Raw genomic sequence first — 56,365 nt, forward strand, 5'->3', positions numbered from 1 at the left:
TGGCCTGACATCTGCGCCAACATGCGCATGTCAAAAGCCGGAAGATCTCCGGCCCATGGCATCACCGGAGGTACCCCCCACATGAACAAGCCTCTCGTCGGTGCGTTTCTTGCTGCCCTGCTCCTGGGAGCGGGTGCCGCGCCCGTCGTCGCGGCCGAACCCGCCGGGAACGCGAGCGAGGTTTCGGCCGAAGCCGCACCGCAGGCAAGCGAAGCCACCCCCGCCGCGAAGGCCGTGACCTTCGCCGGGACCGTCGCACTCAGCAACTGTTCGGGCTCCGTCGTCCGTTCACCCGACGCCGAGCCCACCGACCCCGCCCTCGTGCTCTCCAACGGGCACTGCCTGGAGTCCGGCTTCCCGGGCCCCGGCGAGGTCGTCATCGACCAGCCGTCCTCACGGACCTTCACCCTGCTCAACGCTTCGGGCAGCGGTGTCGGCACGCTGAAGGCGAGCAAGATCGCGTACGGCACGATGACCGACACCGATCTCTCGCTCTACGAACTCACCAGCACCTACCAGCAGATCGAGGACAGCTACGGCATCCAGGCGCTGGAGCTGGAGACCGCGCACCCGACGGCGGGCACCGCCATCACGGTCGCCTCCGGCTACTGGAAGCGCACCTACAGCTGTGACATCGACGGCTTCGTCCACCAGCTCAAGGAGGGCCGGTGGACCTGGAAGGACTCGGTCCGCTACACCCCGGAGTGCCAGACCATCGGCGGTACGTCCGGCTCGCCGGTGATCGACGACGCCACCGGCAAGGTGGTCGCCGTCAACAACACCGGTAACGAGAGCGGCCAGGAGTGCACGGACAACAACCCGTGCGAGGTCGACGAGAACGGCGAGGTGACCGTTCGCGAGGGCATCAACTACGCCCAGCAGACCTACAACATGGTTCCGTGCATCGGGGTCGGCAGCAAGATCGACCTGGACGCCGAGGGCTGCGCGCTGCCCAAGCCGTAGCGGTCGTCCTGCGTGATCCCGGGCGCGCGCCGGGCGGTCCTGACCTTCCTCAGGGCCGCCGGGCGCGCGCCGCCTCGATTCCGTCCAGCAGGACGTCCAGCCCCACCCGGAACGTCTCGCGAGCCTCCCGCTCCGGATGCGGCACCGCGTCGTGCCCGCCGCCTTCCGGAGGCGGCTCCGGCGCCCCGTCCCGCTCCAGCCCGATCACCGCCGGAAAGCGTTCCGCGAAGTCCGGGACCAGCTCCGTCAGGGCCGCCGAACGCGCCGCCCACCACTCCTCGTCGGAGCTCCCGGTCGCGGCCGCGGCCCGCCGGGCGTCCGCCACCGTCCGTGCCGAGCCCTGCACCAGCGGGAACAGCGTCCCCACCAGCCGCCGCACCGTCCGCGCCTCCAGCCCGGTCGCCCCGAGCAGCCGGACGAGCGTGTCCAGGTTCGCGTACTCGTGCGGTCCCAGCACCGGCCGGGCCTGCGAGACCTGGAGCACCCAGGGGTGGCGGACGTAGAACTCCAGCACCTCCCCGGCCCACGCGGTGAGCGGCACCCGCCAGTCGCCCTGTCTCTCGTATTCCGCGTAGTCCGCCGGGAGTTCGGCGTGGACCGCGTCGTACATCAGGTCCAGCAGCTCGCTCTTGCCCGGGACGTGGGTGTACAGCGCCATCGCGGTCCGGCCCAGCCGGTCGCCGACCGCCCGCATCGACAGGGCCCCCATGCCCTCCTCGTCCGCGACCGCGACGGCCGCCGTCACGATGGCGTCCACGCTCAGCCGGGGCTTGGGCCCGGGGCCACCGCGTGGCGATGCGGCGACCTCCGCGCGCCAGAGCAGGGAGAGGGAGCGGCGGGCGTCACCCTGCCCGGCAAAGACCACCACTTGCGACTCCTTACGCCATAAAGTAACTTCGGCCAGGTAATGCTTTACCGCGTAAAGGTATCAGTGGGGCTATCAGTGGAGGGGCGCCGCATCATGGGTCAGGCCATGCCGGTCAGCTATGTACGGGTCACCGGAGCGGAGCGGATCACCCCGCGCACCGCCAGGGTCACTTTCACCGGGGACGCGCTGCCCGGCCTGCTGGAGGACCGCCCCGACCAGCAGATGAAGCTGTGCCTGCCGCGCGAGGGGCGGAGCGTGCGGGAGGGGTTGCTGCCGGAGCGGGACGCCGACGACCCGTACGGCATGCGCTGGTACGAGGCGTTCCTCGCGATTCCGGAGGCGGAGCGGCCCTGGCTGCGCGGCTTCACCGTCCGCTCCTACGACCGCGAACGCAATCTGATGGCCGTGGACTTCGTGCTGCACGGCGAGGACGGGCCCGCCTCCCGCTGGGGTGCGGCGGCCCGGGCCGGCGACGTCCTCGGCATGGTCGGCCCGTCCTCGCTCTACGCCCGCCCGCTGCCCGCCGCCCGGCGGATGCTGCTCGCCGGGGACGAGTCCGCGCTCCCGGCCATCGCCACCGTGCTGGAGGCGCTGCCCGCCGGGACCGAGGCTGTCGTGTACGCCGAGGTCGCGGACGCGGCGGAGGAGCGGGAGCTGCCGTCCGCCGCCGGAGGGGCCGAGGTCCGCTGGGTGCACCGGGACCGGGGCGGCGCGCTGGTGGACGCCGTACGGGACGCCGGAGCGGACCTCGATGGGGTGGACGCGGCCTGGGTGGCGGGCGAGGCGTCCGCCGTCCGGGTGCTCCGCCGCCACCTGGTCGAGGACCGCCGACTGCCCAAGGCGGCAGTCGAGTTCAGCGGCTACTGGCGGCGCGCGCTCACCCAGGACGACGCCCCCACGGAGGAGGACCTCGCCTGGGCGGCCGAGCGTGCGGCGGACGCCTCGTAGGGGACCCGGGGCGTCCGGACGCTTCCCCGTGAGCCCTCAGGCGGCCCCGGCTCCCCTGACCGCCTTGCCCGCCAGCACCGACGTCCGCTTGCCGTCCTCGATGACGAACCGGCCGTCGATCAGGACGTGCGGGATGCCCACCGGCAGCGCGCGCGGCTCCTCGAACGTGGAGCCCGCCGCCACCGTCTCCGGATCGAACAGCACCAGGTCCGCGCGGTAGCCCTCACACACCAGCCCCCGGTCCGCGAGCCGCAGCCGGGCGGCCGGGCGCGAGGTCAGATGGGCGACGCACTCCTCCAGCGAGAGGATGCCCAACTCCCGTGCGTACCGGCCCAGATACTGCGGAAACGTGCCGTACGCCCTCGGGTGCGGCTTGTCGCCCTGGAGGATGCCGTCGCTGCCGCCGGTGTGCACCGGGTGGCGCATGATCTGCTGGACGTTCTCCTCGTGGCCCACGTGCTGGAGGATCGTCGTGCCGAGCCGGTCCTCGGTGAGCAGCCGCTTCGCGGTCACCCAGGGCTTCTCGCCCCGCGCCGCCGCCGACTCCTCGACCGTACGGCCCACGTACTCACCCAGATGCGGCGCGCTCACGCCGGAGATCTCGATGGTGTCCCACTCGATCGGCACGCCGTGGCAGCCGTCCGAGCCCAGCACCTCCAGGTGGTGCCGGATCCGCTCCGCGCTCGAAGGGTCCGCGAGCCGGGTGAGGATCGACTCCGGTCCGCCCTCGCTCGCCCAACTCGGCAGCATCGCCACGAGGGTGGTGCAGCCGGGGGTGTACGGGTAGGTGTCGAGGGAGATGTCGGCCCCGGCGGCCAGCGCCCCGTCCAGGAGGGCCAGGAGATCGGGCGCCCTGCCCTTGTTCACGCCGAAGTTCATGGTGGCGTGGGCGAGATGGAGGGCGCAGCCGGCGTTCCGGGTGAGCTGCACCATCTCCTCGTAGGCTTCGAGCGCCCCGGCCCCGTAACTGCGGTGGTGCGGGCAGTAGTAGCCGCCGTGGCGGGCCACCACCCGGCACAGCTCGGTGAGTTCGGCGTCGTCCGCGTACATGCCGGGTGTGTAGGTCAGCCCGGACGACATGCCGACCGCGCCCTCCCGCATGCCCTGGTCCACCAGCTCCTTCATCCGGGCCAGTTCGGCGTCGGTGGCGGGCCGGTCGTCCCAGCCCACCGCGTACATCCGGACCGTGCCCTGCGGGATGAGGTAGGCGGCGTTGACGGCGATGCCCTGACCGCCGAAGTTGCGGTCGAGGCGGTCCAGATAGCCGCCGACCGTGCGCCAGTCGAAGTCGATGTCGGAGCCGTCGCCGTTCCAGCCGGTGATGGAACGGCGGACCTCGGCGAGCGTACGGTCGTCGGCCGGGGCGTACGACAACCCGTCCTGGCCGAGCACTTCGAGCGTGACGCCCTGCGCCGCCTTCGCGCCGTGGTCCGGGTCGCGCAGCAGCGCCAGATCGCTGTGGGCGTGCATGTCGATGAAGCCGGGGGCGAGCGCGAGGCCGTCCGCGTCCACGGTGCGGGTGGCGGTGGGGCGGGGGCCGGGGGAGTCCTCGGGGTGGATCTCGGCGATCCGGCCGCCGTCGACCGCCACATCGGCGCGGTAGGACGGCTCGCCGGTGCCGTCGACAACGAGCGTGTCGCGCAGGACCAGGTCCATGGGTCACCTTTCGGAGGGTGAAAGCCGTACGGCTCGGCGGCTCTAGAAGAACGTGCGGATGTAGTCGGTGACCGTGCCGTCCGCCGTGACCAGCGGGATCAGCTGCCACTTGTCGAAGCTGGTGCAGGGGTGCGAGAGGCCCATGCCGACCCAGTCGCCCACCTCCAGCTCCGCCCCGCCCTCCGTGCGCACCCAGGTGTGCTGGTCGGAGAGGCCGGTGACGGTGGTCCCGGTGGCGGGCCGGACCGAGCCGTCCCGGCCGGAGCGGACCACCTGGGCCTCGGGCAGATCGAGGTCGTACGCCGCGTCCCGCTTGCCCGCGTTCAGGAACGCCTGCTCGCCGGAGGGGCGGGAGACGACCTGGGCCCAGAGCCGGAAGGCGGGCTGAAGGGCGCCCTCCTCGGGGACGCGGTTGAACGGGGTGAGGTGCTTGTAGTGCCCGTCGTCGTGCGAGACGTACGCGCCGGAGCGCAGCAACTTGAGCACGGGCAGGCTCAGTTCGGGGATCTCGGCGAAGACGTCCGCGACCGCGTCGAACCAGGCGCTGCCGCCCGCGCTGATCACGATCTCCTCGGCGCCGGTGAACCGCTTCTCGCCGTCGAAGGCGGCCGCGAGCCCGACGAGCCGCCGCAGCCACGCCCGTACGCGCTCCGGGTCGGCGTCCGGCACCTCGCCCTCGTACCCGGCGACGCCCACCAGGCGCAGCGAGCCGGCCGCCGCCACCGCGTCGGCCACCGCCGCGCAGTCGGCCTCCGTGCGGGCCCCGGTGCGCGCGCCCTCGCCCGCGCCCAGCTCGACGACCACGTCGACCGGGCGGGTGGCGCCCGCCGCGCCGAGGGCCTCGTCCATCAGCTCGACGCCGCGCACGGAGTCGACGTAACAGACGAAGCGGAACGACGGATCGGCCGTCATCTCGCCGGCCAGCCAGCGCAGGGCGACCGCGTCGACCAGCTCGTTGGCGAGGAAGATCCGCCCGATCCCGTACGCCCGGTAGACCCGCGCCTGGTGCGGCACGGCGGCCGTGATGCCCCACGCGCCGCGCTTCAGCTGGTCGGCGAAGAGCTGCGGCGCCATGGAGGTCTTGCCGTGCGGGGCGAACGCGAGGCCGTGGCGTTCGGCGTACGTCTCCAGGAGGTCGAGGTTGTGCGCCACCGACTCGGCGGAGAGGGCGAGGACGGGGGTGGTGAACCCGCCGGTGAAGAGGTTGCGGCGCTCGGCGGCGAGGTCTTTGACGGTCAGGCCCTCCGCGTCCGGCGGCAGGGCCTTGAAGCGGTGGTCGACGCGTTCGTCGGCGAGGGAGGCCGTGAGGGACGCAGCTGAGGACGCGGAGGGCGCGGAAGACGCGGAGGGCGCGGTGCGGTCGGTGGGGCTTTCGGCTGCCAAGGGGAGCTCCTCGAAGTTCGTTGCAACATATGCAACACCCATTGCGTATATCGCTCAACGCTGTCTAACATCCGAGCCGATGCCCGGTCAATGGTGACCACCGGCCCGCACGCCGATCAGTCAGGAGCCCTCCGTGTCCGGACCCGCAGCAGGGACGGCCAGCGCCGCCACGACCACCGATGTCGTCTGTCTCGGTGAGTCCATGGTGACGTTCCTGCCCTCGCAGCCCGGCCGCCTCGCCGACGTGCCTTCGTTCGGGCGCGGGATCGGCGGCGCCGAGTCCAACGTGGCCTGCGCGCTCGCCGCCGCCGGGCACCGGGCGGCCTGGGTCGGCCGGGTGGGCGCGGACGGCTTCGGCGAGCATCTGGTCGAGACGATCGCGGGGTACGGGGTCGACACGTCGGCGGTCCGCCGGGATCCGGTCCGGCCCACCGGCATCTACTTCCGTACGGCCACGGACCGGGGGACCGACACGCACGAGGTCGCGTACTACCGGGCCGGGTCGGCGGCGTCCGCGATGTCCCCGGCGAACGTGCCGTACGAGGAGCTGTTCGCGGGGCGGATCCTGCATCTGTCCGGGATCACGGCGGCGTTGTCGGCCGACTGCCTGGAGCTGCTGCGGGAGTTGACGGCTGCGCGGCCGGGGCGCCCGTTGGTGTCGTTCGACGTGAACCACCGGCCGCATCTGTGGCGGGGCGGCGATGCCTCTGTGCTGCTGGAGCTGGCGCGCCGGGCCGACCTGGTGTTCGTCGGGGAGGACGAGGCGGAGGAGGCGTGGGGGATCGTGGGTGCGGAGGCGATCCGGGCGGCGGTGCCGGAGCCTTCCGTGCTGGTGGTGAAGCGGGGGAGTGCGGGCGCGACGGTGTTCGCCTCGGGGCTCCGCCCCGGACCCCGCTCCTCAAACGCCGGAGGGGCTGAAAATGCCGACACCGTCACCCATGTTCCCGCCCTCCGTGTCGACGTCGTCGCCGCCGTCGGGGCCGGGGACGCGTTCGCCGCCGGGTTTCTCTCCGCCACCCTGCGCGGGCTGCCTGTCCGCGACCGCGCCCGGCACGGGCATCTCATGGCCGCCGCCGTTCTCACCGTCCCCGGCGACCTCACCGAGCCGCCCGCCCGTGACCACGCCGACCGCCTCGCCGCCCTCGACGACGACGCCTGGGGGAGACTTCGTCTCGGCCCCGGCTGGACCGCAGCCGACCGGGCCCCCGAGGAGGTACGTACGCCATGAGTCAGACCGTCGACCGGGCACTGAGCATCCTGCCGCTGCTCGCCCAGGGACCCGCCGACCTCGGCCAGGTCGCCGAGCGGCTCGGCGTGCACAAGTCCACGGCGCTGCGCCTGCTGCGTACGCTCCACGAGCACGGCCTCGTCTACCGCCAGGAGGACCAGCGCTACCGCCTCGGCGCCCGGCTCTTCGCGCTGGCGCAGGAGGCCGTCGAGAACCTCGACGTACGCGAGATCGCCCACTCCCACCTGGTCGCGCTCAACGACCGGTGCGGGCACACCGTGCACCTCGCCGTGTACGAGGAGCAGGAAGTCCTCTACATCGACAAGGTCGAGAGCCGCTACCCGGTCCGGATGTACTCCCGGATCGGCAAGCCCGTCGCGATCACCGTCGCCGCCGTGGCCAAACTGCTGCTCGCCGACCTCACCGAGCCCGAGCGGCGCGTCATCGCCGAGAAGCTCGACTACCCCATGTACACGTCCCGTTCGACGCCCAACGCCGCCGCCTTCCTCAAGGAGCTGGCCGTCGTGCGCGAACAGGGCTGGGCCACCGACCTCGGTGGCCACGAGGAGTCCATCAACTGCATCGGCGCCCCCATCCGCGGCGCGGACGGGCGGGTCGTCGCGGCCATGTCGGTGTCCGCACCCAATGTGGTCGTCACGGCCGAGGAACTCCTCACCCTGCTCCCGCTGGTCCGGCGCACCGCCGAGACCATCAGCCGGGAGTACTCCGGCACCACCCGACCCAAGAAAGCCTGATCAGCCATGACCGAGAAGACCGCCCTCACCCCCTCCACCCACACCACGCCGCCCGCGAAGTTCTCGCACGGCGTGAAGAAGGGGAACATCCTCCAGGTCGCCGGCCAGGTCGGCTTCCTCCCCGCCGTGGAGGGCCAGGCCCCGACCCCGGCCGGCCCCACCCTGCGCGAGCAGACCCTCCAGACCTTCGCCAACGTCAAGGCGATCCTGGAGGAGGGCGGCGCGAGCTGGGACGACGTGATGATGATGCGCGTCTACCTCACGGACGTGGACCACTTCGCGGAGATGAACGAGATCTACAACACCTACTTCGCCGAGCAGAACCTCAAGGAGGCCCCCTCGGCGCGGACGACGGTCTACGTCGGCCTGCCCAAGGGCCTGCTCATCGAGATCGACGCCCTCGCGGTGCTCAGCTGACGGTCCTCGTTCCCCCGGCCGTCCGGCCCGCTCTCCTCTGAACCCTTGCTCCGCACGCAGAACCACTCCCGCAGTACGCCGTACGGCACGGCGCCCCGCTCCCCGGGGGCGCCGTGCCGCGCTCCCCCCTGCCCTCCAGCACCACCGGAGTCCCCATGCTGCTCGCCGCAACCCCCTCGCCGGCCGAGACACCACCGCACACCGGTGGTCTGCTCCTCCTGATCGACGGCACCGCCGGTCTGCTGACCGTCGCCGCCCTCGGCATCGCCCTCCTCCTCTTCCTGATCATCAAGGTCAGGCTCCAGCCGTTCGTCGCCCTGCTCGCGGTCTCCATAGCCGTCGGCCTCGGCGCCGGGCTCTCGGTCACCGAACTCTTCGGCACCGTGCAGAAATCCGCCGCCGTCTCGGTCATCGAATCCGGCATGGGCGGCATCCTCGGCCATGTCGCGATCATCATCGGGCTCGGAACGATGCTCGGCGCGATCCTCGAAGTGTCGGGCGGGGCCGAGGTGTTGAGCGCCCGGCTGCTGAACGCCTTCGGTGAGAAGCGCGCCCCGCTCGCGATGGGCATGACGGGCCTCGTCTTCGGTGTCCCGGTCTTCTTCGACGTCGGCATCTTCGTCCTCGCGCCGATCGTGTACGCCGCCGCCAAGCGCTCCGGCAAATCGATCCTGCTCTACGCGATGCCGCTGCTGGCGGGCCTGTCGATGACCCACGCGTTCCTGCCGCCGCACCCGGGACCGGTGGCCGCCGCCGGACTCTTCAACGTGTCGCTCGGCTGGGTCATCCTGATGGGCATCGTCGTCGGCATCCCGTCCGTCATCGCCGCCTGGGTGTACGCCGCCTGGATCGGCAAGCGGATCTTCGTCGACGTACCGCAGGACATGGTGGAGGCCGCCGAGGAGGCCAAGGCCGCCGTCGCCGCCGAACAGCGTGCCGCCGGGGTCACCCCGCACGAGAAGCCGGTCCCGCTCGCCACGGTCCTCGCGATCATCGGCACCCCGCTGATCCTGATCCTCGCCGCGACGTTCTCCTCCATCGCCCTGGACCCCTCCACTCTCCGCTCGGTCGTCGAGTTCTTCGGCAACCCGTTCGTCGCCCTGACGATCGCCCTGTTCCTCGCGTACTACCTGCTCGGCATCCGCCGCGGCTGGTCCCGCAAGTCCCTGGAGTCCGTCTCCACGTCCTCGCTCAAGCCGGTCGGCAACATCCTGCTGGTGGTCGGCGCGGGCGGCATCTTCGGCGCGGTCCTCAAGGGCAGCGGCATCGCGGACGCGCTCGCCGACACCTTCAACGACGTCGGCCTGCCGGTCATCCTGCTCGCCTGGCTGATCTCGGTCGTGCTGCGCGTCGCCCAGGGCTCGGCGACGGTGGCGATCGTCACGACCGCGGGCATCGTGGTCCCGCTGGTCGAGGGCCAGGACCTCTCCCAGGCCCACCTCGCGCTGATCATCATGGCGATCTCGGCGGGCTCGATCTTCGCCTCGCACGTGAACGACGGCGGCTTCTGGATGGTGTCGAAGTACTTCGGCATCAGCGAGCGCGACACATTGAAGTCCTGGACGGTCCTGGAGACGGTGCTCTCGGTCGCGGGCTTCGCGGTCGCGGCGCTGCTCAGCCTGGTGATCTAGCGGTACGGGGGCGGGCTCGGCGAAGGCCACCTGAGGCCACCTCGTGGCGGCCCCGGCCCGCCCGATCCGTGCACGCCCCCTTGTGCGCCCCCGCCGATTGCGCTTCCTTGATCGGCATGGCGGAGACAAGCGCAACCACAGGGACAGGGGAGCCGGCCTCCCGACCACGTAAGTCCAGCTGGAAGTACATCGGCCCCGGCATCGTCGTCGCGGCGACCGGGGTCGGGGCCGGCGATCTGGTCGCGACGCTCATCGCGGGCAGCAAGTTCGGGTACACCCTGATGTGGGCGGCGGTGATCGGCTGCGTCGTCAAGATCTCGCTCGCCGAGGCGGCGGGCCGCTGGCATCTGGCGACCGGCCGCACGCTCTTCGACGGCTGGCGCAGCCTGGGCCCCTGGACCACGGTCTACTTCGCGGTCTACGTCGTGATCTGGGGCTTCATCTACGGGGCGACGGCCATGTCCTCCAGCGCCCTGCCCATCGTGGCGCTCTTCCCCGACGGGCCGGGGCTGAAGTTCTGGGCGATCGTCACCGGGCTGATCGGGCTGGCCTTCGTCTGGTTCAACCGGTACGCCGTCTTCGAGAAGGTCATGACGGTCCTGATCGGCATCATGTTCGTGGTGGTCGTGTACGTGGCCGTCCGCGTCGTGCCGGACGCCGGGGCCTCGTTCGCCGGGCTGCTGCCCGTGCTCCCGGACGGCTCGCTCCTCTACACCCTCGGGCTGATCGGTGGCGTCGGCGGCACGATCACCATGGCCGCCTACGGGTACTGGGTCAACGCCAAGGGCTGGAGCAACTCCTCCTGGATGAAGGTGATGCGGCTCGACAACCGGGTCGCCTACATCACCACCGGCATCTTCGTCGTGGCGATGCTCATCGTCGGCGCCGAGCTGCTGCACGCCTCGCAGGTCGCCCTCACCTCCGGCGACCGCGGGCTGATCGACCTGGGCAAGGTGCTGGAGGACCGCTTCGGAGCGGGCACCGCCAAGCTCTTCCTGGTCGGCTTCTTCGCCACGTCGTTCTCGTCGCTGATCGGCGTCTGGCACGGCGTGAGCCTGATGTTCGCCGACTTCGTGGAGCGGTTCCGGGCCCCGGCGGCCGAGGGCGAGGAGAAGTCCGGTCCCGCCGTCACCGACCGCCAGCAGCGCTCGCTGCCCTTCCGCGCCTACCTCCTCTGGCTCACCTTCCCGCCGATGACCCTGCTCTGGCTGGACGAGCCCTTCGGCCTGGTCATCGCGTACGGGGTGCTCGGCGCGTTCTTCATGCCGTTCCTCGCGCTCACGCTGATCTGGCTGCTCAACTCCTCCCGTACGCCCAGCGAGTGGCGTAACGGATGGGTGAGCAACGGGATGCTCGCCCTGGCCGGTCTGCTGTTCGTCGTGCTGTGCGTCCAGCAGGTGCGCGAACTGCCCTGGTGAGCAAGGGTTCCGCACACGCCGCAGCGCCGCCGGGGGAGCGGCGGCGCTGCAGGGTTCGGGTGGGTGCGCAGGCGTTACGCGCTACGCGTTACGGCAGGCTGCGGACGTGCGGGCCGACCGCCTTCGACCAGGCGAACCCGGCCGTCGCGTCCCAGTTCGTCGACCAGGTCATCGCGCCGCGCAGCGACGGGTAGGTCTTCGACGGCTTGAACGAACCGCAGTTGGTGCCCTTGGTCAGGCAGTCCAGCGCCGCGTTCACGATCGACGGGGCGACATAGCCGCTGCCCGCGCCCCGGGTGGAGGCGGGGACGCCGATGCCGACCTGGGACGGGTCGAGGCCGCCCTCCAGCTGGATGCAGGCGAGCGCGGTGAGGAAGTCCACCGAGCCCTGCGAGTAGACCTTGCCGTCGCAGCCGAGCATCGAACCGCTGTTGTAGTACTGCATGTTGACGACGGTCAGGATGTCCTTGACGTTGAGCGCCGTCTTGAAGTACTCACCCGACGTCGACTGCATGTCGATCGTCTGCGGGGCCATCGTGATGACCAGACCGCTGCCCGCCTTCGCCGACAGCTGGCGCAGCGCCTTCGTCATGTAGGTGGCGTTGAGACCGTTCTCCAGGTCGATGTCGACCCCGTTGAAGCCGTAGTCCTGCATCAGCGCGTACACCGAGTTGGCGAACGCGGTGGCGGAGGCGTCGCTGTCGACCCGGACCGTGCCCAGCTCGCCGCCGATCGAGATGATGACGTTCTTGCCGGCCGCCTGCTTGGCCTTGATGTCCGAGCGGAACTGCGCCTCGGTGTAGCCGTTCAGCCCGGCGGAGTCCAGGTTGAAGGTGACCGCGCCCTGGGTGGGTGTGGCGTCCGCGAAGGAGACCGCGATGATGTCGTAGTCGGCCGGGACGTCGCTGAGCTTCTGGACGGCCGCGCCGTTGTTGAAGTTCTGCCAGTAGCCGGTCACCGCGTGCTTCGGCACGGCGGGCCCGGGGCCGGGGCCCGTACCCTCCTTGGCCGTACGGGCGCTGATGGCGGCCGACTTGACCGACTCGCCGGCCGCGTTGGTGGCGCTCACGGAGAACTGGTACGCGGTATCGGCGGACAGGCCCGTGACGGTCGCCGAGGTGCCGGTGGAGGTGGTGGCCTTCGTGCCGTCGCGGTACACGGTGTATCCGGTGGCGCCGGAGACGGCGTTCCAGGACAGGGCGACGGAGGACGTGGTCGTGGCGCCCGCCGCGAGGCCGCCGGGGGCCGCCGGGATGACCGGTCCGGGCTCCTCGCCGCCCCCGCCGTCGGGTCCGGTCACCTCGAAGTCGTCGGCGAAGTAGGCGGCCTGCCCGTACCAGCCGTGGGTGTAGACGGTCACCGAGGTGGTGTTCGCGCCGGTCGTGAAGCTGGTGGAGAGCTTGGTCCAGGAGGTGGACCCCGGTGTCCAGGTGGAGACGTCGGTGGTTCCGGTGCCGCTCACACCGAGGTAGGCGTAGCCGCCCTGCACCCAGGAGCTGAGCGCGTACGTCGAGTTGGGCTTCACCTTGACCGACTGCGAACACTTGGCGTTGTCCTGGCCGGCCGGGGTCGCCTTCAGCGCGGACGTACCGCCGTGCACGGGCGTGGAGACGACGACGCCGCTGCCCCCGGAGCAGGTCCAGTTGGCGAGGCCCGACTCGAAGCCCGCGTTCTTGGCGTTGTTGACGTCGGCGGCCTGGGCGGTGCTGACGAGTCCGGTGACGGTCAGCGCGGCGGCCGCGACGACGGCCATGGCGCCGCCGAGCACGGGCCGGGAGCGACGTCTTCTTCTGCGACTGCTGCCTGCGGAGCGTTCCACTGGTGCCTCCGGGGGGAGTTGGTGGTGCTGGCGGATCGTGCGGATGTGCCGGGCCGCACGGGCTGCACGGGGGTGGGCGGAGCGGGGATCCGTGACGCCACAGCGGTGGCCACCGCTGTGGCGCATAAGCTGGTCCAGACCAATCGAGTTGTCAAGACCTCTGGCGGCGAATGGCCGTCGGCGAGGTGGCCGCGAGGGGGTCCTGTCACCCCCGTACGGGGGTGCCGGTCCGAGGATTCACGGAACGGAAACGACCCCGTGACCGCACGCCGACCCCCGCACGAGTGATCTTGCGGGAGATCTTCGGGCCGTCACGGAAACGCCCTTACGAAAAGGCAGTTGGACGCTCCGGAATGCCGCCTGACGTGCGCGAATGGATACATGATCGAATGCTGGACACGGGCTTCGGTAACGCTCCGCAGTGAAAGGCGAGTTGGGCGGAATCGATTTCATCCCGTTTAGTACCCGGGCCTCGTAGGAACGGTGTTCGCATGGTGGCGTACTGGTCTCCGATAACTGTTCTCTGCCTGGTGAGACGTGGCTAAAGTGCTGGGGCAGGAGCACGGAGCAGGTAGCGATTGCGGCCGACGTCCCCACGTCGACCGGAGCCGAAACGGGGAAGAGCGTGCCGACCGCAATAGCAGTGACGAGCGCAGACCTGGTGCTGCCGCCCACCGACCAGCAGACGCCGACCGCCGCTCTGCTCCAGGCCCCCGAGGCCCAGGTGCTGGAGCTGGCCATCGGCGACATGCACCTGCTGCTCGAACAGCACGGGTATGTGATCGCCCTCTATCCCTCGGGCATCCGGCCCGAGCACGAGCGCCGTCTGCACTCCATCCGCTCGGTGCTGGAGAGCGACCGGATCGCCCTCGTCAAGGTGGACCTCCCGCCCCTTGGCGTGGCCGTACTGGTGCGCCAGCTCCGGCAGTTGTCCATCTGCGACTTCAGCCCCGGGGTGGTCGCCTCCGCCGCCCGGCTGCTCTCGCACTACATCCACGCGGGCGCGCTCCTCAACTCCGTCGCCCGGCTCGACCGTGTCCCGGTCAGCCTCAAGAGCCACGCCAAGTCCTGGGTCCCCGGGTCCCAGTTCGCCGTGCTCGCCGGCCCCGAGCCGCAGCTGATCAAGGTGGGCCCGACCGTCGAACCGCCGGCGGGACCTGATTTCGGTACGCATCTTCTGGTGGCCAAAGGGAATCTGCACTCGGACTGGGTACAGGAGACCCTCGCGCCCGCCTGGAAGGTCCAGGCCATTCACGACACCACGGTCCCGGCCGACTCACCGCGCTGGTGGGGGACGGGAAAGCTGGTGGAGTTCGCGGCCCACCTCCCGGACCTCTCCGTGCTCTACCAGCTGGTTTCCTCCGTACGCCGGGAAAAGTGTCACTGGTGCGCCATGGAACTCATCGGCGACCGCTGTGCATTCTGTTCCGCACCACTCGCGGCTCCGGAGAACCGCACGCCTCCCGCCGGTGTCCTCCATCACGGGGCCGACGTTTCGCCGGGCCCCTAGGCCACCCGCTCCACCCGCACCACCCCGCTCCGCGCCGGTCCTCCCCCGCCGCGACCGTCCCCGTTCACCCGTCCCCGTACTCGCCCGGCTTCCGCGCACGTACACCGTCCAGCGCCACCGCTCCCGCCCGCGGGCCGTCTCCTCCACGGCACCGCGCCGCCGCACATGTAAGCGCGTAACCGCCCCACCGCACGGTCGCACCGCCGCACCGCTCCGGTGCCGCACCGCTCCACCGCACCTTCTGTCCGCTGTCCGTCCCACGCATCCGATTCGAACGAGGTTGTCCGGACCATGAACTCCCGCCAGCGCCGCGGCGTGATACTCCTGCTCCTGTCGGTCCTGTGTGCCTTCGCGGCCTTCGCCGGCGTGCTCTCGGTGATCAGCGACGTCAACTCGAAGGTCGGACCCGAGGTGACGGCGTACCAGCTGAAGACCAACGTGGCTCCGTACACCGCCCTGAACAGCGGCCAGTTCGAGAAGATCAAGATGCCCAAACGCTGGCTCTCGGAGAACGCCGTGACCGACCTGCGGGAGGTCGAGTCGAAGATCGCGGTCACCGAACTCCGCGAAGGCTCGCTCCTCCAGTCGGACATGATGGTCCGCAAGCCCGAACTCCGCGCCGGTGAGCAGGAGATCGCCATCATGATCGACGCCTCCACCGGCGTCGCGGGCAAGATCACACCGGGCGCGACGGTCAACATCTACGCCACGTTCGCCGGCGAGCAGCAGGGCGACTCCGCCCAGTCCAAGGTCATCGTCGCCAACGCCAAGGTGCTGGACGTCGGCGAACTCACCGCCCTGGACCCGAGCGCGGACGACCGGGGCAGCCGGGCGACCGAGGCCGTGCCGATCACCTTCGCCCTGAACACGCTGGACACCCAGCGCGTCGCCTACGCCGAGTCCTTCGCGGAGCACGTGCGCCTCGCGCTCGTCGCCCCGGGCAGCGACGGCACCATCCGTCCCGGCGACCGCACCTACACGCTCGACAAGGACAAGTGAGGATCGGATGACCACCAGAATCCTCCCGGCCGTCGGCGATCTCGACGCGGCCCGCTCCGTCACCACCCTGCTCAGCCAGCTGCCCGACGCCGAACCGGCCACCCCCGTGGGCGACTCCACCCAGCTCATCGACACCCTGGCCCGCCTCGCGGGCGAGGCGCTCGACGAACTGCCCGAGGTGGTGCTGGTCCACGAGCGGATCGGCCCCGTACCGGCCCTGGAACTGATCCGGGAGGTGTCGCTGCGATTCCCCTCGGTCGGCGTCGTCATGATCACCGCCGACGCCAGCCCGAACCTCTTCGCCGACGCGATGGACTCCGGCGCCCGCGGCCTGGTCACCCTGCCGCTGAGCTACGAGGAACTGGCCAACCGCGTCCAGGCGGCCGCCCAGTGGTCCGCCGGGGTACGCCGCCACCTCACCTCCGGCAACGAGGTCTTCACCGGCCCCGGCGGCACGGTGGTCACGGTCACCGGCGCCAAGGGCGGCGTCGGCGCGACCGTCACCGCCATCCAACTCGCCCTGGCCGCGCAGGCGTCCGGCAACACGGTGGCGCTGGTGGACATGGACCTCCAGACCGGGGACATCGCCTCGTTCCTCGACGTCCAGTTCCGCCGCTCCCTCGTCGACCTCGCCCTGATCACCGACATATCGCCCCGGGTGCTGTCCGACGCGGTGTTCTCCCACTCCACCGGCCTCGCCCTGCTGCTCGCCCCCGGCGAGGGCGAACGCGGCGAGGAGGTCAGCGACCGCTCGGCCCGCCAGATCGTCAGCGCGCTGCGCACCCGCTACGAGATCGTCGTCATCGACTGCGGCGGCCAGATGAACGGGGCCAACGCGGCGGCCATCGAGATGGCGGACGTGGCCCTGCTGGTCACGACCCCCGACGTGGTCGCGGTGCGCGGCGCGAAACGCATCGTACGGATGTGGGAACGGCTCCAGATCCGCAAGGCCGAGGAGACCGTCACCCTCGTCAACCGCTTCACCCGCAACACCGAGATCCAGCCGCCGCTGATCCAGAAGATCACCGGCACCCGGGTCGCCTCGGCGGCGATCCCCGCGAACTTCAAGGAACTCCAGGCCTCCATCGACTCCGGACGCCTGCACGAACTGGACGCCAAGAGCACGGTCAAGCAGGCGCTCTGGGGCCTGGCCGGTGAGCTGGGCATCGTCAAGGAGAGCACGACGGCGAAGAAGAGCGGCAGCGCCCTGGTCAAACGGAACAGCGGCGCTCTGAAGAACGACCGGGGCTCGATCGGACGCCCGCGCCGCCGGCGCGACGGCTCCGGCCGGGGCACCGGAGACTCCGAGGGGACACGTTGAGCGATGACCACCACAAGGACGGCACGAAGCGGCATACGGGGGCGGATCACCGCCCTACGTGAGCGCGGGGGACTGGGCCCGAACCGGGACCGCGGCCAGACGGCCGTCGAGTTCCTGGGCATGACCCCCTTCATCATCCTGATCATGCTCGTGCTCTGGGAGTGCGCCCTGATCGGCTACACCTTCAGCCTCGCGGGCAACGCGGCCGACGTGGGCGCGCGCAAGGGCAGCGGCGCGGAGTACGCGGCCGGGGTCGCGTGCCGGGAGGGCGCGATGAAGGATCTGCCCGACGCCTGGGCGAAGAACGCCAAGGTCACCTGCCGCGGCGGCAGCAGCCTGTACGAGGCCACGGTGAAGCTGAAGGTCCCGGTGCTGGTGCCGGGTCTGTTCGACCTCGACACGGAGATCAAGGGCACGGCCGGTTCGCCGATGGAGACGCAGTCATGGTGACGACACATCCGAACAGCGAGCACACCCGTTCCGCACCCGCGAGCAACGACCGGGACCGTGACCGCGGCCAGGTCGCCATGGAGTACCTCGGCTTCCTCCCCCTGCTGCTCCTCGTCGCGATGGCGGCCATCCAGCTGGGCCTGGCCGCGTACGCCGCCAACCAGGCGGGCACCGCCGCCCGCGCCGGAGCCCGTACGGAAGCCAGCGTGGACGCCCGGGGCAGCGGCGAGAGCAACGCCCGGGACGCCGTGAGCGACTGGGTGGAGGACGGCGGGTTCCGCTACCGCAAGAGCGGCGGCCAGGACATCACGGTGACGGTCCGGGTCAAGGTGCCCTCTGTGGTGCCGGGTCTGAAGGGCTGGTGGGCGGAGCGGAGCACGACCATGCCCAACGAGAGATCCCGGATCGGCTTCTGACCCCCGCCGCTCCCGTCCCACCCCACCCCGCCTCCGCCTCCGGTCCCTGATCCGGCCCGGTACGGAGGGGACCTTGCCGGACCGGCATCGTCCGCGAACACCGAGGAGAGCTACGCCGATGAGCCTGCGGGCACGCATGACCGCTCCTGAGGAACAGGGCGGGGCACGGGAGGACAGCCACATGGTGGCCACCTACCGGGCCAAGCTGCTGGAGGAGATCGACCTCGCGGAGATGTCCTCGCTGGCCGCCGCCGACCGGCGGGCCCGGCTGGAACGCGTCCTCGGCCACATCATCAGCCGCGAGGGCCCGGTCCTGTCCACCGTGGAGCGCTCGCAGCTGATCCGCCGCGTCGTGGACGAGGCGCTCGGCCTCGGCATTCTGGAACCGCTCCTGGAGGACGCGTCCATCACCGAGATCATGGTCAACGGCCCCGACCAGATCTTCGTCGAGCGCAACGGCCGGGTCGAACAGCTCCCGATGCGCTTCGGCTCCCACGAGCAGCTGATGCAGACCATCGAGCGGATCGTGTCCACCGTCAACCGACGCGTCGACGAGTCCAACCCGATGGTCGACGCCCGCCTGCCCAGCGGTGAACGTGTCAACGTGATCATCCCGCCGTTGTCGCTGACCGGCGCGACGCTCACCATCCGCCGCTTCCCGCGCTCCTTCACGCTCCAGGAGATGATCGGCTTCGGCTCGCTGGACGAACAGATGCTGGTGCTGCTCGCCGGCCTCGTCCAGGCCAAGCTCAACATCATCGTCTCGGGCGCCACCGGCACCGGCAAGACGACCCTCCTCAACGCGCTCTCCGGACTGATCCCGAACATCGAGCGCATCGTCACCATCGAGGACTCCGCCGAACTCCAGCTCCAGCAGAGCCATGTGATCCGGCTGGAGACCCGCCCCGCGAACGTCGAGGGAAAGGGCCAGATCACCATCCGTGACCTGGTCCGCAACTCGCTGCGTATGCGCCCCGACCGGATCGTCGTCGGTGAGGTCCGAGGCGGCGAGTCGCTCGACATGCTCCAGGCGATGTCCACCGGTCACGACGGTTCGCTGGCCACCGTGCACGCCAACAGCGCCGAGGACGCGCTGATGAGGCTCCAGACCCTCGCCTCGATGTCGGAGGTCGAGATCCCCTTCGAGGCGCTGCACGACCAGATCAACAGCGCCGTCGACGTGATCGTCCAGCTCACCCGGCACGCCGACGGCACGAGGAAGATCACCGAGATCGCCGTCCTCGACTCGCACGGACGCGACCCGTACCGCATCGTCACGGTTGCCCGCTTCAACGCCCAGCCCATGGCACCGGACGGCCGGATCTACGGCGACTTCCAGTACCTCCCGCTGCCCCGGAGGCTCGCCGAACGCCTCTACCTGGCCAGCCAGCCCATCCCGCAGGCGTTCGGCGTCGCCCAGTCCGCCGAACAGCTCGCCACCCGAGAGGCCAACTAGGTACCGAGCCATGGACAACGTCAACCTCCCTCTGGTCACCATCGGCGTCACGCTGCTGTGCTGCGTGCTCGGTGTGATGGGCCTGTACGCCTACTCCGGCGGCAAGGCCGACCGTGACGCCCTCGTCGAGCGGCTCTCCCACGTCGGCCAGATACCCGAGACGGGCCGCCGTCGCCGGTTCAAGGGCCTGGACCGCCGGCTGCGCGCCACCTCGCTGGGCCGGAAGCTGGAGCTGAAACTCGCCGCGACCGGCATGGACATCACGCCCGGCGAGTTCGTCGTCTACGCGCTCTTCGCGATGGCGGGGCTCTGGATGATCGCCTCGTCCATGCTCGCCGCGTTCTTCGGCCCGGTCGCCGCGCTGATCGGTCTCTGGGGCACGAACGCGTTCCTCAACTGGCAGCGGATCAAGCGCACGGAACGCTTCATCAACCAGCTCCCCGAGCTCTCCCGCATCCTCGCCAACGCCACCCAGGCGGGCCTGGCCCTGCGCACCTCGCTGTCGATGGCGGCGGAGGAGCTGGAGGACCCGGCGGGGGAGGAACTGGCGCGGGTGGCGCGGCGGTTGGCCGTCGGCGAGCCCCTGGAGGACGCGCTCAGCGAACTGACGGACCGGCTCCCTTCGCGCGAGCTGGTCGTCCTGGTCACGACGTTGGTCCTCTCCAACCGGGCCGGCGGTACGGTCGTCAGCTCGCTGCGCAACCTCACCGAGACGCTGGAGGAGCGCAAGGAGACCCGCCGCGAGGTCAAGACGCAGCTCTCCCAGGTCACCGTGACCGCCTACGCGGTCCCGCTCTTCGGCATCGGCGCGATGCTGCTGATGAACGCGGTCATGCCCGGCGCGCTGGACCGCATGACGGGTGCGTTCTTCGGCCAGGTGGCGGTGGTCGTGTCCATCGTCCTCTACGCCATCGGGTTCGTCGTCATCCGCCGCTTCTCCCGTATCGATGTCTGAGACCAGGAACCAGGAAGAAAGGGGACGGACATGGACCTGCTGCTAGCCCTGGTCGTCGGCCTCGCCGTCTACGGGGCCATCCACGGCATCCGGATGTACCGGGCCGACGCCAAACTCCCCGGCGACCTGGCCGTGGCACTGGAGTCAGGGGCCTCCCGCACCGGCGCGGTCGGCTCCGGCATCGACCGCCTCGGCATCCGCTGGGCGCCCGCGGTCCTGCGGATGATGGGCCCCAAGGCCGTCAACAAGAAGCGCCGCCAGATCGACCTGGCGGGCAACCCCGGCGGCCTCACCATCGACCGCTACGCCGCCCGCCGCGCGGTCTACGGAGCGCTGGGCGTTCTCGGCGCTTTCTCGATGCTCCTGCGCGGCCAGCTGTTCCTCGCGCTCCTGATGGTCGCGTTCGGCCTGTTCTGGGTGGAGGCCGGGATCTGGTCGGCGATCCGGGTGCGCCGCGAGCACATCGAACGGACCCTGCCGGACTTCCTCGACGTCCTGGCCGTCGTCGTCTCGGCCGGACTCGGCTTCCGGCAGGCGCTGGACCGGGTCGCGGAGAAGTACGAGGGCCCCTGGGCGGACGAACTGCGCATCACGCTCCGGCAGATGGACATGGGGGTCAGCCGCCGTCAGGCCTTCGAGGAACTGCGCAGGCGCAACGACTCCGAACAGGTCGCCATGTTCGTCACGACGCTTCAGCAGGGCGAGGAGCTGGGCGCGCCGATCGTCGAGACCCTCATCCAGATCGCCAACGACATGCGCCGCACCGACGCCCAGAACGCCCGCCGCAAGGCGGCCAGGGCGGTGCCGAAGGCCACGTTCGCGGTGACCACGTTCCTCCTCCCGGCCACGCTGCTCCTCCTCACCGTCGGATTCGTGTACGGAGCCGACGTCGACCTCTCGTCCCTCACGGGCGGATGACATGAACGAGAGGCGGAATGACATGAACGACGGGCCGGATGGGGACGGAACTCCTACGTTCCGGAACGCCTGCTGAAGCAGTCGGCCGGTTCTGTGGAACACGAGCGCTACGGCGAATGAGACGGAGGTGACAGGCGCATGGCATTCCAGCTCAGCGGAGCCCAGCCCGGACTGACGGCGGAACTGACCCGCGCCCACACCGGCACCCCGGCCCGCCCGGCCTTCGCCATCCAGGTCAACGCGCTCCAGGCGATGTGCCGCCAGGTCTTCGGCTTCCGCCTGGCGATGATCGCGATAGCGACCCCGTACGCCATCAGTCACACGGCGCCGGGCCTGCCGACCTGGTTCATCGGCTCGGCGATCCTGGTCACCTTCATGGGCTCGTACGTCCTGTTCCGCGACTGGGAGCGGTTCGGCCCGGTCCTTCTGCGCCACCCCTGGCTGCTGGCCGTCGACGTGTTCTTCGGTGCGCTGCTGCTGATCACGGCGACCCCCGAGTCGACCCTCGCGTACGTCACCGTCTGCACCCCGCTGCTGGCCGGCCTGGTCCAGGGCTGGCGCGGCGCGGCGGTCTTCGCGGCCCTCCAGGTGGTCATCGTCTTCGGCGTGTACGCCAGCGTCCCGAAACTGGATGCGGGCGGGGCGGCGGGACTCCTCCTGCCCGGCTTCTGCGTGATCGCCGGGGCGGTCGGCGTCACCCTGCGCAATCTGCTTCTGCGCTTCGGTACGGCGACCCAGGCGCTCACCGAGACCCGGGCGCGGCTGGCGGTGACCGAGGCGGTGGAGGGCGAACGGACCCGCCTGGCCCGTGAGATGCACGACTCGGTCGCCAAGACCCTGCACGGCCTCGCGCTGGCCGCCGACGGCCTGGCGTGCTCGGCGGACCGGATGGACCCGCCCACCGTGAAGCTCCAGGCGGACCTGGTCGCCCGCGCCGCCCGCCGGGCCGCCGCAGAGTCCCGGGAACTGCTCAGCGACCTCCGTCGGGAACAGGGCCTGGAGGGCGGCGTCGACCTGCTGGCTGAACTGGCGGCCCAGGCGCAGGACTTCACCGCCCGCCACCCGGTCACGGCCACCTTCCGCCGCCTGTCCGAGGAGACGCCGGTGCCACCGGTCCCGCAGGCGGTCGCCCGCCAACTCGTCACCGTCGCTTCCGAGGCCCTGGAGAACGCCCACCGCCACGCGGGCCCGACGTATCTGATCGTCCTCGCGGGCGTGAAGGGCGACATGCTTCGCGTCAGCGTGTACGACGACGGGCGCGGCCTGCCCCCCGGCACGACGCTCGACACCCTCCGCCGGGCCGGCCACTTCGGCCTGGTCGGCATGGTGGAGCGGGCCGCCTCCATCGGCGCCCGCATCCGGATCGGCCGGGGGAAGGCGGAGAAGGGCACGGAGGTGCGGGTGGAGCTGCCGCTGGCGGCGCTGAAGGCCACGGCCGCCGAGGAGAACGCCACGCCTGCTGCCTTGCCCGCGCCGTCCCCCGAGCTCGCGGCCTGGTCGTCGCCCGCACCCTCGTACTCGCCGCTGTCACCACTGCTGTCGTCTGCACCAGCACCTGAGAACGTCACGACCCCCCACCCGTAACCCCGACCCTGAGAGGAGGTCGCAGCATGCCGGACGATGTCTCCCCCGCGCCGAACCGCTACGGGGCGGCGGCTCACCACCCCGCCCCCCAGCACCCGTCGCCGCACATCCCGCTCACCCGGACCCCCGGCCCTGCCGGACACCCGGGACCCCAGCACACTGCGATCCGGCCCCCGGCCGCGCCGACGCCGTACCCGCCGTTCGGAGAGACCGCCGCGTCCCCGTTCCCGCCCGCACCCACGGCCCCCGCACAGGCCCGGCTCCGGGTGGTGGTCGCGGACGACAACCCGGTGGTCCGGGCGGGCCTGGGCGTACTGCTCTCGGGCCGGGCCGACATCGAGGTCGTGGCAGAGGCTGCGGACGGCCGTGAGGCCTACGAGAAGACGCACCAGCACCGCCCCGACGTGGTCCTGCTCGACGTCCGGATGCCCGGCGTGGACGGCATCTCGGCCCTGCCGCACCTGGTCGGCCTCGCGCCCGTGCTGATGCTGACGTACAGCCGCGAGAGCGAGATCGTCCACGAGGCGCTGCGCCTGGGCGCGGGCGGCTACCTGGTGCACGGCGAGTTCACGGCGGACCAACTGGTCCAGGCGGTACGCGACACGAAGGACGGCCGTGCCCACTTCACCGCCACGGCGGCGGACGCCTTGCTGGCCCACATGCGGCAGGGGACGGCCCCGCAGCGGGGCCCCCTGCCCGAGGGCCTGGGCTCTGCGCTGACGACGCCGCCCGTGCCCGCGCACGTACCGCCACACCCCCTCGAAAACTCGGAAAGTCTTTCGCAACTGCAACCTTCTGTGGGACAGTCATCTGTGTCCGGGGGGTCGGCACCCACCCCCAACAGGCAGCAGTACAAGCTGAGTTCGCGGGAGGTGGAGGTCATGGACCTGATTGCGTCCGGGATGAGCAATCAGCAGATCGCCGCCACCTGCTTCATCAGTGAGAAGACGGTCAAGAACCACATCAACCGCATCTTCACGAAGCTCCACAGCGCCACGCGCAGCGAGGCCATCGCCCACTGGCTCGGCACCGCGCCCCGGAACCCAGGGCGGCAGCCATGACCGGGCGATCGCGCAACGAGAGGGCCCAGAACTCCTTTTGGGCCCGGGAATGGGCCCACGGGCCCTCTGGGCGAGCGATGATTCCCCCCTATGTTTCTCACGTCGCCAACGGCACCGGCCGGGAGGAAGCCGGTACCGAGGGCGACACCGCAGAAACGTGCGAGTCGGCCGGCAACCGGTCGGCCGAACCAGGAGGGGAACACCATGTCGGACATCACCCTGAAGACCGCCGTCCGCGTCAACGGCTGGGCCAACACCGCCGTCAGCAGCATCCAGAAGCGCTACGCGGCGAAGGACCGGGGGCAGACGGCGTTCGAGTACCTGGGCATCATTCTGGTGGTCGTGGCGATCATCGGCGCGATCGCGGCCTCCGGGATCGGCGGGAACATCTCCAGCCGCATCGACGGACTGGTGACCTCCATCGTCTCGGGCTGATGCGCGAGCGCCAACACGGCGACGCAGGGCAGGCCTTCCCCATCTACATCGTGATGGTGGCGGGCCTGCTCTTCCTTGCGTTGGCCTTCTTCGCCGTCGGCAAGGCTGCGGCCTTGCGCAACGATTCCCAGGGTGCCGCCGACGCCGCCGCGCTGGCCGCCGCCCAGCAGGCGCGTGACGACTTCGGAACCGGCTTCTACGCCTCGCTTCCCGGCAATACTCTGGATATCTTCCTGGGCGCGCCCTTCGCTCCGCCCTGTTACGAGGCGGAACGACTGGCAGGAGCCAATGAGGCCGACCTGACCCTCTGTGTGCCCCGCTACGGCTACCTCCGGGACACGATCAAGGTCAAGGTCAAGGGCCGTGATGCGGTGGACTCGCCGGTGCTCCCCGGTTCGGACGAGAAGAAGGCCGAGGCCGAGGCCACCGCGCTCATCGAGTTCCGCTGTCCCAACCCGAAGGCCATCGACTTCAACAGCGACGGCGTCCAGGACCTCTTCATCTTCACGTGCCGGAACGGCAAGATCCTTGAGATCGCGCCCGGCAGCCCTCCGCCGTGGAAGAGCGTGAGTACGACGCTCTTCGACGTGCGGTTGGTCGACCAGTGACAGCGAAGCGAACGACGAGTAGAGGAATCGGACCATGAGCATGCGGCGGACCACGACGACCAGAAGGGCGATGGCGGCTGTCTCCATGACGGCTGCCCTGGCCCTCGCTCTCGCCGGCTGTGGCGACGGCGGTGGCGAGGAGCCCGGTACCGAGGGCTCCGGCACCCCGTCCGCCCCGGCCAGCCCGTCCGCGGAGGACAAGGGCGAGACGCAGCAGGAGGACACAGCTGCGGGCGAGAATGTGGACCCGGACGTGAAGCTCGCGGAGTCCCGCGGGCAGGGTGGCCTGGTCCTGGTCGTCAACGAGGTCAAGCGGGACTCCGGCGGCTTCCTCACGGTCCAGGGCGCGATCACCAACGAGGGAGACCAGGCACGGACCACTTCGGGCTGGGCCGGCTCCGAGGTGAACATCGTCAACAAGAACCCCAACTCGGTCGCCGGTGCGACGCTGGTGGACAAGGCGGGGAAGAAGCGCTACTACGTGCTCCGGGACACTGACTCCCGCTGCTTGTGCACCACGGCGATCACGTCCCTTGCCCCAGGCAAGACAGCACCGGTCTTCATGCAGTTCCCCGCCCCGCCGCAGACCACGACCGAGGTCGACTTCACCCTCCCGACCTTCGCCACCACCTCGCTGAAGATTTCTGGGTGAGTGCGGCCATGAAGACCACCCACCGCCCCCGGGTCGCACGCAACCTGGGACAGGCCGTCGCGGTCGTCGTGCTGATCGCCGGCACCACGCTGCTCGGAGCCGCACCTTCGTACGCCGACGACGGGCCGAGCGTCCCGCCCGGCACGGAGGCGACGTCGGAGCCGCCCGTTCCCGTCGACCCGAACGACCCCGACCTCAAGATGCCGGAGGGCGGCACCCTCGCCCCCGGTCGGGTCCTCGACATCGTCCAGGTGGTCGAAGACCTCGGCGGCGAGGAACGCCGCGAGGACAGCAACGCCGACATCAAGTTCGCGCTCCAGGCCGAAGTCCTTTTCGGCAAGGACAGCGCGAAGCTCAGCTCGGCGGCCAACGCCCGTATCGCCGCCATCGCCGAGGAGATCAAGAAGCAGAACGCGACCAAGGTCCGCGTCTTCGGCTTCACCGACAACCTCGGCTCCTCGGCCCACGGCGACGTGCTGTCCAAGCAGCGCGCCGACGCCGTGCACGGGGTCCTGTCGAAGCAGCTCGGCCCCACGATCACGTACGAGATCCGGGGCTACGGCGAGCAGTACCCGATCGCCAGCAACAGCAACGAAGAAGGCCGGAAGAAGAACCGCCGCGTGGAGGTGTCCTTCCCGCGCGGAGAGGGGTCCTGACCCCTTCTCCACGCACCGGTCGGCGCACCCGCACCCGTCGTCGCTCTCCCAGCGACGGCGGGTGCGCTGTCAGTCCGTTGTCAGTCCGCTGCCATATCCTTCCCGCCACCACACGCCGACCGGGAAGACCCAGAGAATTGACCAGCCTGTCCGCTTTTCCGCTGCCCTTCCATGTCTCCCGTTCCGTTTCGTTCGCGACCCCCCGAACGCTGCGGGAACTCCAGATGACGCAGTGCAGCGCGCACATCCGGGCGAAGCCGGGATGGTTCGACAAGATGCATGATGCCGACATCGTCGCCAGGTGGACGCGGGAAGCGATAGCCCAAGGGCTCACCGAGGCGCAGGTTCGCTACGTTCTCGCCGAGCTCGTGCACTACGCCTCGCTACGGGACGAGCGGACCGGCACGGAGGTGTCCGCCGTCGACGGGGTGTGGCAGTCGGACACGCTGATCGACGACGAGCTCGGATCCCGGCTGCGCGCCGCGGTCCGGGTTCTGGAGGAGGTTCCCGAAGCGGAGCAGGACTGGCATCCGGGATCCGGCGACCAGGTGCTGGATCTGGTCCACCCCTCCCTCTTCTGCCTGGTACGGGAGGCGAGCGGCGCACCCGAGCGGGCTTGGCGGAACCCGACGGACCGCTACACCGCGTACGAGTTCTCCGAGAAGTTCCAGTGGCTGCCCACGGACGTCGACGTCAGCACCGAGGGCGATGTCGCCTTCCGTTCGTACGTCAACAACGTCCACCCCGAAAAGCATCGCGAACTGGCCTCCGTGCTCCCGGAATTGTTCGCGCGCATGCGCCCTCTGTGGGAGAACGTCCTCACCGATCTGCGCCACCCGCGGCCCCTCCGGATCGAGGCCGACCCCTTCGGGTGGTACGGCGACTCGGAGCCGGAGCATCCGGACAAGTCCTCCTTCAGCGATGACGAGGCCTACCAGGAAGCCCTCAGCGCGTGGGAGACGGCCCAGGACGACTGGTGGGTCAACCGCAGTCCGGTCATTCCGGACGCCCCGGACTACACCCCGCCCGCGTTGCCCGACGATTCCGCCCGGGTCGATCTGCGCGGCCGCCGCCTCCAGGTCATCGTCAAGCTCGCCACCATTCACCTCACCCCGGAGAAGCCCGCATACGACGGCGGCTCCTGGCATGTCGAGGGAATGCTGAACGAGCGGATCGTCTCCACCGGCATCTACTACTGGGAGAGCGAGAACATCACCGAAAGCCGGCTGAGCTTCCGGGCGGCGCTCGACTACCCGCGCTACGAGCAGAACGACGACAACGGTCTGCGTGAGGTCTACGGCCTGGAGGACGAAGACGCCCTGAACCAGACGCTGGGATCGGCAGCTACCCCGGCCGGCCGCTGCCTGGCGTTCCCGAACATCCTGCAGCATCGCGTCGGCTCGTTCCGGCTCGCGGATCCCACCCGCCCCGGCTACCGCAAGATTCTCGCGTTCTTCCTGGTCGATCCGTCGGAAAAGATCGTCTCGACATCCGATGTGCCGCCGCAGCAGCCCTGGTCCGACACCTCGACCATGACGCTCGAACAGGCCAAGGAGTACCGCGAACAGCTCATGCACGAACGCAAGTTCTTCGTCGACGAGCACAACGAGCAGCTCTACGAGCGGGAGTTCTCCCTCTGCGAGCACTGACACTCCTCCGGTCCTCCTGCCCGGCATGGAAGCAAATCAGCCACATGCCCTCCGTGCCCGTCACCCGAACGGCCGACCGTCGTTTGCGTTGTGGGTTCATGCGGGTGCGGCGAGGAAGGTGTGATGGGTGTGGAGGCCCAGGCGACGAACGAACGGGTGGCGGGGCGCACCTGGACGGTGCGGCTGGATCCCGTCGGTCGCGGGCGGGCGGACGTACGTGTCTCGTGCAGTCGGCCGGCCTGCGCCGCGCAGGTGCTGCCCTCCGCCGCCGTAGGCCGTACGGCGGCGGTCGAGCATCTCAAGGCCCACCTGCGCGCCGGCCCGGCTCCCCGCCCCACGGCGTACTGCGCCTGCCGGGCCGAGGAGTGCCACACGCACATCCGGCCCGCCGGACCACGTGAGCGCCCCGCCCCCTGGCGGTGCGGGGGCGCGATCGTCCTGGCGGTCGTCACGGACCGGGAAGGGCGCTGGTGGCGGGTCATGGAGTGCTGCTCGCGCTGCGCGGCCGCCCACCCGACCGCGAAGGTCGTCGCCACCGCCCCGGTCCCGGACCGGCCGACCGCGGGCGACGCCTTCCGGGCCGACGGCGCCGCACCGGCCCCGGCCGCCTCACGCGCGCCGTCGGCCGCCGCACCCGTACCGCCCGTTTCCTCCGTCGGCCCGCACTTCTCGCACACCGCCTCCGGGGCCACCGCCCCGTACCCGGTGCCGGCCCCCCGGCCCGCCGGGACCGCACGGGCCGCCCGGACCGCCCGGCCGGCGCGGCAGCGCGGCCGGCGGGGGCGGATCGCCCAGCGCTTCGTCCCGTACGAGCTGCGGCCCATCGCCCTGCGGGACGAGCTCACCGAACTCGGTGAACTCTTCCGCGCCTACCAGCAGCGCGACGAACCCGACCTGGCGGTGCTCGCCGACCTCCACGCCCGTAAGGCGAAGGCCTTCTTCGCCTGGGCCGAGGCCACCGGCGAGACCGCACTGCGTCTCGACGCCCAACGGGCCGAGCAGGCCGCCGCCACCGTCCGCCGTCAGCACCTGCACCGCATCGGCCAGGCTCCGGACGGTGAAGGGCCCGTCGTGGCACGGCTACTGACCGCGTCCGCGCAGTGGAACCACGCACGGGCCGTCCTCGCGCAGGTGGCCGACCACGCCCCCCTGCCGGGCCCGGACGCACGCCTCCTGGTGGTGATGCTGACGCTGCGCACCGCGCAGTCCGGGGTCGGCAACCTCGTCGGGCAGGACCTCAAGGGGCTGCCCCTGCGCGAGCCGGAGCAGCTGGTGGGGCGGCTGGTGGAGAGCGGCTGGCTGAGCATCGCCGGGACCGTCGAGGAACTGATCGCCTCCCGCCCCGAGTGCCCCACCCGGATCAGCGTGCCGTCGCTGACGCCCGACGACAGCGACCCGGGCCCGTTCACGTTCGGCAAGAAGCTGCGGCCCAGGCTCAGCGGATGGGCCCAGCGAGTCGTCGGCGAGAAGAAGCTCCGCAAGGCCAAGACCGAGGCCGAGGTACGGCTGCTCGCCCTGGCCCTGGCCACCGGGATCGACGCCGACGGCCGGCTGGGGGCCCAGGGCCGCGGCATCGAGCTGGAGGCCCTGGCCTCCCGGTGCGCCGTCGACCCCGGCGAGCTGCCGGAGCTGGTGGACCGGCTGACCGCGGCGGACTGGCTGGCGGAGGCGGTCGTCACCGACGCCCTCCTCACCGGCCGCCTCACCGAACGGGTCCTTCCCCTCACCTGCCCGCTGCCCCGGTGAGCCGATAAGCCGTACGCGGGGTCCCTGCCCCCCTGCCCCGGTGCGCCGGCACATGGCGCGCTGGGTCCTGCTCGCTGCCCCGGTGAGCCGACAAGCCGTACGCGGGGCGGCCCTGCCCGCTGCCCGGTTGTCGCCGTTGCGCGCATCGGTATTTCCTGCCCTCACGCGGGGGCGCATACGTTCGCCCCATGACGTGGAATTTTCTGACGGCCGAAGAACTCGCGGCTGCCCTGCGTGCCGGCGAAGTGACCTCGGCAGAACTGACCGACGACGCGATCACCCGCATCGAGCGGGACGACAAGGCGGTCAACTCCGTCTGCGTGCCCGACTTCGACCGGGCCCGGGCCGCCGCCCGCGCCGCCGACCAGGCGCGGGCCCGTGGTGAGGACCGGCCGTTGCTCGGCATACCGGTGACGGTGAAGGAGTCCTACAACATCGCGGGCCTGCCCACGACCTGGGGCATGCCGCAGTACCGGAACCATCTGCCCGCCGAGGACGCGGTACAGGTGTCGCGGCTCAAGGACGCGGGTGCGGTGGTGCTCGGCAAGACCAATGTGCCGCTGGGGCTGCAGGACATCCAGAGCTTCAACGAGATCTACGGCACCACCAACAACCCCTGGGACCACAGCCGTACGTCGGGCGGCTCGTCCGGCGGATCGGCCGCCGCCCTGGCCTCCGGGTTCGGCGCCCTGTCCATCGGCTCCGACCTCGCCGGTTCGCTGCGCACGCCCGCACACTTCTGCGGTGTCCACGCGCACAAGCCGAGCCTCGGGCTGGTGTCCGGCCGGGGCATGGTCCCGCCCGGCACCCCCGCCCTGCCGTTCGACCACGACCTCGCCGTCGTCGGTCCGATGGCGCGCAGCGCACGCGACCTAGCGCTGCTCCTCGATGTCATGGCCGGACCGGACCCGCTGACGTTCGGTGTGGCGCACCACCTGAGGCTGCCGCCCGCGCGCCACGAGCGGATCGGCGACTTCCGGGTCCTGGTCCTGGACGAGCATCCGTTCCTTCCGACCGGGGCCGCCGTGCGTGCGGGCGTGGGCCGGGTGGCGGACGCCCTTGTCGACGGCGGGGCCCGCGTCGAGCGGCACAGCCCACTGCTGCCCGATCTGGCCGAATCCGCCACGCTCTACACCCAGTTGCTGTTCTCCGGCTCCGTCGCGAGCTTCCCCGTCGAGTCGTACGAGGAACTGCGGGCCCGCGCCGCCGGGCTGAGCGCCGACGACCGGAGCCTCGACGCGGCGCGGCTGCGTGCCATGGTGTTCAGCCACCGGGACTGGATGGCAGTGAACACCCGCCGTGATCTGCACCGCCACGCCTGGCGGCAGTTCTTCGCCGACTTCGACGCCGTGGTGTGCCCCATCACGCCCACCCCCGCGTTCCCGCACGACCACCACCCGGATCCGCTGGCCCGCCGGGTCGACACCGACGGCGTCGGGTTCGCCTACTTCGACCAGCTCGTCTGGGCCGGTCTGGCCACCCTGCCCGGCCTGCCCGCGACCGCCGTACCGGCGGGCCGGTCGCCCGAGGGACTGCCGGTGGGCGTGCAGATCATCGGACCGATGTTCGAGGACCGCACCCCGCTGCGGCTGGCCGAACTGCTGGAGCAGCGCATCGGCGGCTTCCAGGCGCCGGAACGGAAATAGATCGCTGCCGCTCCGGCCCGCCGAGGCGTGCGGTTCGTGGCGGAAGGGCCGGCCACATCGTTGTCGGGACCGCCGCCGCTCGGAGATCATCTCGGCATGACATCAGAGACGATCACGGCGGCGGCATCCGGCACCTGGACCCTCGGCGACCTCGTGGTCAACCGCATCGGGTTCGGGACGATGCGGTTGCCGCAGCAGGGTGAGGCGTTCGACGTCGACGCGGTGCCGGGCGACCGCGAGCGGGCGATACGGGTGCTGCGCCGCGCCCGCGAACTCGGCGTGAACCACATCGACACCGCCGCGTTCTACTTCTCGCGGCTCCGCTCCGCCAACGAGCTGATCAACAGCGCGCTGGCTCCCTACCCCGACGACCTCGTCATCACCACCAAGGTCGGACCCGGCCGCGACCCCTCGGGCCGGTGGCAGAACCACGCCACACCCGGGCAGTTGCGCGGGCAGGTCGAGGAGAACCTCCGCCAGCTCGGCCGCGACCACCTCGACGTGGTGAACCTGCGCATCGTGGGCACCGACTCGATCGCCGAGCGCTTCGGCGCGCTGGCCGAACTGCGCGAGGCCGGGCTGATCCGTCACCTCGGCGTCTCCAACGTCGGCCCCGCGCAGCTCGCCGAAGCCCGCGCCATCGCACCGGTGGTCTGTGTGCAGAACAAGTACGGGCTCGGATCCCCGCCCGACCAGGACGCGTTCCTGCGGGACTGCGGTGAGCAGGGCATCGCCTTCGTGCCCTTCTACGCCATCGCGGGCGCCGGGCGCGAGGCGGGCGCCGCCCCGGACGCGGACGCCGGCGCCGATGCGCTGCTCACCGTCGCCCGCGCGCACGGCGCGAGCACGGCGCAGGTCCGGCTGGCCTGGACGCTGCACCGCGGGCCCCATGTGCTCGCCATCCCCGGCACCGGAAACCCGGACCATCTCGCCGCCAACGTCGCCGCCGGAGCCCTGCGGCTGTCCGACGACGAACTCGCCGCCCTGGAAGCCCTCCACCGGGGCGGCGAGGCGGGCGTGAAGCGATAGGCGATAGGCGATAGAGGAGCTGACCGGCCCGGTGCGACCTCATTCGCCCGGGGGGAGCTCCAGTTGCCGGGCCAGGTCCGCCAGGTCCTCCGCGTACAGGTCGAACCGGTCCGAGGGCGCGGGCGGGTCGCCGACCGGGCGGGCCACATAGGCCGTGCGCAGGCCCAGCGCCTGTGCGCCCCGGAGGTCCCAGGCGTGGGCGGCGACCATCAGCAGGCGCTCCGGCGGCCGCCCGGCGACGGTGACGGCCAGCCGGTAGACCGCCGGGTCCGGCTTGTAGGCGCGGGCGTCCTCGGCGGAGAGGGCCTGGTGCCAGCGCAGTCCCGCGTGGGCGTTCAGTTCCAGCAGCGCCGTCCGGCTCGCGTTGGAGAGGCCGATCAGCGGGAAGCGTCCGGCGAGCCGGGCCAGCCCCGCCACGGTGTCGGGCCACGGCGGGAGGCGGCGGGCCGCACCGGCCAGCTCCTCCACGGCGGCCGGGTCCCCGACCCCGGCGGCCTCCGCGACGAGCCGGGCGGCCTCGCGGTCCAGGGCGTCGCTGGGGAGGTAGGGCCGGTCGCCGTCGAGGATCCGGCGCTGCTCGCGCTCGATGTGCCGCTGCCACAGCAGCAGAAGCCGGTCGGTCCCGGGGGCGTCCAGGGACGGGACGGCGGACGGGCCGGTGGACGGGTCCAGGGCGCGGATGCCGGCACGGAGCCCGGTGGGTTCGTCGACGAGCGTGCCGAGCACGTCGAACACGAGGGCGTCGATCTTCAGCTCTGCCATGGCGCGGTCTCCTCCGGAGGGTGGGCGGCAGACCGAACAACACCGCGACAGCGGCCCCTCATGCCCTGCTCGGCCATGACCGTGCCCTGGTTCACCGTGACCGTGCCCCTCACTTCACCGCGACCACGCACTACTTCACCGTGATCGACCCCACGAACGCGTCCAGATCCTCCGTGTCGACCGCGTCCTTCACCGCGTTCAGGCGCACCACGAACGGCACGCCCTTCGCGTCCACGCCCGCGACCAGGACCCCGGTCATCGGAGTCCCCGCGTTCGGGGTGTCCTCCTGGCCGTCCGCCGTGAAGTCGTAGTCGATCCGGCGGGCGTCGCGCGCCTCGCCGGCGCTGTCCGGGCCCGCCAGGCGTACGTCCTCCGTGGCCTTGCGGGTGGAGCTCAGCCCGATGCCCGCGCCCGCCGCCGCCGCTGCCCCGGCCGCGTCGTGCACGCCCGTGGCGAAGTCCAGCTGGACCGAGACCATGCCGGTCCGGATGCCGTCCTCCTCCTTGAGCGCGACGGCCGCGTTGGCCTTGGCCCGCTCGCCCGCGGGCTGTTCCGCGTACCCCTCGTTCTTCGGGTAGCCGACGCGCAGGCTGCCGGTGTCCAGCGTGCCCCAGCCCTCGGGCACGGAGGCGGTGTCCTCGTCGCCGCCGCATCCGGCCAGCAGCACGGCCGCCGCCGCGACGGCCACCGCGGCGGCCGTCACCCGCCGCCGGGCCGTGCGCGGGCCCCGCAAGCCGTGCGCGCCCCGCATGACCTGAGCGCCCCCCATGCCCCGCGTGCTCCGTGCCGTCCGTGTCGTCCGCGTTCCGGTACTCATCGTCTCTGTCACCGCCCGTTCAGTTCGCGCAGTAGCTGTACGGAAGATACGTCCGCCGGTCGCCCTGCGGGGCCCCGAGGAACTGCGCGTCCTCCAGCGACTCCTTCTTCTGCTCCGTGGAGACCGAGAATCCGAGGCTCATCCCGAGGGAGATCTCGAAGCCGAACTCCTGGGCGTCGCTCTCACCGGTGTACCGCATGCTGCTGGACAGCCCGTCCTCGAACATCAGCTGCTGGAAGGGGTCGTTGCCCTCCGGGCGGTTCTCCATGCCGTGGTCGCCGAAGAGGTACTCGAACGGGGCGGTGTTGTTGCCCGAGCCGCCCAGCCACTGTTCGGCGACGGCCCGGTTCGCCTCGGTCGCCGCGTCCGTGTCCTTGCCGAAGACGATCGAGTTGGTCACCACGTCGATGCCGGTCTCGCCCGAGGAGTCCGACGCGCTGCCCTTGCCGCCGCGCTTGTCCTGGCCGTTCTCACCGTTGTCGCCGCCGACCTCCACCTTGCCGGAGGTCGAACCGCTCTCCACCGTCTGCGTCATGTCGATACGGACGATCTTGCCGGTCTTCTGGTCGCGGGTGACGGTGATCGCGCCGGTGCGGTTCTGCTTCGCGCCCACGGTCCCCTTGATCGGCCCGACGTTCCCGCCGGCCTTGCCCTCCAGTTCGAGTTTGGCGGTGTACGTGTACGACTCGTTGCCGTTCACGTCGTCCTTGGTGATCGTCACCTCGGGCGAGAACTTCGCCTTGCCGCCCAGCTTGGCGCCGAGTTCGTCCTCGTCGCCGCCCTTGACCGAAAGGCCGCCGTCCGCGTAGGCGTTGAGACCGACGGTCGAGTAGGAGATCTTCTTGTCGCCGATCTTCTTCTCGATGTCCTCCTTCTTCTCCGCCCACTTCATCGCGGAGTACCAGCCGCCGCCGTAGGCGCCGCTGTGCTTGGTGGAGGTCTCCCACATCTTCATTTCCTCGATGTCGTCCCGCATCTTCTGCGCCTCCTCCTCGCTGGAGAAGATCCAGGTGTCACCGTTGGTGATCTTGATGCCGCCGCCGATGTCGACATCCGCCTTGCCGAGGCTGCCGAGCTTCACGCCCGGGGTGCTGGCGGTGGCCCCGGCGGAGGCGGCGTCGGTGAACGTCATGGAGACGACCTTGTCGTCGCCGTCGACCTTCCCGTCACCGTTCACATCGGTGCTCGCCTGCGAGACCTTCTGCTGGAAGCCGTACTCCTCGCCCCACTCGAACCAGCCGATCTTGACCTTGCCGCCCGCCGTGTCCGAGATGGTGGAGATCTGGCACATCTTGGGCTCGTAGTCCGCGTCGGTCTTCGGCTTCGCCTCCGGGTCCTGGCCGCCGGAGGAACAGGAGCCGCCGCCACCGGCCAGCGAGCTGATCGCGCACCGCAGCCGCTCCCCGATCTTCCCGCCGACCCCGGCCATCGCCATCGCGCCGATCAGCATGGTGACGAGGACGACGAGACCCAGGTACTCCATCGCGGTCGCGCCGCCGTCCCGCCAGTTGTACGAGTACCGGGGCGGCTCCGGTGTCCGGGTGGCGCGCTCCTCCAGCAGCCGGTCGACCGCCACCCCCGACGCCGCGCCGGCCGCCAGCGAGACGGCCGGCATGAGGACGCCCTCGATGCCGACGACCTCCCCGGCGACGGCGAAGCCGTACGCCAGGCCTGCCAGTGGTACGGCCAGGGCGGCGAGCAGATACAGGGTGCGGGAGGACTCGCGGTGCTCCTCGGGGAGGATCCGGGCGGCGGCCAGGACCGTCAGCAGGGTCACGACGAGGGCGGGCAGGTGGAGCAGGGCCAGCCGCCAGCCGAAGGACTCCAACCGCTCCTCGGTGCCCAGCAGTTCGACCAGGACCCGGCTCATGACGAACCCGAGGGCGAGATAGACGAGGCCGCCGATCACCCAGCTTCGGGTCAACGCGAAGAAGCGGCTGCCCTGTTGACGGCTGCCCTGTTGGCCGTGGCGTGCGGACCCCGGCCCCGCGAGGCCGTGGCGTCCCGGCGGTATATGGCCCGCGCTCCGGTCTCCCCAGCCCCCGCCACCGCTCACGGTGCACCTCTCCATCGACCCCGCGCATGTTGCCCGACGGCTGAGAGCGTACGGCCGAAAAGCTGCCCCCGCCCGGGCCCCGGGTCCCAAAGCCGGGCCCAAGTGCGGGCGGCGGAAGCGGTGTTGCGGCGGGGCGTGGCGGTCGTTCCGCTTGGGGCCGGCCGTGGGCCCGTGGGCCCACGCCGCCCCGGCCGCCGCTCAGTACGCTCACTGGTGCCGGGGGTCGCCGACCACGACGCCGCCGCGATGCAGAGCGATGGGGGTGGGCGTCCATGAGTGCCGGATTCTTCTACTCGTACCACCTGGGCTGGACCAGGCTGGACGCCCGGACGCTGCTGGGCGACCTGGAGGCCGAGGGGCTCCGCCCGGCGCACCCGGTGACCGGCCGCACGATGCTCGTCAGCCTCGACTCCGCCTCCCTGGGCGCACGTTCGCCCGTCACTCGCGAGCAGTTGCTGTCCCTCGCCGGACTCCAGCGGCTGCACGAGGTCGGCTTCCGGTTGTGGACCGGCACGGGCCTCGACCTCCTGGTGCGCATCCGGCGGGCCCGGGCCGGTGTCGTCGCCGTCGAGTTCTCCGTCGGGGAGCTGCCCGTGCCGGAACGGGAGCGGGCGGTGAGCGCCATCCGGCGGACGGTGGGGCGGGCCTCGGTGCTGTGCATCGGCTTCGTCGTCGACCGCAGCGGCGAGACGGCCACCACCGACTGGGACGGCGTCGTCATCGAGGGCGCCGCGCACCTCGACAGCTGGCCGGACACGGTCGCCGTACGGGACGAGACGGCGGCCCGGCACCCGCAGCTGGCGGTCATGGACGCGGTGGAGATGTCGCCGTGGAAGGTCTTCGGGAACGAGGTGCTCGGCGTCTGAGACGTGCCGGGCGGGCCGCCGACCCTGCCGCCCGGCCGACGGTCCCGCCACGGGCGGTGCCCGCTCCCGCCCGTGGCGGAGAAGGCGAGCCCGTGGCGGGAAACGTCCCCCGACGACGTCATAATCGGCCGTATGTCCGATCACCAGCTCCGCACCCGGACGCCCGCCGGTCCGGCCCGGGGCCCCCGCACCCCCGGGTCCCGGGCCGCCGCCGCGTTCCGGGCCGCCGCGCCCGCGCTCGCGGTCTACGCCGGCGCCCGGGCCCTGGGGCTCCTGGCCTTCTGGGCGGCCGCCTCCGCCGCCGGGAAGGACCCCCTGGGGCCGCTCAGCGGACGCTGGGACTCCGTCTGGTACCAGCGCATCGCCGAGCACGGCTACCGCTACACCGTCACCCTCCCGGACGGCTCCGTCCACTCCGATCTGGCGTTCTTCCCGCTCCTCCCGGCCCTGGAACGCGCCCTCTCCGCCGTGACTCCGCTCACCCTCGGCGGCGCCGGGCTCCTGGTCGCCTGGACCGCCGGGCTGCTCGCCGCCTGGGGCATCTTCGCCGTCGGCGCCCAGCTGCACGGACGGCGTACGGGCGTGGTGCTGGCCGCGCTCTGGGGCGTGTACCCGACGGCGTTCGTCCAGTCGATGGCGTACACGGAGACCCTGTTCACCGCCCTGGCCGCCTGGGCGCTGTACGCCGTCCTCAAGGGCCGCTGGATCGTCGCGGGCGCGCTGACCGTCCTGGCGGGGCTCACCCGGCCCACGGCGGCGGCGCTCATCGCCGCCCTGGCGATCACCGCCGCCGTCACCCTCGTACGCGAGTACCGCGCGGGCGACGGTCGCGGTGGCATCGGTCCGGTCCTGCGCCGCAACGCCCGGATGATCGCGGGCGTGGCGCTCGCACCGCTCGGCTGGCTGGCGTACGTGGTGTTCGTCGCCGTACGCGAAGGCAGCCCGTTCGCCTACTTCGACGTCCAGGCGCAGTGGGGCAACAACATCGACGGCGGCCGCGCGCTCGCCGCCTTCATCGCCGGGCTCCCGTGGCCCGCCGCCCTCGGCCTGTGCGCGGCGCTCGGGCTGCTCGGGTGGCTGGTGGTGCTCTGCGTACGGCAGCGGCAGCCGCTCCCGGTCCTCGTCTACGCCCTCACGATCGTCGTCATCTCGCTGATCGGCGCCGGATACTTCGGCTCCCGGCCGCGCCTGATGATGCCCGCGTTCCCGCTGCTGCTCCCGCCCGCCGTCGCCCTGCTGCGGCTGCGCACCACGGGACGTACCGCCGCCGTTCTCGCCGTCCTCGCCTGCGCGTCCGCCGGTTACGGGGCCTGGACCCTGCTGGGCGCGGGCCCGCCGTAAGCCCGGACCTGCTCGGGCGCGGGCCCGCCGTAAGGCCGCGTGCTCCTGGGAGGTGTCCTAGCGGGCTTCCGGCGCGGTGGCCGGTGCCGCCTTCAGCTCCACCCGTACGCCGGGACGCACGCCCCACCGCTCCATCGCCCCGGCCTCCGCCTCCACCACATGCCGGGCCCGCAGCCGGGGCAGGCCGAGGCGGCCGGGCTTCATCGTGCGGACGGCCAGCACGGTGAACTTCCGGTCCAGGTACGCCACATCGATCGGGAACCGCATCCGGAAGGTGTGCACACTGCCGCACGGCGTGAGCATCATCGCCCCCTCGATCCCGTCCCGCCCGAGCAGCCCCCGGGTACGGGCCCGGTACGAGGCCGCTATCCGCAGCGGCACCTCCCGGGCCCCTGCCGCGGAGTCCGTGCCGACCGTGAGCGTCCCGTCGCCATCGCGCCATGTCCTCATGGGCACCGACCGTAGCCCCGGCCGGACGCCGGTGGTTCCCGAACGCCCACGCTTGGGCCCCGAAAGGTCATTCCTGGGCCCCCGGACCCAAGACCCCTGTTCCCGCCGCCCGTTAGGGTCGTCCCGTGGACGCCGCGCTGCTCGCCGTCGCCGCGGTCTGGGGTGCCGTCACCGGACTGCTGATCCCGCGTGCCGCCTACCGGTTCGCCGTCGAGCCGGAGGAGCCCTGGCGCACGGCGTGCCCCGCCGGCCATCCGCTCACCGGCCCGGTCCGCGGCTGGCTCGGCCCGGCCCGTTGCGCGCCCTGCGCCGCCCCGGGGACGCCCGCCGCACCCGAGGACGACACCGCCGCCGGAACTCCCGCCCCGGGAGCACCGCCCGGCTACGCCCCCGGCGTCCTCGCCCCCCTGGTCACCGTGGTCGCCTGTGTCGCGCTCGCCGCCGCCACCGGGGCCAGGCCCGAACTCATCGGGTGGCTGGCGCTGGCCCCGGTCGCCGTGCTCCTCGCCGTCGTCGACCGCCGGGTCCACCGGCTGCCCGACCCGCTGACCCTGCCGCTGGCGGCCGCGGCCGTCCTGCTCCTCGGCGGCGCCGCACTGCTTCCCGGACACGCCGGATCCTGGACCTCCGGCCTGCTGGGCGGCCTGGCCCTCGGCGGCTTCTACTTCCTGCTCTTCCTGATCAACCCGAACGGCATGGGCTTCGGCGATGTGAAGCTCGCCCTCGCCCTGGGCGTGGCCCTCGGCTGGTACGGCTGGACCGTGCTGTTCCTGGGCGGGTTCGCCGGGTTCCTCTTCGGGGCGGCGTACGGACTCTCCCTGGTGCTGCTGCGCCGGGCCGGGCGCAGGACGGGCATCCCGTTCGGCCCGTTCATGATCGCCGGTGCGCTGACCGGGCTGCTGCTGGGGGCGCTCGCGGTGTGAGACGGGGCCCGGCCCCGCATGCGGGGTGTGCACGGTGTGCTTCGCCCGGAATCCGTTCGCGCGCCCCGCGACCGCCTGACACGATTCCCGTATGCCCGAACCATCCGCTCCCGCCCCTTCCGACCGCCCCTCCGGCTCCTCCGGCTCCGCCGACTCCTCCGGACCCTCCGGCTCTTTTGCCTCCACGGCATCCCGCGACCGGTTCGAGGCTCTCGTCGCCGAGGCCGACGCGGTCTCCGTGGACGGATGGGACTTCTCCTGGCTCGACGGCCGGGCCACCGAGGAACGCCCCTCCTGGGGGTACGCCCGCGCGATGGCCGAGCGGCTCGGCCGGGCCCACGCCGCGCTCGACCTCCAGACCGGGGGCGGCGAGGTGCTGGCCGCCGCGCCGAAGCTTCCGCCGGTCACCGTCGCCACGGAGGCCTGGCCGCCGAACGTCGCCCGCGCCACCGCCCTGCTGCACCCGCTCGGCGCGGTCGTCGTCGCCGACGCGGACGAACCGCCGCTGCCCTTCGGCGACGCCGCCTTCGACCTGGTGGTCAGCCGTCATCCGGTCACCACGTGGTGGGAGGAGATCGCGCGCGTCCTGACCCCCGGCGGCACGTACTTCTCGCAACAGGTCGGCCCGGCCAGCGTCTTCGAGCTCGTGGAGTACTTCCTCGGGCCGCAGCCGCCCGAGGTCCGCCGCGGCCGGCACCCGGACGACGCGGTGGCCGCAGCGACGGCGGCCGGTCTCGACGTGGTGGACCTGCGCTCCGAGACCCTGCGCACCGAGTTCCGCGACATCGGCGCGGTGGTCTACTTCCTGCGCAAGGTGATCTGGATGGTGCCCGGATTCACCGCCGAGCGGTACCGGCCCCAACTGGCCGCACTGCACCGGCAGATCGAGGAGGAAGGACCGTTCCGGGCCCGCACCGCCCGCTTCCTGATCGAGGCCCGCAAGCCCCGGTAGCGGCCGCCGGACCCCGGCCGGCCGGTCAACCGGCCTACCCCGTACGCCAGTTCAGCCTTGCCCCGGAGGCAACGGGATCGGGCGGGCCGCCGTCCTACTCGTCGGGACGCACGCACAGCGAAGGAGTGGAAGCGCTCATGACCGTGGAGAGGGAAGACTGTGCGGGGCCGGCCGGGCGCGCGCGGCACGGCAAGGCCGACTGGCTCACGGGAGCCAGGATCACCGCCGTCCTCGGGGTCTACTACCGGCCCGAGGGCCGGGCGGGCGAGCCGGAGGCCGTGGAGTTCGTCCTCGCGGAGGACCAGTCCGTCCTGCTGACCTGTACCTCCGACCGGACGTTACGCGTCACCCCGGGCACCTGGCCGCGGCTGCCCGACTGGTGCGTACCGGCGAGCCGCTGGCAGCACGCCCCGCCCGCCCTCCTGCCGCCGGTGCCGTACGGGGGAGCGTGGACGGTGGTGGGCACCCAGGAGCTCAGGGACGCCGACGGGGAGGTGCTCCAGGCCGTGATCCGGTGCGAGGAGGGGGACTTCGTGGTGACCGCCGGGGACACGATGGCGGTCCGCTTCGACCCCCGCCCCTGACCCGCCCCGCCTCGCCGCGTCCAGCCCCCCGTCCCTGACCCGCCCCGCCGCGTCCCGCCCCACGCCGGGCCCCGCCCGTACGCGCACGTCACCCGCCCGCACGCCCGCCCCTACGCATGCGGCCCCACCGCCACCGGGCCGACCGTCAGTTCCGCCGCGCCCTCCATGATCGCGGCGACCCGCTCCACCTGCTCCTCCAGCGCCCGCAGCCGGGGCGTGGACAGGGGCTTCAGCGGCTCCACCGTCACCGCGATCCGGCGGCCCGAGCGGCGCTGGTGCCAGACGCCCGCCACCGTGCCGTCCACCAGCACCACCGGGAAGTTCCCCGCCTGCCCGCCCCCGAGGGCCCGTTCGTACGCCGCCCCCGGGAACAGCTTCTCGCGGGGCCACGAGGCGATGGCGAACGCGTCGAAGTACGGGAGCAGGCGCACGCCCCGTACCCGCTCCGCCGGGAAGTCCGTGTCGCCCGCGACCACCCAGGCCGGGCCCTCGCCCGCGAACACCACCTCCTCGATCGCCCCCGACGCCGCCAGCGCGGCGAACCGCTCGGCCGCCCAGGGCCTCGGCGCGGCCAGCCAGCGGGCGAAGTGCGCGGGGGTGGCGGGCCCGTACGCGTACAGGTACCGCTCGATCAGGGCCGCCAGCGCCCCGGGTCCGGGCAGCGGGGTGCACCCGGGGTTGGTGTACGTCGCCTTCCGGCCCCGGTTCGGGGCGTAGGCGAGGGCGCCCCGGTGGCCCGCCAGGTGGAGGACCTGCCGCCAGCGCGGCCACATCGCCTGGAACCCGGGCATCACCAGGTCCCCGGCCCACGGCCCGGTCCGCGCGACGACCTCGTCGGAGAGCTCGTCGATCGTGAGCTCCGCCCCGGTCAGCGCCGCCGCGACGGCCGCGACGACCTGCTCCACCTGGTCCGGGGTCATCCGGGCGTCCTTGGCGAAGGGGCTCGTGCCCGTCGGTACGGCGGACAGCGCGCCGGTCCACAGGGGCAGATCCGCGGCGGGCAGCAGATGGACCGTGCCGCGCGGCCCGAACGTCTTGACCAGGCTCCGGTCGGTCCACAGAGCCGTACGGACGTCCGTACGGGTCGTTCCGCCCCCGCGCAGCCCCACGGACAGCTCGGCCGCCGACAGCACCTGGGCGTGCGCGCCGAGCATCGCGGCCACCGCCTCACCGGGGGAGGCGAAGGGCGACGCACCGCCGGCTCCGTCCGGGTGGAGGTGCTGGCGGGCCAGCCGCCGGGCGTTCGCCCCGGCCCAGGTCACGGTCGTGGCCGGGGTCGCGGCCCCACGGGATCGTGTCGTCATGCCTCGAACCTAGAGCCCGTAGAGGTCAGGATCTGTCCGCTGCCTCACCCCGGCGGCGTCAAGGCGGCGGCGTCCGGCGACCCCTCGATACGAGGGCCGATATCGGGGGTCCGGCGCGCGTGCGTCCTGCTCGGAGCGCGGTCCGGCGAATCCGGAGAGTAATGATGGAGTGGCGTGGCACGCGCCGGCACTTACGAAGGGTTATGGTGGAAACCCCCCCTCGGGCCGGTCCGTATCCCCCCCCACGGACCGGCCCGTTTTTTTGTGGGCCGGAGCCGGGCCCCGGGCCCGGGCCGAAGGCCCTGCGGCCCGGAGCCTCATTGAGCCGACGTCAGCTGCGGCCGGCCCAGATGTTCGTGCCCGCCGTGTCCACGGCGAAGACGTCGATCGCCTTCAGCTCCTCGGCGGTCAGCGCCGGACCCGCGAGGGCCGCCACGTTCTCCTCCAGCTGCTTGACGCTGGACGCGCCGATCAGCGCCGAGGTCATCCGGCTGTCGCGCAGCACCCACGCGATGGCGAGCTGGGCGAGCGACTGGCCGCGGCCCCGCGCGATGTCGTTGAGCCCGTTGAGCCGGCGGACCACCTCGTCGGAGAGCAGACCCGGGTCGAGGGACTTGCCCTGGGTGGCGCGCGAGCCCTCCGGGATGCCCTGCAGATACTTGTTCGTGAGCAGGCCCTGGGCGAGCGGCACGAAGGAGATGCAGCCCATCCCGGCCGCCTCCAGGGTGTCGAGCAGCCCGTCGTCCTCGATCCAGCGGTTGATCATGGAGTAGGACGGCTGGTGGATCAGCGCCGGTACGCCCATCTCCTTGAGCAGCCGGGCCGCCTCGGCGGTCTGCTCCGCGTTGTACGAGGAGACGCCCACGTACAGGGCCTTGCCCTGCTGGACGGCGGACGCCAGGGCGCCCATCGTCTCCTCCAGCGGGGTGTGCGGGTCGAAGCGGTGCGAGTAGAAGACGTCGACGTAGTCCACGCCCATCCGCTTCAGCGAGGCGTCGAGCGAGGACAGCAGGTACTTCCGCGAGCCCCACTCGCCGTACGGGCCGGGGTGCATCAGATAACCGGCCTTGGTCGAAATGACCAGTTCATCACGGTACGGTGCGAAATCCTGGGCGAAGAGCTTGCCGAAGTTCAGCTCGGCCGAACCGGGCGGCGGGCCGTAGTTGTTGGCCAGGTCGAAGTGGGTGACGCCGAGATCGAAGGCGCGGCGCAGGATCGCCCGCTGGGAGTCCAGCGCCCGGTCGTCGCCGAAGTTGTGCCACAGGCCCAGCGAGAGGGCGGGCAGCTTGAGGCCGCTGCGTCCGGTCCGGCGGTACTCCATGGAGTCGTAGCGCGTATCGGCGGCACGGTAATACAGGTCGGGGGAGAGGTAATCAGTCACGTTTCATTCCTTATCACGGAGTTGTGACAGACCGGGTTGGGCCCCCGTGACCCGATCGCAGTAATGTGGCCGCTTCGGGGAACGCCGATGTGCGGCGCGGCGAAGGCCCGCGCGGCCCGTGCCAGTGGTAGAGGCGCGGCCGCCGAGGGATCGCGCGGGCGCCGCAGACCGTGCAGCGATCCCCTGTGGGGGGACGGCCCCCGGACCCCCGGCGACGGGGAGGGCGGGCCCGGGCCCGTACGGAACCGAGAGGGTGAACGCAGTGAACTTCCGCGACCTGGTGTACAGGCTCTACGCGCGCCGGGTGGAAGGCCGCCTGGACCACGACCAGGTGCCGAAGCACATCGGGGTCATCCTCGACGGCAACCGGCGGTGGGCCAAGGCCTCCGGCGGATCAGCCGTGCAGGGCCACCAGGCCGGTGCGGACAAGATCTCCGAGCTGCTCGGCTGGTGCGACGAGACCGATGTCGAGGTCGTCACCCTCTGGATGCTGTCCACGGACAACTTCGACCGGCCCGAGCACGAGCTGAAACCGCTGCTCGGCATCATCGAGAACACCGTGCGCAACCTCGCCGCGGACGGGCGCTGGCGCGTCCACCACGTCGGCACGCTCGACCTGCTTCCGGCCGAGACGCAGACGGTCCTCAAGGAGGCCGAGGAGTCGACGTCCGGTATCGATGGAATAATCGTCAATGTCGCAGTCGGCTACGGCGGCCGCCAGGAGATCGCGGACGCCGTCCGCTCGCTGCTCCTGGAGCACTCCGAGAAGGGCACCAGCTTCGAGGAGCTGGCCGAGGTCGTCTCCACCGACCTGATCTCCGAGCACCTCTACACCCGGGGCCAGCCCGACCCGGACCTGGTGATCCGGACCAGTGGCGAGCAGCGGCTGTCGGGCTTCATGCTCTGGCAGAGCGCCCATTCGGAGTACTACTTCTGCGAGGTCTTCTGGCCGGCCTTCCGCAAGGTCGACTTCCTCCGGGCGCTGCGCGACTACGCCGCCCGCCACCGCCGCTACGGCGCCTGAACGGCCCTGCCGCACCCGTACCGCCCGATGACTCCTCTATATAGGGGAGTCATCGCGTATATAAGGGGCCACCGCGCGTCCACCGGGACTTCTCCACACCGTGTCATATGCGGCGGCATGGCTTCGCGCGATAAAGGGAATACCCCTGTCAGGTCGACGTCCGGTCATCAACCAGGCGGATGTCGTGTCCAAGTGAGCGGCGCCAAGACCGCTCGCCCGGGAGGCCCTTTGCACACGAAGGACCGTACACAGCGTGCGGCCGACGCGGAGGCCGTGGTCCGGCCCGCGCAGTGGGGCCCGATCCCGGTCCGTCCTCTCCCTTCGGGAAGCTCCGCGACCGTTCGTCGCACTCCCCGACCTCGTCCGAGGGGGTACGTCCTTCCGTGGTGACCAGTACTAAGCGCCGCATGCCCGACAGGCGCACCTACGTTCTCGACACCAGCGTCCTGCTGGCCGACCCAGGCGCCATGGCCCGCTTCGACGAGCACGAAGTCGTGCTGCCGATCGTGGTGGTCACGGAACTGGAGGCCAAACGGCACCATCCGGAGCTCGGCTACTTCGCCCGGCAGGCCCTGCGCCTGCTGGACGACTTCCGGGTCCGGTACGGCCGGCTGGACGCCCCGATCCCGCTCGGGGATCTGGGCGGGTCGCTCCGTGTCGAGCTCAACCACTCCGATCCCGGCGTCCTGCCCGCCGGCTACCGGTTGGGGGACAACGACTCACGGATCCTCGCGGTCGCACGCAACCTCCAGGCCGAGGGGTACGACGTCACGGTCGTCTCCAAGGACCTGCCGCTCCGTATCAAGGCCTCCTCCGTGGGCCTCCTCGCCGAGGAGTACCGCGCGGAGCTCGCCATCACGGACTCCGGCTGGACCGGCATGAGCGAACTGTCCCTCGCCGGGGAACAGATCGACCTGCTGTTCAGCGAGGAGACGCTGTACGTCCCCGAGGCCGCCGAGCTGCCCGTGCACACCGGCCTGGTCCTCCAGTCCGAGCGCGGCAAGGCGCTCGGCCGGGTGACGGCCGAGGGCAATGTGCGGCTCGTGCGGGGCGACCGGGAGGCCTTCGGCATCCACGGGCGCAGCGCCGAGCAGCGGATCGCCCTCGACCTCCTCCTCGACAGCGACGTCGGCATCGTGTCGCTGGGCGGACGCGCGGGCACCGGCAAGTCGGCGCTGGCCCTCTGCGCGGGGCTGGAGGCGGTGCTGGAGCGCCGGCAGCACAAGAAGGTGATGGTCTTCCGTCCGCTGTACGCGGTGGGCGGCCAGGAGCTCGGCTATCTCCCCGGCAGCGAGGCCGAGAAGATGAGCCCCTGGGCGCAGGCGGTCTTCGACACGCTCTCGGCGGTCGCCGGGCGCGAGGTCATCGAGGAGGTGCTCGGGCGCGGGATGCTGGAGGTCCTGCCGCTCACCCACATCCGCGGCCGCTCGCTGCACGACGCGTTCGTGATCGTCGACGAGGCGCAGTCGCTCGAACGGAACGTCCTGCTGACCGTGTTGTCCCGAATCGGGGCGAATTCGCGTGTCGTGCTCACCCACGACGTGGCCCAGCGGGACAACCTCCGGGTCGGCCGGTACGACGGAGTCGTCGCCGTCGTCGAGAAGCTGAAGGGCCATCCGCTGTTCGCCCACGTCACGCTCACGCGGTCGGAGCGTTCGCAGATCGCCGCGCTGGTGACCGAAATGCTGGAGGAAGGCCACATCTGACCCGCATGCCCCATTGATGCCGCCCGGCGAGCCAAGGAGCTTAGCCGGGCGGCATTGTGCTGCGCCGTCATTTCCGGAAAACCGGTGGCCCAAACGGGGTGTGACCTTTCCCACGCAACACAGAATTGCCTCCTGGCGTCCCCGTCCGGCAGAGTCTTGCTTCCGTCAGGCCCCGCATACGGCACTTGGGCACCTCCAGAGGTGCCACGCACCACACAACTCAACACGAGACGCCCGTATGCCGCCCGCGAGCACCACGCGGCAGCCTCCTCACCGGGGTTGCCCATCGGGCCCGTGCCTCCCGTGACCCACGCAGTAGGGAGGCCAGCGCCAGGGGCACGAACGCGCCCGCGAGGTCACCTAAGCGGGCGATGCTGGAAGGACACCATGTGAGCCGGATCTCGGTCCGGGGGTTCGCCGTGGCATCTGCCACCGCGGTCACCACCGTAGGCGCCGTCGTAGGCGTTGCTGCGGGCGGCACTCCTGCCGCCGACGACAACAACTTCGAGGCGGCCGCAGCCGACACCACGCTGCTCGCAGACATCCCCGCGGGCCAGCAGGCCGCGGTCCAGACCGCTTCGCTGACGCAGCAGGCCGATGCCCAGGCATCCGCCGCCGACGCCGCCGCGAAGAAGTCGGCCGAGGAGTCGGCCCGCATCCAGGCCGCCAAGGACGCCAAGTCCAAGAAGCAGGCGGCCGAGGACCGGGTCGAGGCCGAGCGCAAGGCGGAACAGAAGAAGAAGGAAGACGCCGAGCGCGCCAGCCGTTCTTCCGTCCGCGACGCCTCCTCGTTCTCCGCGCAGGGCTCGTACAGCGTGGCCGAGGTCCAGGCGATGGCCCGTCAGATGGTCCCCGCGGACCAGTTCCAGTGCTTCAGCAACATCGTGAACCACGAGTCGACCTGGAACTACCGCGCGTCCAACCCGTCCTCCGGGGCGTACGGTCTGATGCAGGCGCTCCCGGGCTCCAAGATGTCCTCCGCCGGCGCCGACTGGCAGACCAACCCGGCCACCCAGATCAAGTGGGGTCTGAGCTACATGGACGGCCGTTACGGCAGCCCGTGCGGCGCCTGGTCCTTCTGGCAGGCCAACAACTGGTATTAGAGGGAGCGGGCGAAGTCCACGGACCGCCCTCTCAACCTCGCGAGGCCCCTCACCGTCCAGACGGTGGGGGGCCTCGCGCGTGTACGGTCGCATCCCGGTGTGCGGTGAGTGCCGACAGCGCTGGGCGGCGAAGATGGGGGAAGGAAAGAGAGCATGTCGAAACTGCCGGGCTGGCTGGGCCGCTTCGGTTCCGAACTGACGGAGCTGGGCGCGCGACTGGAGGAGCGACGGGCGCGCGCCGTCGACGACGACGAACCCCTCGTGCTCCGAGGGGACCCCGCCGTCGCCGAGGCCGACGACCCCGGGCAGGTGCCCGCGCCGCCCAGTTACGCCCCCTCGGTCGCCGCCAAGCCGGATCCGGTCGCGGCGATCCCGTGGGGGATGCGGGTCGCCGCCGAGGCCGGCTGGCGGCTCCTCGTCCTCGCGGGGACGCTCTGGGTGCTGATGCGGGTGATCAGCGCGGTCCAGCTCGTCGTGCTGGCCTTCGCCGCCGCGCTGCTCGTCACCGCGATGCTCCAGCCGACCGTCGTCCGGCTCAAGCGGTTCGGGCTGCCGCACGGGTTCGCCACCGCCGTGACCGCCGTCCTCGGGTTCGTCATCATCGGCCTGGTCGGCTGGTTCGTGGTGTGGCAGGTGATGGAGAACCTCGACACGCTCTCCGACCGGGTCCGCGACGGCATCGACGAGTTGAAGCGCTGGGCGCTCGACAGCCCCTTCCACGTCACCGAGTCGCAGATCAACGACCTCGCCAAGAACCTCAACGACACCATCGGCACCAACACCGAGGAGATCACCTCCGCCGGGCTCCAGGGCGTCACCGTGATGGTGGAGTTCCTCACCGGGCTGCTGCTGGCGATGTTCTCCACGCTCTTCCTGCTCTACGACGGCCGACGCATCTGGGAGTGGTCGCTCAAGCTGGTGCCCGCCGCCGCCCGCCCCGGGGTCGCCGGCGCGGGACCGCGCGCCTGGCGCACCCTGACCGCGTATGTGCGCGGCACGGTGCTCGTCGCCCTGATCGACGCGATCTTCATCGGCTTCGGCCTCTACGTCCTCAATGTGCCGCTCGCGGTGCCGCTGGCCGTCTTCATCTTCCTGTTCGCCTTCATCCCGCTCGTCGGCGCCGTGGTCTCCGGAGCGCTCGCGGTGGTCGTCGCCCTGGTCACCGAGGGCGTGTGGACCGCGCTGTGGGCGCTGGTGGTGGTCCTGGCGGTGCAGCAGATCGAGGGCCACATCCTGCAGCCGTTCATCCTCGGCCGCGCGGTGCGGGTCCATCCGCTCGCGGTGGTCCTCGCGGTCGCGACCGGCGGGCTGGTCGCGGGCATCGGCGGCGCCGTGGTCGCCGTACCGCTGGTCGCCGTGATCAACACGGTGGTCGGCTATCTGCGCTCGTACGGTGAACCGGGCTCGCCGGGCGAGAGCGGCGGGCACCACGGGGCCACCGCCCTGTCGATGACCCCGGCGCACGCCACGGCCGCCCCGGCGGCGCCACCGGCTTCACCCGGTCCGCAGGACGCGCCGGGCGAACGCCCGCAGGAGAACCGGCCGCCGCAGGAGTAGCGCAGCGGCACGGAACGCGAAGAAGAGCCCCGGGGACGGTCGGTCGTCCTCGGGGCTCTTCTCGTATCAGGGGTGGTGCGGTGTCACTGCTCGGCGAGTACGGCCTCGGCGTCGAGGGTCACACCGACCGCCTGGATCACCGAAGCGACCTTGACGGCTTCCTGAATGGTCTCACGGTCCACGCCGGCCTTGCGCAGCACCTGCTCGTGGGAGTCCAGGCACTGGCCGCAGCCGTTGATCGCGGAGACGGCGAGCGACCACAGCTCGAAGTCGACCTTCTCCACGCCCGGGTTGCCGATGACGTTCATCCGCAGGCCCGCGCGGAGCGTGCCGTACTCCGGGTCCGACAGCAGGTGCCGGGTCCGGTAGAAGACGTTGTTCATCGCCATGATGGCGGCCGCCGACTTCGCCGCGGTGTACGCCTCGGCGGAGAGGTTGGCCTTCGCCTCGGGCTCCAGCTCGCGCAGCACCTTCGGCGAACGCGAGGCGATCGCGCAGGCCAGCACGGTGCCCCACAGCTGCTGCTGCGGGAGGTCGCTGTTGCCGATGACCGAGCCGAGGTTCAGCTTCAGGTCCTTGGCGAAGTCCGGTACGGCGGACTTCAGTTCGTCGAGAGCCATGTCGGTATCAGCTCACTCGCCCGAGAGGAGCGCGACCGGGTCGAGGGTGTTCTCGCCCTTGGTCCAGTTGCACGGGCACAGCTCGTCGGTCTGCAGGGCGTCGAGGACCCGCAGGACCTCCTTGGGGTTACGGCCCACGGAACCGGCGGTCACCATCGTGAACTGGATCTCGTTGTTCTGGTCGACGATGAAGACGGCGCGCTGGGCGAAGCCGTCCTCGCCCTCGATGCCGAGGTCACGCATGAGCTCGTGCTTCGAGTCGGCCAGCATCGGGAAGGGCAGGTCGGTCAGGTCCGGGTGGTCCTTGCGCCAGGCGTGGTGCACGAACTCGGAGTCACCGGAGAAGCCGAGGACCTGGGCGTCACGGTCGGCGAACTCCTCGTTGAGCTTGCCGAAGGCGGCGATCTCGGTGGGGCACACGAAGGTGAAGTCCTTCGGCCACGCGAAGACGATCTTCCACTTTCCCTCGTAGGTCTTGTGGTTGATCTGCTCGAACTCCTTGCCGCTCTCCAGCGAAACGCAGGCGGTCAGGTCGAACTCGGGGAACTTGTCACCGACAGTGAGCACGCGCTCTCCTTGCAACGTCTGGAATTCCCTTTTTGAGGGTCTTCCTGAGGGTTGGACGGGCTCCACCTTGGCACAGAGTGCATTGATCACGGAAATAGCTACACTCGGTCGAGATGATCGGAGGTGCCTATCAGTGGCGCAGGTAAATCAGGCCATACGACCCAAGCAGTCCGGTAAGTCGCCCGGCAAGCAGCCCAGTCTGTCGCAGCTGCGCGCCTTCGCGGCGGTGGCGGAGCATCTGCACTTCCGGGACGCGGCGGCAGCAATCGGGATGAGTCAGCCGGCACTCTCCGGAGCGGTGTCCACCCTGGAGGAGGCACTGGGTGTCCAGCTCATCGAGCGTACGACGCGCAAGGTGCTGCTCTCGCCCGCCGGGGAGCGGCTCGCGGTGCGGGCCGGGGCGGTGCTGGAGGCCGTCGCCGCGCTGATGGAGGAGGCGGAGGCGGTCCGCGCCCCGTTCACCGGAGTCCTCCGGCTCGGTGTGATCCCGACCGTCGCCCCGTATCTCCTGCCCACCGTGCTCCGCCTCGTCCATGAGCGCTACCCGCAACTCGACCTCCAGGTCCACGAGGAGCAGACCTCCTCGCTGCTCGAAGGGCTCGCCGCCGGGCGTCTTGACCTGCTGCTGCTCGCCGTGCCGCTCGGGGTGCCGGGCGTCACCGAGATCCCGCTCTTCGACGAGGACTTCGTGCTGGTTATGGAGCAGGACCACTGGCTCGGCGGCCGCGCGGACATCCCGCGCGACGCGCTGCGCGAACTGCCGCTGCTGCTCCTGGACGAGGGGCACTGCCTGCGCGACCAGGCCCTGGACATCTGCCGCGAGGCGGGCCGCACCCAGGGCGCCCCGGTCACCACGACCGCCGCCGGGCTCTCCACCCTGGTCCAGCTGGTCGCCGGGGGACTCGGTGTGACGCTGCTGCCCCGGACCGCCGTGACCGTGGAGACCGGCCGCAACGAGGCGCTGGCCACCGGGTACTTCGCGGACCCGGCGCCCACCCGGCGGGTCGCGCTGGCGATGCGGACCGGGTCGGCGCGGGGCGGCGAGTTCGAGGAGTTCGCCGCCGCGCTGCGCGAGGCGATGAAGCCGCTGCCGGTGCGGCCGGTCGACGCCCCTCCCGTATGAACGCATGCGGGTGCGGCCGGACGTCCGCCCGGCCGCACCCGTGTGATCCCCGCGCTCCCGCTACTCCGTCCGCAGCCCGTCCGGCCGCATCAGCCGCCACAGCGAGGGCATCGACGCCGCCGTCACCAGCAGGATCAGCCCCGCGCCGACCCCCGTCAGCGGCAGGAACAGCCACCAGTCGGAGACGGACTTCGCGATCATCCAGGCCAGCACGGCGCCCAGCCCCAGCCCGCCCACGACCGCGACCACCAGGCCGAGGAAGACCGGGACGGCGGTCTGCCACAGCACCGACCAGCCCATCGTCGTACGCCGGGTGCCGAAGGCGACCAGCACCGACAGCAGCCGCTTGCGCTCGCGCAACTGCTCCACCTGGGAGACCAGCATCGAGGCGGCGATCAGCAGCAGCACCACACTCGCCCCGACCTTGAGCCCGGTCTGGATGCTGTCGTACTGGCGGTCGCGCTCCACCGAGTCCAGGGTGACGAAGCGCATCCCGGGATCGATGCGGGCCGCCGTGTTCCGTACGTGCTCCGCGACGTCCGGCACGCTCCTGTCGACCCGGATCTGGGCGGTGATCTGCGCGCCGGGCAGCGTACTCGCGTCGACCGCGCCGGTGGTGGCCATGATCCCGTAGTGCGGGTCGCCCATCGGGTCCTTGCGGCCCTGCACGGTGGGGGAGTCGGCGGGCAGGGTCCACCGCAGCGGCTTGCCCTCCCCGGTGCCGATCTCGACCACCTGGCCCTTGCGGGCCGTCCGGTCGACCCAGGCGGACATGTCCTTGTCTCCCGGCGCGTGGACGACGAAGGTGTCGCCGTCCTCGCAGGAGGTGATCCGGGCCAGCTCGCGCAGGGTGTCGCAGGTGCCGACGGTCATCGAGGTGGTGGGCGGGATGTCGTCGTCGGTGTAGACGCCGGGCTTGGACGCGTACGCCTGCACCGAGCCGATCACCACCTCCACGCCCTTGGTGGCGCGGAACTGCTCGATGGCCGAGGTGGCCGCCTCGCCGGTGACATGCTCCGAGTACCCGGCGAACTGGGCCCGCGTGGGGTCCTGGCCGGTCGCCCGGTTGAAGTCGGCGTTCATCGCCGCGAACAGCATCTGGAGGGCGATGGCCCCCGCCACCGCCACCGTGACCCCGCTGACCGCGCGGGACGCTGCCCCGCTGCTCAGCTGGAGCCTGCGCACGGCCAGTTGCCAGGGCACCGGACCGCCGCGCAGCCGCTTCACACACGCCTCGACCAGCCACGGCAGCAGCAGGGCGAGACCGACCAGCACCAGCACGGCCCCGCCCGCGATCGGGAACGGCTTCACGGGCTCGTACGCGTACTCGTCGACCCGGCCGGTGATCCCGAGCATCGCCAGACCCGCGACGGGCATGAGCAGCCGCCACCAGAGCCGGCGGCCCCGGTTCTTCCCCCGGCGTACGACACCGAGCGGCTCGATCACCACCGAGCGCATCGCGACCAGCGTGACGAGCACGGCGGTCAGCGGCACCGCGACCGTGATCAGCAGGGCGAGCAGCGGATCGGGCACCACGTCGGCCGGGAACGCGCTGACGTCCCAGACCTCCACCGAGCCGACGAACTCCCGCCCCACCAGGAAGAAGACCAGCCCGATCAGCAGCCCGAGCACCGCCCCGAACAGGGCCTCCCCGGCGGCGACGCGCCGGGTGGTGCGGATGTCCGCGCCGACCAGGCGCAGTGCGGCGAGCCTGCGGTCGCGCCGTTCGCCGCCGAAGCGCACGGCGGTGGCGATGAAGATGGCGACCGGCACCAGCAGCACCACACAGACCATGACGGTCAGCACGACGAGCAGCGGCGGGAGCGGGTCGGCCTCGCGGTGGGCCCCGTATCCGGAGACCCGCCCGGCGCCGGCGGCGGGAGTCAGGGTGTCGCTGCCCGCGTAGTAGAACAGCTCGTTGGGTGAGCGCAGTCCCGCGTCACCGATCGTGCCGGTGATGTCGTACGGCAGCCGCTCGCGCAGCAGTTCGTTGCCGGGCTCTTCGAGCAGCTCCTTCAGCGCGGGGGAGACCACCATCTCGTCGGGCCCGGGGAAGCGGGCCACCCCCGGAGGGCGGACGGGCGCCGAACCGTCGGCGCGCAGCAGCCGGCCGACGACGGTCCGGTCGCGGTACTCCGTGCCGGTGTCGAGCCGCAGCACCGAGGTGTCCGACTTCGCCGAGTCCGCGCTGGAGGCCTTCACCTCGCTGCGGGCCTGCTCGCGTGCGTTCCGCTCGTCGAGCAGATGCGGTACGGAGGAGGCGAGCAGCAGCAGGGCGACGCCGAGGCCGACGCCGACGGCGGTCAGCAGCGTACGGATCCAGCCCTCGCGGCCGCCGGCGGCCGCGAACCGGATGCCTAGGCCGAGGTCCCGGAGGGGGGCCGCGCCACGCGAGGGCGGCTTCGGGCTCTCCGGTGCGGCGGGCGGGGCCGTACGGGAATCGAGCAGGGTCATGCGGAGTGCTCCAGGTCGCGGGCCCGGCCGTCGCGCACGGTGACGTCACGGTCGGAGTAGGCGGCGACACGGGCCTCGTGGGTCACCAGGACCACGGCGACATTGGCGGACCGGGCGGCCTCGGTGAGCAGCTCCATCACCCGCTCGCCGTTGAGCGAGTCCAGCGCGCCGGTCGGCTCGTCCGCGAAGATCACCTTCGGCGAGGCGGCCAGCGCACGGGCCACGGCGACCCGCTGGCCCTGTCCGCCGGAGACCTCGCCGGGGCGCTTGGCGCCGAGGTCGTCGACCTCCAGGCGCTCCATCCACTCCAGCGCGGTGCGCTCGGCGGCCTTGCGCTTCACGCCGTTGAGCCGCAGCGGCAGGGCGACGTTCTCCACGCAGGTCAGCTCCGGGACGAGCTGGCCGAACTGGAAGACGAAGCCGAAGTCGCTGCGCCGCAGGGCGCTGCGCTCGGCGTCGGACATCGCGGACAGCTCGCGGCCCGCGTAGGTGATGGTGCCGGAGTCGGGCGTGATGATCCCGGCCAGACAGTGCAGCAGGGTCGACTTGCCGGAGCCGGACGGGCCCATCACGGCGACGACCTCGCCGGGGTGCACGGAGAACGACGCGCCGTCGAGGGCGGGTGTCGAACCGTAGGTCTTGCGCAGATCGTGCGCGGCGAGCAGGGAGCCTTCGGGAATCACGGAGCCACCACCTTGGCGAGCTGGTCGAGCCGGGCGGCGGTCAGTTCCAGCCAGCGCAGATCGGCTTCGAGGTGGAACAGGGCGTGGTCGCAGATCAGCTGGTCGGCGAGGTCGCCCTTGCGCTTGCGGTCGGTCAGGATGCGCATCATCCGCAGATGCTCCGAGCGCTGCGAGTCCAGCAGATCGGCGGCGCTGCGATCGGTCAGGAGCGCCAGGACGACCTTGGTGTAGAGCGTCGACTGGAGGTAGGGCTCCGGCTTCTCGGGCTGGGCCAGCCACCGCGAGACATCGGTGATCCCGGCGTCGGTGATGGCGTACCGCTTGCGCTCGGGACCTCCTTCGCTCTCGACGCCGTCGACCTCGACGAGCCCGTTCTTCAGGAGCCGGGACATCGTCGAATAGACCTGGCCGTAGTGCAGCGGGCGGTCCTGGCCGAACTTCTCGTCGAAGGTCCGCTTCAGGTCGTAGCCGTGTCGGGGGCCGGACTCCAGGAGCCCGAGGAGGGTGTGACCGATAGACATGAGAAGCACTCTACACGGTGTGTATACCTGCTGTGTATACGCGTCCGGAAAGCGACCCCGGCCCGGAGGAACGGGCGGGGGTCGCGGTGTCGGCGGTGCGGGGTCCCGGTGCTACGGAGTCTCCTGGGCGCCGGTTCCGGGCGGGGCCTCAGGCTCCTCCGGCGGCTGCTTGGGCGGGCGTCCCCGGCGGGCGATCGGCCGCGCCGCCCCCGGCAGCCGGCCCGCCTCCGCGAGCGCCCGCCGCAGCAGGAACTCGATCTGCGCGTTGGCGCTGCGCAGTTCGTCGGAGGCCCAGCGCGCGAGTGCGTCGTGCACCGCGGGGTCCAGCCGCAGCAGCATCTGCTTGCGCTGCTGCGGCCCGGCCGCCGGTTTCCGCCGGGGAGGCGTCTCGTCGGTCACTGGTAGAGCGTGCCCGTATTGAGGACCGGCTGGGCGCTGCGGTCACCGCACAGCACCACCATCAGATTGCTGACCATGGCCGCCTTCCGCTCGGAGTCCAGCTCCACGATGTCCTGCTCGGCGATCCGGGCCAGGGCCATCTCGACCATGCCCACCGCGCCCTCGACGATCTGCTGGCGGGCCGCGACGACCGCGCCGGCCTGCTGGCGCTGGAGCATGGCGGAGGCGATCTCGGGGGCGTACGCGAGGTGGCTGAAGCGCGACTCGATGATCAGGACGCCCGCGGCCTGCACCCGGGCGGTCAGCTCGGCGGCCAGCTTCTCGGTGATCTCCTCCGCGTTGCCGCGCAGCGAGAGGCCGTCCTCCTCGTGGGCGTCGTACGGGTACTCGATCGCGATGTGCCGTACGGCCGCCTCGGTCTGGGTGGCGACGAACTCCAGGAAGTCGTCGACCTCGAAGAGCGCCTGGGCGGTGTCCTCGACCTTCCACACGACGATCGAGGCCAGCTCGATCGGGTTGCCGTAGGCGTCGTTGACCTTGAGGACGGCGGTCTCGTGGTTGCGGACGCGGGTGGAGATCTTGCGGCTGGAGGTCAGTGGGTTGATCCAGCGGAGCCCGTCGGCGCGGATGGTGCCGACGTACCGGCCGAAGAGCTGGATCACCCGGGCCTCGCCCGGGGCGACCATCTTCACACCGCTCATGCAGAAGAACGAGGTGATCACGAGGAGCACCCCGAGGATGAGGAGCGGGACGCCGAGCGCGTTGTTGCCGTTCGCGCCGGTGACCCCGCCGACGATGGCGAGGCCGACCCCGGCGAACACCCCGAGGACCGTCAGGAGCAGTCCGAGGCCGCCCGGGATGGAGTGTGCCGTGACCTCCCTGACCTGCGGTGCGGGCATGTCGGGAGCGTCGACGGCGAGATCGGCCGCGGCGGTGTCCGGGCGGTGGTCGTCGTGCTGTGCGGTCATGGGATCCCCCGTTCGGCGCGGTATCGC

The 56,365-nt window shown here is 71.3% G+C and carries 52 protein-coding genes; 35 read left to right on the forward strand and 17 right to left on the reverse strand.

The window, feature by feature from the left end; all coding sequences use genetic code 11:
- Window positions 1–81 precede the first annotated feature (81 nt).
- Window positions 82–963 (forward strand): S1 family peptidase, encoded by an 882-nt coding sequence (locus ACSMXR_RS24110; protein ID WP_473169890.1) that lies wholly within the window; start codon window positions 82–84, stop codon window positions 961–963.
- A gap of 49 nt (window positions 964–1,012) precedes the next feature.
- Here the strand turns inward: ACSMXR_RS24110 and ACSMXR_RS24115 are convergent, their stop codons facing one another.
- Entirely contained in the window at window positions 1,013–1,831 is an 819-nt protein-coding gene (locus ACSMXR_RS24115) for a TetR/AcrR family transcriptional regulator (RefSeq protein ID WP_381906508.1), read from the reverse strand.
- A 93-nt stretch (window positions 1,832–1,924) separates the two neighbouring features.
- Here ACSMXR_RS24115 and ACSMXR_RS24120 point away from each other — a divergent pair, with 93 nt between their 5' ends.
- Window positions 1,925–2,779, forward strand: a complete 855-nt coding sequence (locus ACSMXR_RS24120; protein WP_473169891.1) for a siderophore-interacting protein — start codon at window positions 1,925–1,927, stop codon at window positions 2,777–2,779.
- A gap of 36 nt (window positions 2,780–2,815) precedes the next feature.
- Here the strand turns inward: ACSMXR_RS24120 and ACSMXR_RS24125 are convergent, their stop codons facing one another.
- Window positions 2,816–4,435 (reverse strand): N-acyl-D-amino-acid deacylase family protein, encoded by a 1,620-nt coding sequence (locus ACSMXR_RS24125; RefSeq protein WP_473169892.1) that lies wholly within the window; start codon window positions 4,433–4,435, stop codon window positions 2,816–2,818.
- A 42-nt stretch (window positions 4,436–4,477) separates the two neighbouring features.
- Window positions 4,478–5,818, reverse strand: a complete 1,341-nt coding sequence (locus tag ACSMXR_RS24130; protein ID WP_473169893.1) for an alanine racemase — start codon at window positions 5,816–5,818, stop codon at window positions 4,478–4,480.
- Window positions 5,819–5,951: 133 nt separating this feature from the next.
- Between ACSMXR_RS24130 and ACSMXR_RS24135 the strand changes: the two genes are divergently transcribed.
- The 5 genes from ACSMXR_RS24135 to ACSMXR_RS24155 all read left to right on the forward strand — a co-directional run bounded on the left by ACSMXR_RS24135 (window position 5,952) and on the right by ACSMXR_RS24155 (window position 11,267).
- Window positions 5,952–7,046, forward strand: coding sequence for a sugar kinase (locus ACSMXR_RS24135; protein WP_473169894.1), 1,095 nt, complete (start codon window positions 5,952–5,954; stop codon window positions 7,044–7,046).
- On the forward strand, window positions 7,043–7,801 hold the full coding sequence (locus ACSMXR_RS24140) for an IclR family transcriptional regulator (protein WP_007460289.1): 759 nt from the start codon (window positions 7,043–7,045) through the stop codon (window positions 7,799–7,801). Before ACSMXR_RS24135 ends, ACSMXR_RS24140 begins: the two co-directional genes overlap by 4 nt.
- A gap of 6 nt (window positions 7,802–7,807) precedes the next feature.
- Window positions 7,808–8,218, forward strand: coding sequence for a RidA family protein (locus tag ACSMXR_RS24145; RefSeq protein WP_103509953.1), 411 nt, complete (start codon window positions 7,808–7,810; stop codon window positions 8,216–8,218).
- A gap of 155 nt (window positions 8,219–8,373) precedes the next feature.
- Window positions 8,374–9,849, forward strand: coding sequence for a GntP family permease (locus tag ACSMXR_RS24150; protein WP_473169895.1), 1,476 nt, complete (start codon window positions 8,374–8,376; stop codon window positions 9,847–9,849).
- A 116-nt stretch (window positions 9,850–9,965) separates the two neighbouring features.
- The gene (locus ACSMXR_RS24155) at window positions 9,966–11,267 is read left to right on the forward strand and encodes an Nramp family divalent metal transporter (RefSeq protein WP_473169896.1); all 1,302 of its coding nucleotides are present in this window, start codon (window positions 9,966–9,968) and stop codon (window positions 11,265–11,267) included.
- An 88-nt stretch (window positions 11,268–11,355) separates the two neighbouring features.
- Here ACSMXR_RS24155 and ACSMXR_RS24160 read toward each other — a convergent pair whose 3' ends face one another.
- Window positions 11,356–13,086, reverse strand: a complete 1,731-nt coding sequence (locus tag ACSMXR_RS24160) for a chitinase (RefSeq protein WP_364886716.1) — start codon at window positions 13,084–13,086, stop codon at window positions 11,356–11,358.
- A gap of 643 nt (window positions 13,087–13,729) precedes the next feature.
- Here ACSMXR_RS24160 and ACSMXR_RS24165 point away from each other — a divergent pair.
- The 18 genes from ACSMXR_RS24165 (at window position 13,730) to ACSMXR_RS24250 (ending at window position 32,177) form a co-directional block, all read left to right on the forward strand.
- Complete coding sequence (locus tag ACSMXR_RS24165) at window positions 13,730–14,596, forward strand: hypothetical protein (protein ID WP_170994526.1); 867 nt, start codon at window positions 13,730–13,732, stop codon at window positions 14,594–14,596.
- Between the two features lie 291 nt (window positions 14,597–14,887).
- Window positions 14,888–15,595 (forward strand): Flp pilus assembly protein CpaB, encoded by a 708-nt coding sequence (gene cpaB / locus ACSMXR_RS24170; protein WP_030082561.1) that lies wholly within the window; start codon window positions 14,888–14,890, stop codon window positions 15,593–15,595.
- Window positions 15,596–15,602: 7 nt separating this feature from the next.
- Window positions 15,603–16,916 (forward strand): CpaE/TadZ family protein, encoded by a 1,314-nt coding sequence (locus ACSMXR_RS24175; protein WP_137231977.1) that lies wholly within the window; start codon window positions 15,603–15,605, stop codon window positions 16,914–16,916.
- 3 nt (window positions 16,917–16,919) lie between these two features.
- Window positions 16,920–17,366, forward strand: coding sequence for a TadE family protein (locus tag ACSMXR_RS24180; RefSeq protein ID WP_381853477.1), 447 nt, complete (start codon window positions 16,920–16,922; stop codon window positions 17,364–17,366).
- Window positions 17,360–17,782 carry a TadE/TadG family type IV pilus assembly protein gene (locus tag ACSMXR_RS24185; RefSeq protein ID WP_218524940.1) on the forward strand — a complete coding sequence of 141 codons (423 nt, stop codon included), beginning with the start codon at window positions 17,360–17,362 and terminating at the stop codon, window positions 17,780–17,782. The genes ACSMXR_RS24180 and ACSMXR_RS24185 overlap by 7 nt, the downstream gene beginning before the upstream one ends.
- 118 nt (window positions 17,783–17,900) lie before the next feature.
- Window positions 17,901–19,238 carry a CpaF family protein gene (locus tag ACSMXR_RS24190; RefSeq protein ID WP_218524939.1) on the forward strand — a complete coding sequence of 446 codons (1,338 nt, stop codon included), beginning with the start codon at window positions 17,901–17,903 and terminating at the stop codon, window positions 19,236–19,238.
- Window positions 19,239–19,248: 10 nt separating this feature from the next.
- Entirely contained in the window at window positions 19,249–20,193 is a 945-nt protein-coding gene (locus ACSMXR_RS24195; RefSeq protein ID WP_218524938.1) for a type II secretion system F family protein, read from the forward strand.
- A 30-nt stretch (window positions 20,194–20,223) separates the two neighbouring features.
- Window positions 20,224–21,111, forward strand: coding sequence for a DUF5936 domain-containing protein (locus tag ACSMXR_RS24200; protein WP_218524937.1), 888 nt, complete (start codon window positions 20,224–20,226; stop codon window positions 21,109–21,111).
- 138 nt (window positions 21,112–21,249) lie between these two features.
- Window positions 21,250–22,695, forward strand: a complete 1,446-nt coding sequence (locus ACSMXR_RS24205; RefSeq protein ID WP_473169897.1) for a sensor histidine kinase — start codon at window positions 21,250–21,252, stop codon at window positions 22,693–22,695.
- A gap of 26 nt (window positions 22,696–22,721) precedes the next feature.
- A complete protein-coding gene (locus ACSMXR_RS24210; RefSeq protein WP_473169898.1) occupies window positions 22,722–23,756 on the forward strand; it encodes a response regulator in 1,035 nt (344 codons plus the stop codon).
- 204 nt (window positions 23,757–23,960) lie between these two features.
- Entirely contained in the window at window positions 23,961–24,191 is a 231-nt protein-coding gene (locus tag ACSMXR_RS24215) for a hypothetical protein (RefSeq protein WP_003966643.1), read from the forward strand.
- Complete coding sequence (locus ACSMXR_RS24220) at window positions 24,191–24,799, forward strand: pilus assembly protein TadG-related protein (RefSeq protein ID WP_218524934.1); 609 nt, start codon at window positions 24,191–24,193, stop codon at window positions 24,797–24,799. Before ACSMXR_RS24215 ends, ACSMXR_RS24220 begins: the two co-directional genes overlap by 1 nt.
- A 34-nt stretch (window positions 24,800–24,833) precedes the next feature.
- Window positions 24,834–25,451, forward strand: a complete 618-nt coding sequence (locus tag ACSMXR_RS24225) for a hypothetical protein (RefSeq protein WP_381853491.1) — start codon at window positions 24,834–24,836, stop codon at window positions 25,449–25,451.
- Between the two features lie 8 nt (window positions 25,452–25,459).
- Window positions 25,460–26,107 carry an OmpA family protein gene (locus tag ACSMXR_RS24230; RefSeq protein WP_218526450.1) on the forward strand — a complete coding sequence of 216 codons (648 nt, stop codon included), beginning with the start codon at window positions 25,460–25,462 and terminating at the stop codon, window positions 26,105–26,107.
- Window positions 26,108–26,244: 137 nt separating this feature from the next.
- Window positions 26,245–27,756, forward strand: coding sequence for a DUF4246 domain-containing protein (locus ACSMXR_RS24235; RefSeq protein WP_473169899.1), 1,512 nt, complete (start codon window positions 26,245–26,247; stop codon window positions 27,754–27,756).
- Between the two features lie 123 nt (window positions 27,757–27,879).
- Window positions 27,880–29,502, forward strand: a complete 1,623-nt coding sequence (locus ACSMXR_RS24240; RefSeq protein ID WP_473169900.1) for a hypothetical protein — start codon at window positions 27,880–27,882, stop codon at window positions 29,500–29,502.
- Window positions 29,503–29,690: 188 nt separating this feature from the next.
- Window positions 29,691–31,148: an amidase gene (locus ACSMXR_RS24245; RefSeq protein WP_473169901.1), complete on the forward strand. Its 1,458-nt coding sequence runs from the start codon at window positions 29,691–29,693 to the stop codon at window positions 31,146–31,148.
- 96 nt (window positions 31,149–31,244) lie between these two features.
- Complete coding sequence (locus tag ACSMXR_RS24250) at window positions 31,245–32,177, forward strand: aldo/keto reductase (RefSeq protein WP_473169902.1); 933 nt, start codon at window positions 31,245–31,247, stop codon at window positions 32,175–32,177.
- Between the two features lie 39 nt (window positions 32,178–32,216).
- Here ACSMXR_RS24250 and ACSMXR_RS24255 read toward each other — a convergent pair whose 3' ends face one another.
- The 3 genes from ACSMXR_RS24255 to ACSMXR_RS24265 form a co-directional block, all read right to left on the reverse strand.
- Window positions 32,217–32,939 carry a haloacid dehalogenase type II gene (locus ACSMXR_RS24255; protein WP_473169903.1) on the reverse strand — a complete coding sequence of 241 codons (723 nt, stop codon included), beginning with the start codon at window positions 32,937–32,939 and terminating at the stop codon, window positions 32,217–32,219.
- 130 nt (window positions 32,940–33,069) lie between these two features.
- Window positions 33,070–33,690, reverse strand: a complete 621-nt coding sequence (locus ACSMXR_RS24260) for a hypothetical protein (RefSeq protein ID WP_364886825.1) — start codon at window positions 33,688–33,690, stop codon at window positions 33,070–33,072.
- An 85-nt stretch (window positions 33,691–33,775) separates the two neighbouring features.
- Entirely contained in the window at window positions 33,776–35,812 is a 2,037-nt protein-coding gene (locus ACSMXR_RS24265) for a hypothetical protein (RefSeq protein WP_473169904.1), read from the reverse strand.
- Window positions 35,813–36,084: 272 nt separating this feature from the next.
- On the opposite strand from ACSMXR_RS24265, the gene ACSMXR_RS24270 reads away from it, so the two are divergent.
- Both ACSMXR_RS24270 and ACSMXR_RS24275 read left to right on the forward strand, forming a co-directional pair.
- Window positions 36,085–36,678: a hypothetical protein gene (locus tag ACSMXR_RS24270; protein ID WP_364886690.1), complete on the forward strand. Its 594-nt coding sequence runs from the start codon at window positions 36,085–36,087 to the stop codon at window positions 36,676–36,678.
- Between the two features lie 132 nt (window positions 36,679–36,810).
- Window positions 36,811–38,019: a hypothetical protein gene (locus ACSMXR_RS24275; RefSeq protein WP_473169905.1), complete on the forward strand. Its 1,209-nt coding sequence runs from the start codon at window positions 36,811–36,813 to the stop codon at window positions 38,017–38,019.
- A gap of 57 nt (window positions 38,020–38,076) precedes the next feature.
- On the opposite strand, the gene ACSMXR_RS24280 is transcribed toward ACSMXR_RS24275, so the two are convergent.
- Window positions 38,077–38,469 carry a DUF192 domain-containing protein gene (locus ACSMXR_RS24280; RefSeq protein WP_473169906.1) on the reverse strand — a complete coding sequence of 131 codons (393 nt, stop codon included), beginning with the start codon at window positions 38,467–38,469 and terminating at the stop codon, window positions 38,077–38,079.
- Window positions 38,470–38,594: 125 nt separating this feature from the next.
- On the opposite strand from ACSMXR_RS24280, the gene ACSMXR_RS24285 reads away from it, so the two are divergent.
- From ACSMXR_RS24285 to ACSMXR_RS24295, 3 genes are all read left to right on the forward strand, one after another.
- Window positions 38,595–39,392 carry a prepilin peptidase gene (locus tag ACSMXR_RS24285; RefSeq protein ID WP_137231958.1) on the forward strand — a complete coding sequence of 266 codons (798 nt, stop codon included), beginning with the start codon at window positions 38,595–38,597 and terminating at the stop codon, window positions 39,390–39,392.
- 91 nt (window positions 39,393–39,483) lie between these two features.
- Window positions 39,484–40,344 carry a class I SAM-dependent methyltransferase gene (locus ACSMXR_RS24290; RefSeq protein ID WP_473169907.1) on the forward strand — a complete coding sequence of 287 codons (861 nt, stop codon included), beginning with the start codon at window positions 39,484–39,486 and terminating at the stop codon, window positions 40,342–40,344.
- 137 nt (window positions 40,345–40,481) lie between these two features.
- The gene (locus ACSMXR_RS24295; protein ID WP_218524923.1) at window positions 40,482–40,928 is read left to right on the forward strand and encodes a hypothetical protein; all 447 of its coding nucleotides are present in this window, start codon (window positions 40,482–40,484) and stop codon (window positions 40,926–40,928) included.
- A 110-nt stretch (window positions 40,929–41,038) separates the two neighbouring features.
- Here the strand turns inward: ACSMXR_RS24295 and ACSMXR_RS24300 are convergent, their stop codons facing one another.
- Together ACSMXR_RS24300 and mgrA are read right to left on the reverse strand one after the other, a co-directional pair.
- Complete coding sequence (locus ACSMXR_RS24300) at window positions 41,039–42,232, reverse strand: winged helix DNA-binding domain-containing protein (RefSeq protein ID WP_473169908.1); 1,194 nt, start codon at window positions 42,230–42,232, stop codon at window positions 41,039–41,041.
- Window positions 42,233–42,563: 331 nt separating this feature from the next.
- Window positions 42,564–43,613, reverse strand: a complete 1,050-nt coding sequence (gene mgrA, locus ACSMXR_RS24305; RefSeq protein WP_218524922.1) for an L-glyceraldehyde 3-phosphate reductase — start codon at window positions 43,611–43,613, stop codon at window positions 42,564–42,566.
- Between the two features lie 262 nt (window positions 43,614–43,875).
- On the opposite strand from mgrA, the gene ACSMXR_RS24310 reads away from it, so the two are divergent.
- The 4 genes from ACSMXR_RS24310 (at window position 43,876) to ACSMXR_RS24325 (ending at window position 49,003) form a co-directional block, all read left to right on the forward strand.
- Window positions 43,876–44,637, forward strand: coding sequence for an isoprenyl transferase (locus ACSMXR_RS24310; RefSeq protein ID WP_103509985.1), 762 nt, complete (start codon window positions 43,876–43,878; stop codon window positions 44,635–44,637).
- Window positions 44,638–45,020: 383 nt separating this feature from the next.
- Entirely contained in the window at window positions 45,021–46,343 is a 1,323-nt protein-coding gene (locus ACSMXR_RS24315) for a PhoH family protein (protein WP_103509986.1), read from the forward strand.
- Between the two features lie 389 nt (window positions 46,344–46,732).
- Entirely contained in the window at window positions 46,733–47,446 is a 714-nt protein-coding gene (locus tag ACSMXR_RS24320) for an aggregation-promoting factor C-terminal-like domain-containing protein (RefSeq protein ID WP_381906471.1), read from the forward strand.
- A gap of 153 nt (window positions 47,447–47,599) precedes the next feature.
- Window positions 47,600–49,003, forward strand: coding sequence for an AI-2E family transporter (locus ACSMXR_RS24325; protein ID WP_473169909.1), 1,404 nt, complete (start codon window positions 47,600–47,602; stop codon window positions 49,001–49,003).
- A gap of 83 nt (window positions 49,004–49,086) precedes the next feature.
- Here ACSMXR_RS24325 and ACSMXR_RS24330 read toward each other — a convergent pair whose 3' ends face one another.
- Together ACSMXR_RS24330 and ACSMXR_RS24335 are read right to left on the reverse strand one after the other, a co-directional pair.
- On the reverse strand, window positions 49,087–49,623 hold the full coding sequence (locus ACSMXR_RS24330; protein WP_103534245.1) for an alkyl hydroperoxide reductase: 537 nt from the start codon (window positions 49,621–49,623) through the stop codon (window positions 49,087–49,089).
- Between the two features lie 12 nt (window positions 49,624–49,635).
- Window positions 49,636–50,190 (reverse strand): peroxiredoxin, encoded by a 555-nt coding sequence (locus tag ACSMXR_RS24335; protein ID WP_007452441.1) that lies wholly within the window; start codon window positions 50,188–50,190, stop codon window positions 49,636–49,638.
- Window positions 50,191–50,323: 133 nt separating this feature from the next.
- Here ACSMXR_RS24335 and ACSMXR_RS24340 point away from each other — a divergent pair, with 133 nt between their 5' ends.
- Entirely contained in the window at window positions 50,324–51,313 is a 990-nt protein-coding gene (locus tag ACSMXR_RS24340; RefSeq protein ID WP_137231952.1) for a hydrogen peroxide-inducible genes activator, read from the forward strand.
- Window positions 51,314–51,373: 60 nt separating this feature from the next.
- Here ACSMXR_RS24340 and ACSMXR_RS24345 read toward each other — a convergent pair whose 3' ends face one another.
- The 5 genes from ACSMXR_RS24345 to ACSMXR_RS24365 form a co-directional block, all read right to left on the reverse strand.
- Complete coding sequence (locus tag ACSMXR_RS24345; protein WP_381906469.1) at window positions 51,374–53,767, reverse strand: FtsX-like permease family protein; 2,394 nt, start codon at window positions 53,765–53,767, stop codon at window positions 51,374–51,376.
- Window positions 53,764–54,450: an ABC transporter ATP-binding protein gene (locus ACSMXR_RS24350; RefSeq protein ID WP_218524920.1), complete on the reverse strand. Its 687-nt coding sequence runs from the start codon at window positions 54,448–54,450 to the stop codon at window positions 53,764–53,766. The genes ACSMXR_RS24345 and ACSMXR_RS24350 overlap by 4 nt, the downstream gene beginning before the upstream one ends.
- A complete protein-coding gene (locus ACSMXR_RS24355; protein WP_030630714.1) occupies window positions 54,447–54,971 on the reverse strand; it encodes a PadR family transcriptional regulator in 525 nt (174 codons plus the stop codon). Before ACSMXR_RS24355 ends, ACSMXR_RS24350 begins: the two co-directional genes overlap by 4 nt.
- Before the next feature lie 111 nt (window positions 54,972–55,082).
- Window positions 55,083–55,370 carry a type II toxin-antitoxin system antitoxin gene (locus ACSMXR_RS24360; RefSeq protein ID WP_137231949.1) on the reverse strand — a complete coding sequence of 96 codons (288 nt, stop codon included), beginning with the start codon at window positions 55,368–55,370 and terminating at the stop codon, window positions 55,083–55,085.
- Window positions 55,367–56,338 (reverse strand): SPFH domain-containing protein, encoded by a 972-nt coding sequence (locus ACSMXR_RS24365; protein WP_103537121.1) that lies wholly within the window; start codon window positions 56,336–56,338, stop codon window positions 55,367–55,369. Before ACSMXR_RS24365 ends, ACSMXR_RS24360 begins: the two co-directional genes overlap by 4 nt.
- Between the last annotated feature and the right edge of the window lie 27 nt (window positions 56,339–56,365).

The sequence above is a fragment of the Streptomyces sp. DSM 106670 genome (assembly GCF_055792845.1).

Excerpts from the sequence above, each read along its gene's own strand:
- ACSMXR_RS24200 (WP_218524937.1), top strand. The coding sequence starts at position 20,224 with ATGGACCTGCTGCTAGCCCTGGTCGTCGGCCTCGCCGTCTACGGGGCC.
- ACSMXR_RS24215 (WP_003966643.1), top strand. The coding sequence starts at position 23,961 with ATGTCGGACATCACCCTGAAGACCGCCGTCCGCGTCAACGGCTGGGCC.
- ACSMXR_RS24275 (WP_473169905.1), top strand. The coding sequence starts at position 36,811 with ATGTCCGATCACCAGCTCCGCACCCGGACGCCCGCCGGTCCGGCCCGG.
- ACSMXR_RS24260 (WP_364886825.1), bottom strand. The coding sequence starts at position 33,690 with ATGCGGGGCGCGCACGGCTTGCGGGGCCCGCGCACGGCCCGGCGGCGG.
- ACSMXR_RS24255 (WP_473169903.1), bottom strand. The coding sequence starts at position 32,939 with ATGGCAGAGCTGAAGATCGACGCCCTCGTGTTCGACGTGCTCGGCACG.
- ACSMXR_RS24155 (WP_473169896.1), top strand. The coding sequence starts at position 9,966 with ATGGCGGAGACAAGCGCAACCACAGGGACAGGGGAGCCGGCCTCCCGA.
- ACSMXR_RS24180 (WP_381853477.1), top strand. The coding sequence starts at position 16,920 with ATGACCACCACAAGGACGGCACGAAGCGGCATACGGGGGCGGATCACC.
- ACSMXR_RS24210 (WP_473169898.1), top strand. The coding sequence starts at position 22,722 with ATGCCGGACGATGTCTCCCCCGCGCCGAACCGCTACGGGGCGGCGGCT.
- ACSMXR_RS24185 (WP_218524940.1), top strand. The coding sequence starts at position 17,360 with ATGGTGACGACACATCCGAACAGCGAGCACACCCGTTCCGCACCCGCG.
- ACSMXR_RS24240 (WP_473169900.1), top strand. The coding sequence starts at position 27,880 with ATGGGTGTGGAGGCCCAGGCGACGAACGAACGGGTGGCGGGGCGCACC.
- ACSMXR_RS24300 (WP_473169908.1), bottom strand. The coding sequence starts at position 42,232 with ATGACGACACGATCCCGTGGGGCCGCGACCCCGGCCACGACCGTGACC.
- ACSMXR_RS24365 (WP_103537121.1), bottom strand. The coding sequence starts at position 56,338 with ATGACCGCACAGCACGACGACCACCGCCCGGACACCGCCGCGGCCGAT.
- ACSMXR_RS24290 (WP_473169907.1), top strand. The coding sequence starts at position 39,484 with ATGCCCGAACCATCCGCTCCCGCCCCTTCCGACCGCCCCTCCGGCTCC.
- ACSMXR_RS24110 (WP_473169890.1), top strand. The coding sequence starts at position 82 with ATGAACAAGCCTCTCGTCGGTGCGTTTCTTGCTGCCCTGCTCCTGGGA.
- ACSMXR_RS24280 (WP_473169906.1), bottom strand. The coding sequence starts at position 38,469 with ATGAGGACATGGCGCGATGGCGACGGGACGCTCACGGTCGGCACGGAC.
- ACSMXR_RS24150 (WP_473169895.1), top strand. The coding sequence starts at position 8,374 with ATGCTGCTCGCCGCAACCCCCTCGCCGGCCGAGACACCACCGCACACC.
- ACSMXR_RS24245 (WP_473169901.1), top strand. The coding sequence starts at position 29,691 with ATGACGTGGAATTTTCTGACGGCCGAAGAACTCGCGGCTGCCCTGCGT.
- ACSMXR_RS24330 (WP_103534245.1), bottom strand. The coding sequence starts at position 49,623 with ATGGCTCTCGACGAACTGAAGTCCGCCGTACCGGACTTCGCCAAGGAC.
- ACSMXR_RS24325 (WP_473169909.1), top strand. The coding sequence starts at position 47,600 with ATGTCGAAACTGCCGGGCTGGCTGGGCCGCTTCGGTTCCGAACTGACG.
- ACSMXR_RS24345 (WP_381906469.1), bottom strand. The coding sequence starts at position 53,767 with ATGACCCTGCTCGATTCCCGTACGGCCCCGCCCGCCGCACCGGAGAGC.
- ACSMXR_RS24145 (WP_103509953.1), top strand. The coding sequence starts at position 7,808 with ATGACCGAGAAGACCGCCCTCACCCCCTCCACCCACACCACGCCGCCC.
- ACSMXR_RS24295 (WP_218524923.1), top strand. The coding sequence starts at position 40,482 with ATGACCGTGGAGAGGGAAGACTGTGCGGGGCCGGCCGGGCGCGCGCGG.
- ACSMXR_RS24355 (WP_030630714.1), bottom strand. The coding sequence starts at position 54,971 with ATGTCTATCGGTCACACCCTCCTCGGGCTCCTGGAGTCCGGCCCCCGA.
- ACSMXR_RS24125 (WP_473169892.1), bottom strand. The coding sequence starts at position 4,435 with ATGGACCTGGTCCTGCGCGACACGCTCGTTGTCGACGGCACCGGCGAG.
- ACSMXR_RS24195 (WP_218524938.1), top strand. The coding sequence starts at position 19,249 with ATGGACAACGTCAACCTCCCTCTGGTCACCATCGGCGTCACGCTGCTG.
- ACSMXR_RS24140 (WP_007460289.1), top strand. The coding sequence starts at position 7,043 with ATGAGTCAGACCGTCGACCGGGCACTGAGCATCCTGCCGCTGCTCGCC.
- ACSMXR_RS24205 (WP_473169897.1), top strand. The coding sequence starts at position 21,250 with ATGGCATTCCAGCTCAGCGGAGCCCAGCCCGGACTGACGGCGGAACTG.
- ACSMXR_RS24225 (WP_381853491.1), top strand. The coding sequence starts at position 24,834 with ATGAGCATGCGGCGGACCACGACGACCAGAAGGGCGATGGCGGCTGTC.
- ACSMXR_RS24190 (WP_218524939.1), top strand. The coding sequence starts at position 17,901 with ATGAGCCTGCGGGCACGCATGACCGCTCCTGAGGAACAGGGCGGGGCA.
- ACSMXR_RS24175 (WP_137231977.1), top strand. The coding sequence starts at position 15,603 with ATGACCACCAGAATCCTCCCGGCCGTCGGCGATCTCGACGCGGCCCGC.
- ACSMXR_RS24120 (WP_473169891.1), top strand. The coding sequence starts at position 1,925 with ATGGGTCAGGCCATGCCGGTCAGCTATGTACGGGTCACCGGAGCGGAG.
- ACSMXR_RS24270 (WP_364886690.1), top strand. The coding sequence starts at position 36,085 with ATGAGTGCCGGATTCTTCTACTCGTACCACCTGGGCTGGACCAGGCTG.
- ACSMXR_RS24250 (WP_473169902.1), top strand. The coding sequence starts at position 31,245 with ATGACATCAGAGACGATCACGGCGGCGGCATCCGGCACCTGGACCCTC.
- cpaB (WP_030082561.1), top strand. The coding sequence starts at position 14,888 with ATGAACTCCCGCCAGCGCCGCGGCGTGATACTCCTGCTCCTGTCGGTC.
- ACSMXR_RS24220 (WP_218524934.1), top strand. The coding sequence starts at position 24,191 with ATGCGCGAGCGCCAACACGGCGACGCAGGGCAGGCCTTCCCCATCTAC.
- ACSMXR_RS24230 (WP_218526450.1), top strand. The coding sequence starts at position 25,460 with ATGAAGACCACCCACCGCCCCCGGGTCGCACGCAACCTGGGACAGGCC.